We start from the raw sequence: 55105 nt of genomic DNA, 5'->3' as shown, positions 1-55105 counted from the left end.
CGCTGGCCTGCCCGGCCGCGAACGCCGCCGACCCGGTGGCCGCCGCCCAGGGCGCGGCCGGTTACCTGGCCGAGGCCCTCAAGAAGGACGGCCACCTCACGGCCGTCACCCCGGGCGCGGACCAGCCCACCCCGGACACCGGCAACACCGCCGACGCCGTACTGGCCCTGGCCGCCGCCGGGCACAAGGAGTCGGCCGCGGGCGCGCTGGAGTGGCTGAAGGCCAACTCCGCCGAGTGGGCGAAGGGCAGCCCGGCCGCCCTGGGCACGCTGGTGCTGGCCGCGCACGCCACCGGCACCGACCCGAAGTCCTTCGGTGGCACCGACCTGGTCGCCGCGCTGAACGCGACCGGCCCGGCCCCGCAGGGCGCGGACACCGAAGCGACCTCGGTGGACAGCGAGAAGGACAAGCCCTCCGGCGGCCAGAACGTCTGGTGGATCGTCGGTGCGGGCGCCGCGGCCGGTATCGGCATCGGCATCCTGCTGAGCGGCCGCCGGAAGAAGAACCAGTCCTGATGCGCCGCCGCCTGCCCGCCGTGGCCCTCGCTCTCGGGATCGCCCTGGCCCTGCTGGCCGCCACTCCGGCGCTGGCGGCCGGCTACCGCTACTGGTCGTTCTGGGACGGCGCGGCGGGCGGCCAGTGGTCGTACGCCACGCAGGGCCCGTCGATGGCCCGCCCGGCGGACGGCGCCGTCCAGGGCTTCCGCTTCTCGGTGAGCAAGGACGCGGCGGCGCAGGCGGCCCAGCCGCGCACGGCGGCCGACTTCGAGGCCGTCTGCGGGGCCACCGCCCCGGCGGAGGGCCGCAAGCGGGTGGCGCTCGTCATCGACTTCGGCGTCCCGGCCGACGCCCCGGCGGGCGACACCCCGCCCGAGGCCGCCGCGCGCACGGCCTGCGCGCAGGTGGCTCCGGACGCCACGACGGCCGAGGCGCTGGCCTCGGTCGCCAAGCCGCTGCGCTACAACAGCGCGGCGCTGCTGTGCGCGATCTCCGGCTACCCGAAGCAGGGTTGCGGCGACCAGGTCGCGGACGGCGCGGCAGCGCCCGGACCCTCCGCTCCGGCGCGGTCCTCCGCGGCGGAGTCGGGCGGCGGCCCGTCGGCGGGCCTGCTGGCCGGCATCGCCGCGGTGGCCGTCCTGGCCGCCGCCGGCATCTGGCAATCCCGCCGCCGCACGCGATGACTCCCCCGGTCGATCCCCGGCCCGGATCCGGGCCGACCCCGCCGGCGGACGGCGACGCCCGTCCGCCGGCCGGCGGAGCCTCGCCCGACGGCGCAATCCGGGACGTCGTGGTCCCGGACGTCGTGGTCCCGGCGGACGGCGACGCCCGGCGGGCTGCCCGCGAACCGGCACGCGGCGGCGCAAAGGCCGCGCCCCGCCGGAATCCGGCCGCCACGACGCAGGACGTGCCGCACCCGGCGCCCCCTCCCGGCGGTGCCCGCCCCCGGCCACGGCGGCCCGCCCCCACCGGAGCCGCACCCGGCGACGTGACACCGGCCCGCCGGAGTCCGGCCGCGGCGCAGGCCGCCCCGCGCCGGTCGACGTACGAAAGGTGGAAGCCCCCGCAGGCCGGCCGGGCCACCGCCCTGCACGCGGGGGCCTGGTGGCTGTGGGCCCTCGGCCTCGCCACCGCCGCCTCCCGCACCACCAACCCGCTCCTCCTCGGGCTGATCATCGGCGTCGCCGGGTACGTGGTCGCGGCGCGCCGCACCGACGCACCCTGGGCCCGTTCCTACGGCGCCTTCCTCAAGCTCGGCTTCTTCGTCATCGGCCTGCGCCTGCTCTTCTCCATGCTCCTCGGCTCCCCCATCCCCGGCTCCCACCTGCTGTTCACCCTCCCGGAGATCCCGCTCCCGGCCTGGGCCCAGGGCATCCGCTTCGGCGGCCGGGTCACCGCCGAGCAGCTCGTCTTCGCCTTCTACGACGGCCTGAAGCTGGCCACCCTCCTGGTGTGCGTCGGCGCCGCGAACGCCCTGGCCAATCCGGCGCGGCTGCTGAAGTCCCTCCCGGCCGCCCTGTACGAGGCCGGGGTCGCCGTCGTCGTCGCCATGACCTTCGCGCCGAACATGGTCGCCGACGTCGTCCGCCTGCGGACCGCCCGCAGGCTGCGCGGCCGCCCCACCGGCGGGGTGAAGGCGATCCTCCAGATCGGCCTGCCGGTCCTGGAGGGCGCCCTGGAACGCTCCGTCGCCATCGCCGCGTCGATGGACGCGCGTGGCTACGGCCGCACGGCCGAGGTCCCGCCCGCCGTCCGGCACACCACCAACGCCCTCACCCTCGGCGGCCTCCTCGGCATGTGCGCGGGCACGTACGGCCTGCTCGCCGCGCAGGGCGCCGCGTACGGGCTGCCCTTGCTCGGCATCGGCGCCGCCCTGGCCGTCGCGGGCCTGCGCCTGGGCGGCCGCCGGTCGGTGCGCACCCGCTACCGGCCGGACCGCTGGGGTCCGCGCGCCTGGCTGGTCGCCGGTTCGGGCGCGGCCGTCGCCGCCCTGCTGATCCACGCCGGCTCCGTCGACCCGGCCGCCCTGCACCCGGGCGTGGTCCCGCTGGCGGCCCCCACGCTCCCGCTGTGGCCGGCGGCCGCGATCCTGATCGGCCTGCTGCCCGCCTTCGTGGCACCCGTACCGCCCAAGGAGGCGTCGCAGTGATCCGCTTCGAGCAGGTGTCGGTCACCTACGAGGGCGCGGCCGGCCCGTCCCTGCGGGACGTCGACCTGGAGATCCCCGAGGGGGAGCTGACGCTGCTGGTCGGCCCGTCGGGCGTCGGCAAGTCCACCCTGCTGGGGACGGTCTCCGGCCTGGTCCCGCACTTCACGGGCGGCACTCTGCGCGGCCGGGTCACGGTTGCCGGCCGCGACACGCGCACCCACAAGCCGCGCGAACTCGCGGACGTGGTGGGCACGGTCGGCCAGGACCCGCTCGCGCACTTCGTGACGGACACGGTGGAGGACGAGCTCGCCTACGGCATGGAGTCCCTGGGCCTGCCACCTGCGGTGATGCGCCGCCGGGTGGAGGAGACCCTGGACCTGCTGGGCCTGAACGAGCTGCGCGACCGGCCGATCGCCACACTGTCCGGCGGCCAGCAGCAGCGGGTCGCCATCGGCTCGGTCCTCACCCCGCACCCGAAGGTGCTGGTGCTGGACGAGCCGACGTCCGCGCTCGACCCGGCGGCGGCGGAGGATGTCCTCGCGGTCCTCCAGCGCCTGGTCCACGACCTGGGGACGACCGTGCTGATGGCGGAGCACCGCCTGGAGCGGGTCGTCCAGTACGCCGACCGTGTCCTGCTCCTGCCGTCGCCGGGCGCGGCCCCGGTCATCGGCGGCCCGGCGGAGATCATGGCCGTCTCCCCGGTCCACCCGCCGGTGGTCTCCCTGGGCCGTCTCGCAGGCTGGTCCCCGCTCCCCCTCTCGGTCCGCGACGCCCGCCGCCGATCCGCTCCGCTGGTGGCCCGACTGTCCGCTGCGGCCGGCCCGGCAGATCCAGCCACACCGGCGCGCCCGGCAGATCCGGCCCCGCCGACGCTCGAGGCAAATCCAGCCTCGCCGGCGTTTGAGGCGCGGGGGTCCGGGGGCGGAGCCCCCGTTGCCGAAGCCCCCGGGCTCCTCGCGCGCCTGCTCCGCCGCGGCAGGCCGACCCCCGCCGCAGCCACCCGCACGGCCCCCGCCGAGGTCCGCGACCTCTCCGTCCGCCGCGGCCGCGTTCAGGCCCTGCACGAAGTCACCCTCACCGTCTCCCCCGGCGAGACCATCGCCCTCATGGGCCGCAACGGCGCCGGCAAGTCCACCCTGCTCTCCACCCTCGTCGGTACGGTCACCCCCACCACCGGCGAGGTGACCGTCGGCGGCCGCACCCCCCACCGCACGCCCCCGCCCGAGATGGTGCGCCGCGTCGGCCTCGTCCCTCAGGAACCCCGCGACCTCCTCTACGCCGACACGGTCGCCGCCGAGTGCGCCGCCGCCGACTCCGACGCCGCCGCGGCCCCCGGCACCTGCCGCGCTCTCGTCTCCGCGCTGCTTCCGGATGTCCCCGACGACATCCACCCGCGCGATCTCTCCGAGGGCCAGCGCCTGGCCCTCGCCCTGTCGCTGGTCCTCACCGGCCGCCCGGCCCTGCTGCTCCTCGACGAGCCGACCCGCGGCCTGGACTACGCCGCCAAGGTCCGCCTGATCGAGATCCTGCGCGGCCTGGCCGCCGAGGGCCACGCCATCGTCCTGGCCACCCATGACGTGGAGCTCGCCGCCGAGCTGGCCCACCGCGTGGTGATCCTGGCCGGCGGCGAGGTCGTCGCGGACGGTCCGACCGCCGAGGTCGTCGTCTCCTCCCCCGCCTTCGCGCCGCAGGTGGCGAAGGTCCTGGCGCCGGGCCACTGGCTCACCGTGGCCCAGGTCGCCGAGGCCCTCAAGGCGGCGGAAGCCCGATGACCCGCCCCGCTCGCTCCTCCCGCCCCGCCGGCACCGCGCGCCCCGTCCGCGTCGGCCCCCGCGCCGCCATCGCCCTGGTCCTCGTCACCCTCATCGGCATCGCGGCCTTCGGCTGGCCGCTGCTCGCCGACCGGCAGTCGGGCCTCGCCCACTCCCAGGACGCCCCCTGGCTCTTCGCCGCGCTCCTCCCGCTCCTGGTGGCGGTCGTCGTGGCGACCATCGCCGACAACGGCATGGACGCCAAGGCGGTGGCGATGCTCGGTGTACTGGCCGCCGTCGGGGCGGCGCTGAGACCGCTGGGCGCGGGCACGGCCGGGCTGGAGCCGATGTTCTTCCTGCTGGTGCTCAGCGGGCGGGTGCTCGGCCCCGGCTTCGGTTTCGTCCTGGGCTCGGTGACGATGTTCGCCTCCGCCCTGCTGACGGGCGGGGTCGGGCCGTGGATGCCGTTCCAGATGCTGGCCATGGGCTGGTTCGCGCTGGGGGCGGGGCTGCTGCCGGGCCCTGAGCGGATCCGGGGGCGGGCGGAGCTGCTGATGCTGGCGGCGTACGGCTTCGTGGGCTCGTTCGCGTACGGCACGGTCATGAATCTGCAGGGCTGGGTGATCCTGCAGGGCATGGGGCAGGGCATCTCCTTCCGCCCGGGGGAGCCGGTGGCCGCGAATCTGGCGCGGTTCGTCGCCTACTGCCTGGCGACGTCGGTGGGCTGGGACCTGGGCCGGGCCGTGCTGACGGTCGTCCTGACACTCACGCTCGGGGCGACCCTGCTGAAGGCGCTGCGCCGGGCGACCCGCAAAGCTGCCTTCGACGCCCCCGTCTCCTTCGATCCGGGGGTCGAGACCGCGCACGAACCGGCCCCTCAAAGGCAGACAAACGCACACACAAATACAGATACGGGCGACTGCGGAGGGTGACATCCGGGCCCTCCCCCGGTGACCCGCCCCATAGGACCCACGTCACATACGACCCCGGCTAGTAGGCCCGGACCCCACCCCCTCCGCGGGTTCGCCGGGAGCGGCCGACCCCCAGCTGCGAGGACCGCTAGTAAGCGGGAGCTTTGCCAGGCCGCCGGGGCGTCTGTAGAACTGGATGAGTCGCCGGGCGGCACGGGTACTTCACCCGCCGCCCGCGAACCCCTCTCCTTTGCGTGAGTGGCTCACGCATGTCCTCGACATGCCGTGCGACCGCCCTTGCCCCCTTCGGAAGGTCAATCCGTGCCCAACCCCGTCATCCGCCGCATCGCCGCCTCGAAGAAGACCCTCGCCGGTTCCGTCCTCGCCCTGGGCATCGCCGGCTCCATGCTGGCCGCGGTTCCCGCGCAGGCCGCCCCGACGAGCGCCAAGGCGATCGCCCAGCAGATGATCAAGGACCCGGCCCAGTTCGCCGCCTTCGACAAGATCATCTCGCACGAGAGCGGCTGGGACTACACCGCGACCAACGCCTCCTCCGGCGCGTACGGCCTGGCCCAGGCCCTGCCGGCCTCGAAGATGGCCTCCGCCGGTGCCGACTGGAAGACCAACCCCGCCACCCAGATCAAGTGGGGCCTGGACTACATGAACGACCGCTACGGCAGCCCGGTCGGCGCCTGGAACTTCTGGTCCGCCAACCACTGGTACTGAGCCACCGGCACACGGTAGGCAGCACGCAGCACGCAGTGCACGGCGCGCAGCACCAAGACATACGAAGGCCCCGGCGGCCGGCCTCCCCAGGTCCGGCCACCGGGGCCTTCTGCATCCCATCCCACGGGACTCAGGGGCGCCTCACAGGCGCTGGATGATCGTGCCGGTCGCCAGCGCGCCTCCCGCGCACATGGTGATCAGCGCGAACTCCTTGTCACGGCGCTCCAGTTCGTGGAGCGCCGTGGTGATCAGCCGGGCGCCGGTGGCGCCGACGGGGTGGCCGAGCGCGATGCCCCCGCCATTGACGTTGACCTTCTCCAGGTCCTGGTCGAAGACCTGCGCCCAGGACAGGACGACGGAGGCGAAGGCCTCGTTGATCTCGACGAGGTCGATGTCGCGCAGCGACATCCCGGCCTTGCCGAGCACGGCCCGGGTCGCGTCGATCGGCCCGTCCAGGTGGTAGTGGGGGTCGGCGCCGACGAGCGTCTGGGCGACGATCCGGGCGCGCGGCTTGAGCTTGAGGGCGCGCGCCATCTTGCGCGAGGCCCACATCACGGCGGCGGCTCCGTCGGATATCTGCGAGGAGTTCCCGGCGGTGTGCACGGCGGTGGGCATGACCGGCTTGAGCCGGGCCAGCGCCTCCATGCTCGTGTCGCGCAGGCCCTCGTCCCGGTCGACCAGGCGCCACATGCCCTGTCCGGCGGCCTGCTCCTCCTCGGTCGTCGGCACCTGCACGGCGAACGTCTCGCGCTTGAACCGCTCCTCGGCCCACGCCGCGGCGGCGCGCTCCTGGGAGAGGAGCCCGAGCCGGTCGACGTCCTCGCGGGACAGGCCGCGGTGGCGGGCGATCCGCTCGGCGGCCTCGAACTGGTTGGGGAGGTCGACGTTCCACTCGTCCGGGAAGGGCTTGCCCGGACCGTGCTTGGATCCCGAACCCAGCGGCACGCGGCTCATCGCCTCGACGCCGCAGGCGATGCCGATGTCCATCACCCCGCCGGAGATCATGTTGGCGACCATGTGGTTGGCCTGCTGCGAGCTTCCGCACTGACAGTCCACGGTCGTCGCGGCGGTCTCGTACGGGAGTCCCATGGCGAGCCAGGCGTTGCGGGCGGGGTTCATCGACTGCTCGCCGGCGTGCGTCACGGTGCCGCCGACGATCTGCTCGACGCAGTCGGGCTGGATTCCGGTACGGGCCAGCAGTTCGCGGTAGGTCTCACCGAGCAGGTAGGCGGGATGGAGGTTGGCGAGAGCGCCCCCGCGCTTACCGATGGGGGTGCGTACGGCTTCGACAATGACGGGTTCCGCGGCCATGAGCTCGTCCTCTCCTGCACTGCGTCAGCACGGCGGGCCGTCCCGGCGCCCCGCCCCGAACTAGTACGCGTTCTAGTTCTCCCCGCAGTCTTATGACCCGAGGCCCGGCACGCAAGGGTCTTGCACGCGCCCTGCACGGATTCCACACGCAACAGTTGGCGCCACGACCCTTGTCACTTCTGGAACTCGTTACTACCTTCAAGCCAACTTCTGATGGTCCGTCAGACTTTGGAGTTGCCCGATGTCCTGCCCCGCACTGCCCGAAGGCTTCGACGCCACCGATCCAGACCTGCTCCAAAGCCGCGTCCCCTTCCCGGAGTTCGCGCAGCTGCGGCAGACCGCACCCGTGTGGTGGTGCCCGCAGCGGCGGGGCATCACCGGCTTCGACGACGAGGGCTACTGGGCCGTGACCCGGCACGCGGACGTCAAGTACGTCTCCACGCACCCGGAACTGTTCTCCTCGACGACCAACACCGCGATCATCCGCTTCAACGAGCACATCGCGCGTGATGCGATAGATGCCCAGCGCCTGATCATGTTGAACATGGATCCGCCGGAACACACGCGCGTACGCCAGATCGTGCAGCGGGGCTTCACCCCGCGGGCCATCCGCGGCCTGGAGGAGGCCCTGCGGGACCGCGCCCGGAAGATCGTCGAGGAGGCCGCGGCCACGGCGGCCGACGGCAGCTTCGACTTCGTCACGCAGGTGGCGTGCGAGCTCCCGCTGCAGGCCATCGCCGAACTGATCGGCGTACCGCAGAAGGACCGCACCAAGATCTTCGACTGGTCGAACAAGATGATCGCCTACGACGACCCGGAGTACGCGATCACCGAGGAGGTCGGCTCCAACGCCGCGATGGAGCTCATCGGTTACGCGATGAACCTCTCCGCCCAGCGCAAGGAATGTCCGGCCAAGGACATCGTCACCCAGCTGGTGGCCGCCGAGGGCCAGGGCAACCTCGGCTCCGACGAGTTCGGCTTCTTCGTGCTGCTGCTGGCGGTCGCGGGCAACGAGACCACGCGCAACGCCATCAGCCACGGCATGCACGCCTTCCTCACCCACCCCGAACAGTGGGAGCTCTACAAGGCGACCCGGCCGTCGACGGCCGCGGAGGAGATCGTGCGCTGGGCCACCCCGGTGGTGTCCTTCCAGCGCACCGCGACCCAGGACACCGAACTGGGCGGCCAGAAGATCAAGGCGGGCGACCGGGTGGGGATGTTCTACTCCTCCGCCAATCACGACCCCGAGGTCTTCACGGACCCGGACGTCTTCGACATCACCCGCGACCCCAACCCCCACCTGGGCTTCGGCGGCGGCGGCCCGCACTTCTGCCTGGGCAAGTCCCTGGCGGTCATGGAGATCGACCTGATCTTCAATGCCCTGGCCGACACCCTCCCCGACCTCCGCCTGACCACGCAGCCCCCTCGCCGCCTCCGCGCGGCCTGGCTCAACGGCATCAAGGAACTCCGCGTAACCCACCCCTGACACCCCACCGACCCCGCCGACGCCCCACCCAGCCTCGCCGAGGCCCCACCCAGCCCCGCCGGCGCTTGAGGCGCTCCTTCAGCCTCGCCGGCGTTTGAGGCGCGGGGTCCGGGTCGGCGCCCCGATTCTTTCAGCCTCGCCGGCGTTTGAGGCGCGGGGTCCGGGGCGGCGCCCCGGCAACGGCGCCGCACCCGTCCGAGTGGCGGCCCACCCCGAACGGGGCGATCCTGACAAGCAGCGGCGATCCAGCCGAAGGGGCGCCGGGGCAGGCTATCCACGCCCCGGCGCCCCTTCGGCCCGCGCAGCGCAGCGCGACCGCCCCGCCGCTCACCCCATCCGCAGCACCACACACGTCGTCGTGCCATGGGCATACAGCTTCCCGTCGTGCGTGCCCACGACCCGCGCCTCCGCGGTGGCCGTGCTCCGCCCCACGTGCAGCGCCGTCCCTTCGCAGCGCAGCGTGGGCGTGTCCGCCATCACCGGCCGGATCATGTGCACCCCGAGCTGCACCGTGGTGTAGCTCGTGCCCGCCGGAAGCCGGGTCATCACCGCCGAGCCGAGGGCCGAGTCGAGCAGGGTGGCCAGGAAGCCGCCGTGCACCGTCCCCATCGGGTTGAGCAGGTGGTCGCCCGGTTCCCCCTCGAAAACGGCGACCCCCTCCGAGGCGTCGGTGAGCCGGAAGCCCAGGGTGCTCATCATCGACGCACCCGGCAGTTCGCCCTTCATGCTCGCCTGCAGGATCTCCAGCCCGCTCATGCCGAGGATCTCCGGGGTCATCTCCGGCCGCTGCTGCCAGGTGTGCGTACGACTGCGGAGCGCGGCGCCGGTCTCGGCGGCGCCGGTCTCGGCGGCGCCGGTCTCGGCGGCGCCGGTCTCGGCGGCGCCGGTCTCGGCGGCGCCGGTCTCGGCGGCGCCGGTCTCGGCGGCGCCGGTCTCATACGTGGTCATGGCAACGACCCTAGGCGCGGCCCGGGGCCGGCCGCGAGTGTCGGATCCGGCAGCTTCCGCATGGTTTCCGACACCCCGTTCGAGGCGGGTCAGCGCTACCGTGGAGCGGTGAAAGTCGCCGTTCTGGCCCTCGACGGGGTCTTCGACTCGGGCATATCCGCCGTCCTCGACGTGCTGCACACGGCGCACGCGCTGCGCCGCCAGGTGGCCGGGACCCCACCGCCCGCCTACGACATCCGTACGGTCGGCGTGCGGCGCCGGGTCCGCACCGGGCTCGGCCACCGCATCGACACCGAACCGGCGGGCGTCGCCGAGGACGCGGACCTGCTGGTGGTGCCCGCGCTGATGGAGCGCCGCCCGGACCTCCTGGTCGAGGCCGTGGCATCGGGCGGGTTGCGTCCGGCCCGCCGGATCGTGGCCGAGGCCCGCGAACGCGGCACCCCACTGGCCACCGCCTGCACCGGCACCTTCCTGCTGGCCGAGGCCGGCGTGCTGGACGGGCTGCGGGCGACGACCAGTTGGTGGCTGGCCCCGCTCTTCCGGGACCGCTACCGCCGGGTCGCCGTCGAGGAGACCCGGATGGTCGTCAGCTCCGACGGGGTCACGACGGCGGGCGCCGCCTTCGGCCACCTCGACCTGGCCCTGTCCCTCGTCGGAGCGCGCAGTCCGGCCCTCGCGGATCTGGTCCGGCGCTACCTCGTCGTCGACGACCGGGCGTCCCAGGCGGCGTACGCCATCCCCAGCGCCCTGGCCCGCCACGATCCGCTGGTCGCCGCCTTCGAGGAGTGGGCGCGGACCCGGCTCGCGGAGCCCGCGCCGATCGCGGACGCGGCGCGCGAGCTCGGCGTCAGCGAGCGCACCCTGCAGCGCGCGGTCGCCCGTACGCTCGGCCGCACACCGGTCGGGCTGGTGCAGGACCTACGGGTGGAGCAGGCCGAGCACCTGCTGCGCACCACGGACCTGCCGCTGACGGCGGTCGCCCGGCGAGTCGGGTACGAAAGCCCGGGACCGCTGCGCACCCTGCTGCGCAGACGGCGCGGCCAGGGCTGAAGCGGCGGGGCGGCCGGCCCGCCCCGCCCGCCCCGTCCGTGCCGGTATGGCCTCCGCCGCTACGAACGCGCCCCTGCGACGGGTTCGGCGGCGCCGGTCCCGGCCGGGGCGGCCGTCGTCCGGTCCCCGCCGGCCGTGCGCTGCGCAGGGAGGTCCACCTGGAGCCCCCGCGGCCCGGACAACACGTACACGAGCCCGAAGCCGGCGGTCACGACGACGGCGCCGCCCACCGCGTCCAGCACCCAGTGGTTGGCGGTGGCCACGATCGCGCACACCGTGATCAGCGGGTGCAGCGCGCCGAGCAGCTTCTGCCAGCCCTTGGGCGCCAGCACCACGATCACGATCCCGCACCACAGCGACCAGCCGAAGTGCAGCGAGGGCATCGCCGCGTACTGGTTGGAGATCGCGGTCATGGCCCCGTACGAGGGGTTGGCCAAGTCCTGCGGCCCGTGCACGGTGTCGATGAAGTCGAGTCCGGGCATCAGGCGCGGCGGCGCCAGCGGGTAGAGCCAGAAGCCGACGAGAGCGAGGACGGTGGCCAGGCCCAGGGAGGCGCGGGCCCAGCGGTAGTCGCCGGGACGGCGCCAGTACAGGACCGCCAGGATCGTCAGCGGGACCACGAAGTGGAAGGAGGTGTAGTAGAAGTTGAAGAACGCCTCCAGCCAGGGCGTGCCCACCACGGCGTGGTTCACGGCGTGCTCGATGTCGATGCCGAGCGCCTTCTCGATCCCGTGGATCTGGCTGCCGTTGCCCTCGGCGAGGCTGCGGCTGGTGGGCGCGGCGGCCCGGATGTGCGAGTAGAGCGAGTAGCCCACCCGTATCAGCAGGAGTTCCAGCAGCAGGTTCGGGCGGGACAGCACGCGCCGCCAGAACGGCAGCAGCGGCACCCGCGCCCAGCGGGCCGCCGCCGGCCGCCCGTAGTCGGTGGGTACGGGCTCGCGCCAGTACGGCGAGGAGCGCGGCAGAAACGGTACCGCGCAGGCTGCGGCCACGGCGGTGAGCAGCAGCACGTTGTCGCGTACGGGGGCCAGGGCGGCCAGGTTCGGCAGCAGCACCGTGCTCGGCAGGGTCATGGCGAGGACCACGGCCACCGGCCACACGGGGCGGTCGGCGGCCCGCTTGCCCACCTTGCCCGCGACGGCAAGCAGCACCCACAGCAACTGGTGGCGCCAGCCGGCCGGGGACACGGCGACGGCCACGCAGCCGGTGACGGCGACGGCGAGCAGCAGCTGGCCGTCGCGGGCGTAGCGGACCGCGCGGCGCAGGCCGAACCAGACGATGGCGCCCGCGAGGGCGGCGTAGAGCAGGATCTCGAGCGGTCCGGTCAGGCCGAGACGCAGCAGCGCGCCGTGCACGGACTGGTTGGCGAGGCCGTCGGGGGCGCCGCCGAGGCCGGTACCGGCCAGGTGCTGGACCCAGTACGTCCAGGAGTCGCGCGGCATGGCCGCCCAGGACAGCGCGGTGGCTCCGGCGAAGGTCACGGCGGCGGTGTGCGCGGCGGGGCGGCGTCCGGTCAGCCACAGCAGCGGGGCGAAGAGCAGCAGTGCCGGCTGGAGCGCGGCGGCGAGGCCGACGAGGAAGCCCGCGGGCCGGTCGCCGGGCACGCGGAAGACGGCCAGCAGCACGAGCAGGACGGGCAGGACGGCGGTCCGGCCGGGCGATGCGGCCTCGCGGACGGGAATCGAGACCATCATCAGGGCGGTGAGCGCGGGCGCGGCGAGCAGCGCGGTGCGCCGCGGCACCGGGTCGGGCAGGCCGCGCGCGGCGACGAGCCCGATGGCGGCGACGCACAGCAGCGTCACGCAGGTCCAGGCGACCTCCAGCGACGGGGCGTCGAGGCCGACCAGCGGCTTGAGGACCAACCCGGCGAAGGGCGTGCCGGAGAACTGGCCGGTGTCGTAGACCGATCCGGGCAGGCTGCCGGGAAGGTGGAAGCCGCTCAGCCACTCCCCCGGTGGCACGCGCAGCACGGCGGCGGCCTGTCTGACGGCGAGAGCGCCCGCCAGCGCCCACAGGAGGAGGCGTGCCGCCCCGAGCCTGCTGTTGTCGCCTATGACTCCGGCATGTCCGTTCGCACCGCTGTGCTCTGCCGCGTTAGCCACGCCTCGCCGGCCTCCCGCCCTGTTGACCGCAACCCTGACTTTGCCTGGCTGCCGCGCTCCATTACCCGCAAGACGATATCTCCCGCGGGATACCCCGGACGGCCCTCACGGACATCGGGAAGATCAACCGGTGCGTCGGCGCAGGGCAGATGGGGCTCTGACCTGCGTGCGCCCGGACGGGCACCGTGCCGCCGATCGCCCGCCGGGGAAGCGATCCGGCGGCTGCGGGGTACTCGGGGGGAGCGCAGGGGTGCTCAGGGCTGCTCAGGGCTGCTCAGGGTGCGGACACCGCGCTTCCTGGCGAAGCTGAAAAGTGACACGCATTCCGTGGAGAGGGACGGCTCATGTCCATGTTTGACAAGCTCAAAGACCTGATCAAGGGACACCCTGACCAGGCCCGCCAAGGCGTCGAGAAGGCCGGAGACGCCTTCGACGCCAAGACCGGCGACAAGTACCAGAGCCAGGTCGACACGGCGCAGCAGAAGCTGAACGAACAGATCGGCAACCAGCCGCCCACCTCCGGGGAGGGGCGTCCGCCCCAGCAGTGACCACCTGGGCAGTGACCCCGTGGCCGGGTCCCGGCGGTCCGAGTGACCGCCGGGACTCCTGCGCGCCCGCGGGGACGTAGCGGATGTAGGAGACTGCACGCACGTCGTCGAGGCCGGGCGCACAGCCCGGGTTGCGTTTCATGAGAGGTGCCACGTGCCGAGTGTTGTAAAGATCAACGTGCTGACGGTTCCCACCGAGCAGCGGGAGGTGCTGGAGCAGCGCTTCGCCTCCCGCGCCGGGGCGGTGGAGAGCTCGGACGGCTTCGAGTGGTTCGAGCTGCTGCGCCCGGTGGAGGGCACCGACCAGTACCTGGTCTACACGCGCTGGCGTTCGGAGGAGGATTTCCAGGCGTGGATGGAGGGGCCGATGAAGGCCGCTCACCAGGGCGGCGGCCAGGGCGGTCAGGGCGGTGGCGGCGAGCGGCCGAAGCCGGCGGCGTCCGCCTCGACGGTGTGGTCGTTCGAGGTCGTGCAGCAGGCGGCGCCGAAGAAGGCCTGAGCCGGCCACAGGGCGGGGCCGGCCCGTGGCCGGCTCAGCTCCAGAAGACGTCTTCCTCGTCGATGTCCGCGGTGCACTGGTCGATGTCGGTGATCTTGCCTCCGATGATCGTGAAGAAGAGTCCCTGACGGATCTCGATCCCGCGGTCACCGCGGTCGCCGCGCGCCGTGTGGAAACTCATCACGTGGCCCCGCCCGTCCGCCAGCACCGATTCCAGGTGCACCTGGAAGGTCCCGTTCGTCTCCTCGGAAAGGCGGCGGAAGAGGTCGAGGACGTTCTCCCGCCCCTTGTGGTGCCCGGACAGCGGGTTGCTGCCCGGCACGTGGTGGATGACGTCGGCCGTCAGCAGCGTGCTCATCGTCTCCATGTCGCCCTTGCCGAAGGCCTCGTAGCCGCGGCGGACCAGGGCACAGTCGGGGTGCTCTGACATGGCGTTCCCACCCTCCGGGTACACAGGGGAATGTCCTTTTTCCTATCATCGGCCCGGCCCTGTGGATATTCCACGCGGGAGCTCTCCCGCGAACTCCACAATGACGCCATGACCACTCACAGCGAACACCGCACCCTCACCCCTCCCACCGCTCGACCCACCACCCCTCCCAACGCATCCGTCCCGTCGTGGACCGTGACCCCCGAGGCGTTCACCACCCGGGACGCCACCGCCCTGCGCCGTGCGTACTACGCCGAGGTCGCCGGCCGGTACTGGAAACGCCAGGTCACCGAGGCCGAGATCGACCAGGGCCTGCTGGACTTCCCGGACGACGGGCTGGTCCCGCCGACAGGGCAGTTCGTCGTCGGCAGGCTGGGCAGCGAGCCCCTGGCGTGCGGCGGCGTCCGGCTGCTCGACCCCGTCACCGCCGAGCTCACGAGGGTGTACGTCGACCGGCGCGCCCGCGGCACGGGCGGCGGGGCGGCTCTGCTGGAGGTCCTGGAGGCGGAGGCCCGCGCGCTGGGCGCCGGGCGGGTCCGGCTGGACACCCGGTCGGATCTCGTGGAAGCCCGCGCGTTGTACGCGCGGCACGGGTACGCGGAAATACCGGCCTACAACGACGGCCAGTACGCCGAGCACTGGTTCGAGAAGCCCCTGCCCTGAGCGCCCTGAGCCCACGCGGCGGAGAGCCGGCCGCTACGGAGCGCTAGGGCGCGGCGTGGTCCCGGCGCGGCGCGGCATCGTAGGGCTCCTCTGCGTCGGACCCGCACAGTTCCGTGTTGATCTCCTGCACCAGCTTCACCAGGTCGGTCGGACGGTCCGGGCCCCACCAGTCGCCGAGCAGCTCGGCGAGGGAGGCCTGCCGGGCCTCGGCGAGCCGGGCGGCGGCCACCTGCCCCTGTTCGGTCAGGACCAGCGCCAGCCCTTCCCGGGCGGCGAGCCCGCGCTCCTCGACCTGACGAGCGGCATCCGTGATGACCTTCAACGGCACGTTGGCGCGCTCGGCGAGCATCGAGGGCTCCGTGGAGCCGTACTTCTTGATCCGCAGCAGCATCCAGCTGGCGGCGGGCAGCAGGTCGTAGCCGGCCTTCTCGGTGATCTTCTCGTAGACGTGCCGGCGGCCCTCCCGGGTGCCGAGGACCGACAGCGCACGGGCCACCTCGTCGCGTGAGGAGCGTTGGACCGGGTTGGAGGCCAGGGTCTCCGTCACATCGGGTGCGGTGACCGAGGCGCGGAGCTTGTCCTCCTTCAGGAACCAGGCGATCACGAAAGCGACCAGCACGATCGGCACGGCGTAGAGGAACACGTCGGTGATGGCGGTGGCGTAGGCGTCGAGCACTTGCGGCTGGAGCCCGTCGGGAAGCGCGCTGATGGCCCGCGGATCGGCTTCCAGCTGGGCGATGCTCGCACCGGCCGGCAAGGTGACACCGGCCAGCGCGGTGGCGAGCTTGTCGTCCAGCTGGTTGGTGAAGACCGTGCCGAAGATCGCGACGCCGAAGGAGGCCCCGATGGAACGGAAGAAGGTGGCACCGGAGGTGGCGACTCCGAGGTCGGCATAGCTGACCGCGTTCTGCACCACCAGGACGAGTACCTGCATGACCAGGCCGAGTCCGGCGCCGAAGACGAAGAAGTAGACGCTCATCTCCCAGGTGGAGCTGGTGCGGTGCAACTGGTGCAGGAGGAGCAGACCGATCGCGGTCACGCCCGTGCCCGCGATCGGGAAGACCTTCCAGCGCCCGGTGCGGCTGACGATCTGGCCGGAGGCGGTGGAGGAGATCAGCATGCCGATCACCATCGGCAGCATGTGGACGCCCGACATGGTCGGTGAGACGCCCTGGACGATCTGCAGGAAGGTCGGCAGGTAGACCATCGCACCGAACATCGCGAAGCCGACGATGAAGCTGATCACTGAGCAGAGGGTGAAGGTGCGGATGCGGAACAGACCCAGCGGCAGGACGGGTTCGGTGGCCTTGCGTTCCACCAGGAGGAAGACGGCGAGCAGTACGGCGCCGAGGACGGCGACGCCGACGATCCGGGCCGAGCCCCAGCCCCAGGTTCCACCGAGGGAGGCGACGAGCACGAGGCAGGTGGCGACGCAGGCGATGAGGAAGGTGCCGAGGTAGTCGATGGTGTGCTTCGAGGAGCGCTTCGGGATGTGCAGGACGGCGGCGATGACGACGAGCGCGACGAGACCGATGGGGAGGTTGATGTAGAAGACCCAGCGCCAGGACAGGTTGTCCACGAAGAGTCCGCCGAGCAGCGGGCCCAGCACGCTGGTCGCGCCGAAGACGCCACCGAAGAGGCCCTGGTACTTGCCTCGTTCGCGGGGCGGGACGATGTCGCCGACGATCGCCATCGACAGCACGATCAGACCGCCGCCGCCCAGGCCCTGGAGCGCACGGAAGCCGATGAGCTGGGGCATGTCCTGGGCGAGCCCGCACAGTGCCGACCCGAGGAGGAAGAGGACGATCGCGTACTGGAAGAGCCTCTTGCGCCCGTACTGATCGCCGAGCTTGCCCCACAGCGGGGTGGCTGCGGTGGCGGCGAGCATGTAGGCGGTGACGACCCACGACAGGTGTGCCATGCCACCGAGGTCGCTGACGATGGTCGGCAGGGCGGTGGAGACGATGGTCTGGTCGAGTGCGGCGATCAGCAGGCCCAGCAGCAGCGCCCCGATGGAGACGAGCACCTCGCGGGAAGTGTGCTCGGTGGCGGGGCCGGTCTTCTTCTCCGGGTCGGGAGCGGGATCCGTGCCGTGCGCGGTCACATCCTGAGCCATCGATACCTCCTCAGGCCGGATCAACATCTCCATCCTGAGCGGTGTGTCCGGTTATGGCCTCTCGGACGGTTGGGAGGGCCCCTGCGGGTCTGCATAATCGCAGGCAATAGCCAGGGAGGGAGTCCAGTGAGCCGTCAGCACTGTCCAGAATGCGGCGCCCCCGGCGCCGGCTGCGGGTGTGTGCCCGGGGTGGGTTTCAACCCCCTGCGCATCCGCCCGTACGTGACGTTGCCCGATCCCGGCGAGCCGGACACCCCGGTGTCCCCGCAGCCGGTGTCCGGCGCGGTGGCTCCGGAGCCGCGCCCGGCGCCGATACCGGCGCCGGAGCACGAGCAGGACGACACCCCGGCGTACGGGATACCCGTACCGCCGGTGGACGGACCATGGCCGGCCGTGCCCGCCGTGCCCGCGCACGCGCCGCACCCGGCGGAGACGGTCCGGCTCCGCACGATCCCGCAAGCGGGCCGCACGACCGGAGGGAGCGGAGGGGGTGGGGGCGGGGGCCCGGAGAAGCGAACCGGCCCGGCCGCCCGCAAGCCCCTCGCGCTGCTCCTCGGCGCCGCGGCGGTGGTCGCCCTCAGCGGGACGGCGGCGGCGATGTGGGCGCTGCCGAGCTCCGACGGGAGCGACGCCGCGATGGTGGAGGCGAAGGCGTCGACGCCGTCGGCGAGCGCCGCCCCGGCCGCGCCCTCCGCGAGCCCGTCCCCGAGCAGTACGAGCGCGTCCCCTTCGGCCTCCCCGTCGCCGAGCGCCTCGAAGTCGGCGTCGCCGTCCCCGTCACCCAGCGCATCCCGCTCGTCGGCGCCGCCGTCCCCCAGCCCGACCCCGAGTGCGAGCCGCGCTTCCAGTTCGCCGCCCACGCAGGCAGCGATCCTGCGGTTCGGGGACACGGGTCCGGAGGTGGAGAAGCTCCAGCGGCTGCTGGCCGCGCGGGGCCTGTACCGCGGCAAGATCAACGGGCGGTTCGACTGGCGGGTGGAGGACGCCCTGTCGGAGTTCCAGTACGACAAGGGCATCGACGATCAGGAGTGGGGCTTCTACGGCCCGGTGACGCGCAAGGCTCTGGAGGGATGAGGGTCACATGCCCACGGTTGGCGCAGACCGCCCTTTGTTTTGTATCGTGAGGGAACAAAGTGGTTCCGTCCTCTCTCCCTGACCGGTGGACGGAACCACTTGTTCTCTTTCCCGCCCCGTCTGGAGCCCCGCCCATGCCGGCCAGCACCACCACCGCACCCGTTGCCCTCACCGCCAAGGCCCTGCTCCTGGACATGGACGGCACGATCGTCAACTCCGACGCGGTGGTCGAACGCTGCTGGCGCGACTGGGCGCTGTCCCACGGGCTGGACCCCCAGGAAGCCATGAAGGTGGTCCACGGCCGCCAGGGCTACGCCACCATGGCCGTCCTTCTGCCGGACCGCCCCATGGAGGTCAACCACGCCGAGAACGCGGTGATGCTGGCCCGCGAGACGGCCGACACCGACGGCGTGATCCCGGTCGCGGGCGCCCCCGAGTTCATGGCCTCGATAGACGGCCTGCCGCACGCCCTGGTCACCTCGGCCGACGCCGCCCTGGCCACGGCCCGGATGGCGGCCGCCTCCCTGCCGATGCCCGACGTCAGGGTCACGGCCGAATCCGTCCGGGCCAGCAAGCCCGACCCCGAGGGCTTCCTCATGGGCGCCGCCGCACTGGGGGTGGACCCGGCCGACTGCATCGTCTTCGAGGACTCGGCCGCGGGCATCACAGCGGGCCGGGCGGCGGGCATGCGCGTGATCGGCGTGGGCCCCCGCGCGGCCGCCCACGCCCCGACGGCCCACGTCCCGGACCTGACATCACTCCAGGTCACGACCACCCCGGACGGCTCGATCACCATCACGGTGCAGCCGGCGCAGTAGCGGCTACGGGGTCAAGTCGGGCGGGACCAGCACCCGGGGCGGGAGCTTCGGGTGGGCGGGGTTCACGGGGGCGGTGGTCAGAGTGGCGTATGGGGGTTTCCCGTCAGTCTCATCGTCTCTCCGGTTCGTGCCGGTCCCTCAAGGGCGCTCCTCCTTCGTCGTCGCGTCGCTGCGCGATGGCCTTCGGCCACCCTTGACCGACCGTCCCGCCCCGGAAAGTCGAAGACTGACGGGAAACCCCCATACACATCCCTGACTACCGCCCGAGTGGACCCCGCCCACCGAAGCCCCGCCCAGCATCCCGACCCCGCCCAGCCCGCCCCACCCCCTACTGCCCCACCCGCCCGTCGATGCGTTCCCGCAGGAAGTCCGCGTGGCCGTTGTGGCGGGCGTACTCCTCGATCATGTGGACCAGGACCTCGCGGAGTTCCATCCGCTCGTCGTCGTGTTCGGTCTCACCCGTGACGTCCAGGCTGGGGGCCTCCGCAACGAGCTGTTCCGCGAAGGCGACTTCGGCCCGCCAGGTGGCCCACGCGTCCGCGACCACCGCCGGGTCGGCCACCGCGCCGGTGAACTCCCCCGCGCGGTCCTCCGCCGAGCGGTAGTGCCGACGTACCGCCTGGCCCGCCATGACCTGCCGGAACCAGTACTGCTCGACGCCCGCGAGGTGGCGTACGAGACCCAGTAGGGACAGGTTGGACGGTTCCACCGAGCGTCGCGCCAGGGCCTCCGCGTCGAGGCCCGCACACTTGAGCTCCAGCGTCAGGCGCTGGTCGCGCAGGTAGCCGGCGAGCACGGCGCGCTCGCCCTGGAATCCGCCGTCGGTCCGGGAGTCCTCGTCGGGGTGGACGAACATGTTGGACCAGCCGAACTGCCGGTCCTCGGCGGACACGGGCACAGCCGCAGACACAGGCACAGATACAGATACAGATACAGACGCAGACTGGGTGGAGAGGCCGGCGGAGGGCCCGGTGGAGGCGGTGGTATCGGTCACGCGCACGAGCGTGACCCGCGCGCTCCCCGCCCGCAAGGAAATATCCGCCACCACCGCAGCCCGCCCTCCGCAGCCCACCGCCCCGGCCCACCATCCCGGCCCATACCCACCGGACCCGCCGGCTCAGCCCGCGATGGCCTCGTACAGCGAGAACGCGGCCAGTGCCGCCATCACGGCAGCCGCGATCTTGGTGATGAGCCGCAGCGGCACGTACTTCATCAGCGTGCGCCCGCCCAGGATGCCGATGCCGGCGACCGCCCACAGGGCGAGTACGGCGCCGATTCCGACCGAGACGGGGTCGTCGTAGCGAGCGGCGAGGTTGGCGGTCATGATCTGGGTCAGGTCACCGAACTCCGCCACCAGGATCAGCATGAAGCCTGCACCGGACACCTTCCAGAAGGACTGGTCGGCGGGCTGCTTGATCTCCTCGTCCCCGTCGTCCTTCTTCAGGAGCAGCATGGCCGCGCCCAGGAGGAACAGGACTCCGACGACGGCCTGGACGAGCCGGTGCGGGAGCAGCGTGAGGACGCTGCCTGCGGCGATGGCGAGCGCGACGTGTACGGCAAAGGCGGCGGCGACGCCTGCGAAGACGTAGGAGGCGCGGTAGCGCGTGCCGAGCATCAGGCCGGCGAGGGCCGTCTTGTCGGGGAGTTCGGCAAGGAAGACGACGCCGAAGGCGATCGCCGTGATGCTGAAGCTGAACACGGGGGTGAAACCTCAATCGGTCGGGCAGGACGCCATCGGGACCGAGAGACCTGGGGTGCTTGTTGCGGGGGTCGCTTCGGCTCGGCGGCGCCCTGGCTTGCGCATGCGCGTACGAAACGCGCCTGCACCTGAACAGGACACTGCGGCCGAAGGTCTCGCTGGCCGGCCGCTGTACGCGTCCTGCCTCCGGGCGCCGGCTGGTGTGACCCAGCAGTATGTCGACGGTCCGGCGAAGAGCTACTCCCCTTCTGCTCAGAACAGAGTACGCGACGCCCACGACGGCCGGAATAGGACTTTGGTCCCGCTCCGGCCCGCTCCCGCCCGATCCCGCCCACCCACGCCCCCCGCGCCGCAACCGCCCGGGCTTCGCCCCGCTCCCGCCCCACCGCGCCTGCGACCTGGGCCCGGCCGGTCGACCTCGCCGCACCCACCCTCACCGGAATCCCAACCTCCTTTTAAATCAGGAGCGTTGGGTGACTTGATGTGACGTGCTCATGTCGCCAGGCTGTCATCTGGCGCCCACCCCAGCGACACCCGGCGCCACCACCATGGCCACGCCCCACCGGGGTCGCACGGCCACACCCCCCGCACCCAGGGAGCCCCTCATGGCACTCATACCCAGCATCTACGCGCGTCGAATTGGCGTGCTCGCGTCAGCCGCCGCACTCGCCGCGCTCACCTCGCTCCTGAACGCCCCCGCCGCCCAGGCCGCCCCGCCCACCCCCATCAGTGCCTCGGCCGCCCGTTCCTACCTGGCGACGGTCACCCCCAGGACCGAGGGATCCACCAGCGGCTACAGCCGCGACCTCTTCCCGCACTGGAGCACCGTCTCCGGCACCTGCAACACCCGCGAGACCGTCCTCAAGCGCGACGGCGTCAACGTCGTCCAGGACTCCGCATGCGCCGCCGTCAGCGGAAGCTGGTACTCCGAGTACGACGGAGCCACCTGGACCGCGGCCTCCGACCTCGACATCGACCACGTCGTCCCGCTCGCCGAGGCCTGGCGCTCCGGCGCCAATTCCTGGACCACGAGCAAGCGCCAGCAGTTCGCCAACGACCTCACCCGACCGCAGCTCATCGCGGTCACCGACAACGTCAACCAGGCCAAGGGCGACCTCGACCCCGGCAAGTGGCTGCCCTCTCGGACGGCCTACCGTTGTACGTACGCACGGATGTGGGTCAACGTGAAGCAGTACTACGGTCTGAGCATGGACTCCGGCGAGAAGACGGCCCTGGTCAACATCCTGAACGGCTGCTGACCAAGCCGGCCGATCTTTCCCCCGTCAGGGGGAGGCGTGGCTCCCCCCACCCGTCGTACCGTGATCGAAGGGGCTTACGGAGGAGGGGGAGTTGCATGGCCGGACTGCGTCTGGGGCCACTGCTGCGTCACGTCGACTGGGACACGGGCGGGGCGGCCACGATATGGGTCGAGGCCGACCGCCCGTGCACGGCCGAGGTGCGGTGCGCCGACGGGGCGGGCGGCCGTGCGCGCACCTTTCAGATAGCCGGTCACCACTATGCGCTGGTGCCGGTGACCGGCCTGACCCCCGGCGCGACCACGGCGTACGAGGTGCTGCTCGACGACCGGCCGGTGTGGCCCCTGCCCGACAGCGGCTTCCCGCCGAGCACGATCACCACCCCGGCGGTGACCGGCCCCGGCCGTCCGGGCCCGGGGCTGCGCGTCACCTTCGGCTCGTGCCGGCAGGCGGCGCCGCCCGCCGGCCGGCACGGGCCGCACGGCGCGGACGCGCTCGACACCCTCGCGGCGCGGCTGGCCGCAGACCCGGAGGCGGTGCGCCCGGACGTCCTGCTGCTGCTCGGCGACCAGGTGTACGCCGACGCGCTGTCGCGGGAGACCCGGGCGTGGCTCGCGGCCCGGCGGGACCTTCGGGAGCCGCCGGGCGCCCAGGTCGCGGACTACGAGGAGTACACCCGGCTCTACTACGAGTCCTGGCTCGACCCGGAGATCCGCTGGCTGCTGTCGACCGTGCCCAGCCTGCACATATTCGACGACCACGACGTCATCGACGACTGGAACACGAGCGCGGCGTGGCTGGCGGAGATGCGTGCGACGCCGTGGTGGCGGGAGCGGGTCCTCAGCGGGCTGATGTCGTACTGGGTGTACCAGCACCTGGGTAATCTCTCCCCCGCCGAGCTGGCCGCCGACGGGCTGTACGAGGCGATACGCGAGACCCCCGACGGTACGGAGGTGCTACGGGCCTTCGCGTCCGCGGCGGACGCCGATCCGGGCACGGTGCGCTGGAGCTACCGGCGCGACTTCGGCCGGACCCGGCTGCTGATGGTCGACACCCGGGCCGCGCGGGTGCTGGCGGAGGACGGGCGGGCGATGCTCGATCCGGCGGAGCAGCAGTGGCTGCGGGAGAACGCCCTGGCCGGGCACGGCGGTTACGACCATCTGCTGATCGGGTCCTCGCTGCCGTGGCTGATGCCGCCGCTGATCCACGATGCCGAGACGTGGAATGCGGCGCTGTGCCGCGGGGAGCGGGGGCCGCGGTGGGCGCGGATCGGGGAGGATCTGCGCCGGCGCAGCGATCTGGAGCACTGGGCGGCGTTCCCTGCCTCGTTCACGGCGCTGACCGATCTGATCGAGGAGGTGGGCACGGGGCCGCGGGCGCCGGCGACGGTGTGCGTGCTGTCCGGGGACGTGCATCACGCGTATGTGGCCGAGCCTCGAATACCGACCACGGCGCGAGTGTTCCAGCTGACGTGCTCGCCGGTTCACAATTCCATCCATACCGCGGTGAAGTGGGGTTTTCGGCTGGGCTGGTCCCGGACCGGGCGGTGGCTGGGGCGTGGTTTCTCCCTGCACGGGCGGACGGGGCGGCCGCCGGTGAACTGGCGGCGTACGGGCGGGCCCTGGTTCGGCAATCAGCTGATGACGCTGGCTCTGTCGGGGCGGACGGCTCGGCTGCGGCTGGACCAGGCGCGCAAGAAGCGTGAGGGGGCCGTCCTGGTGACGGTGCTGGACCGGGACCTCACCGCGGCGGAGTAGGGGTTGCTGTGGGCTCCGGCGGTGCGGGACGGTGCGGTGGACTTGGCGCAGCGGTGACTTGGCGCGGCGGCGGGGCGGGTGGCGCCCCGGGCATCCGGGATGCGAACGCCGGGCGTACGCTGTATGGCTGTCAGCCGCTCCTGCCGCTCCCCGCGACGTCGCGGCGCTTCATGCCGCAGTACGTCAACCGGACTGGGGAGTCCCGCTTTGTTTGAGACGCTGGGGTCGCTGACCGCGAGCCCATGGATCTACGCCCTCGTGGCGGTGTCCATCGTGCTCGACGTCTTCCTCCCGGTGCTCCCGAGCGGGGTTCTGGTGATCACCGCTGCGGCGGCGGCTGCGGCCGCCGGGGCGGCGGGACCCGTACCGGTGCCGGTGCCCGAGCAGGTCCCGGACATCCTGCTGCTGCTCGTGATCGCGACGAGCGCCTCGGTGCTGGGTGACATGGCGGCGTTCCGGCTGGGCCGGCGCGGCGGAGCCCGGCTGGACCGGGCCATCGCCCGCTCCCGCCGGCTGACCCGGGCCCACGAGCGGCTCGGTACGGCTCTGGCCCGCGGTGGCGGCGCCCTCGTGGTGATCGCCCGCTTCGCCCCGGCCGGACGCTCGGTGGTGTCCCTGGGCGCGGGCAAGACCCAGCGCAAGGTCGCGGAATTCCTGCCCTGGTCGGTCCTGGCGGGCATGGCCTGGGCCGGCTACAGCGTGGCCCTCGGTTACTTCGGCACCCAATGGCTCGGTACCCAGTGGCTGGGCACCGCCCTCTCGGTGGTCGCCCTGTTCGCCGCGGGCGCCCTCGCGGCCTTCCTCGTGCGCCGCCCGCCGCCGGCCGCGGCGACGGCGGGTTAGGCCGTCCCCCACGGCTCGGCTCCCCCGGGCGGAGCAGTGGCTCACCCGTTCACCCGGCCCCGATCGCCGCCCCCGGGCCGGGCTCCTAGCGTCGACAGAACGGTGCGCAACCGAATCCCGGTCACATCCGTGCCCGGCCGCGCCGTTTCGACGAGCCGAGGAGTCCTCTCCATGCCCGCCAAACCGCCCGCAGAAGCGCCCGCCGGACCGCCGCCGGCAGCCCGCCGCCTGATGACCGTCGCGGCCGCGACCCTCATCGCCGCTGCCGCCGCGCCCGCCACACTCGCGTACGCCTTCCCCTCCGCCACCGTCTCCCCCACCGCTGTCGCCCCGGGCGGCCGGGTCGCGCTCAGTGTCGCGGGCTGCGGAACCCAGGTCGCCAGGGTCACGTCGACCGCCTTCGGCGAGGTCCGGCTGACCCCGGGCAACCAGACGGCCGCCAGCCTCATCGGCAGCGCCACCGTCTTCAACAACGCCAATTCGGGCGCGCACCGCGTCATCTTCGAGTGCGGTGGCCCCGGCGGCGAGCGCGTCACCCTGTCGCTGCAGGTCACCACGGGTGCGGCGCGTGGTGGTACGGGCGGCAGCATCGGTTCGATGAGCCCCGGGCAGATCGCCGTCGGCAGTGCCCTCACCGCGGGCGCGCTGGGCGCCGGAGTGTGGGTGATGCGCCGCCGCGCGGCGGCCTCGTAGGCCCTGACCGGGTCGGGCCGGGTCACACCGGGGCGGCCTGCCCCCGTACGTGCACCCCGTCGAGCAGCGCCGCGGTGGCCTCGGCGACGGCGTCCACCGCCGCCTCGAACACCTCGCGGTTGTGCGCGGCGGGCGCCCGGAACCCGGACACCTTCCGTACGTACTGCAGGGCGGCGGCGCGGATCTCCTCCTCGGTCGCCCTCTCGGGGATGGCGGGCGGGCGCAGAGTCTTAATGGAACGGCACATACCCCTACTATCCCGCTACCGGGGCAGCTCGGCCCCGGAAAGTTTCATGATCAAACCGGCTTGGAGGCGGGCCCGGAGCACCGGGTCCTCGACCGTGTCCAGCAGCTCGATGGCCTGCTGGGTCGTCTCGGCGGCGCGCCGGTCGTCGCGCAGCGAGGCGGTCTGGTCGGCCATGTGCTTGAGCGCGATGTCGGCCCGCCGGTGGAAGAGCTGCCCGATCAGGGCGGTGACCAGTCCCGCCGAGCTCGTGACGATCCCCAGGTAGAGCTCCCCGCCGGCCTCGGCCTTCCAGACGGCCAGCCCGATCCCCAGGAGCAGGATCGCCGCCCCGGCCCCGGCGAACCGCTGGCTGGTGGCGAAGCTGCTGCGCGCCTGGGTCAGTCCGTAGGCGTAGTACTCCACGAGGATCGGCGTGAATTCGTCCCGCCGCTCCACGGTTTCCCGGATCCCGCCGACGTCCTGGAACTTCCGCCCCGCGGGCCCGGCAGCGGGCTCCTCGTCCTCGGCGAGACTCGCGAGCAGCCGCGCCCGTTCCTCGTCCCGCTTCCGCTCGAACCCCACCCCGAGAGACCGCTCCATCAGCGCCAGCGCCACGGCGACAACGGCCACGACCGACCCACCCCACGCGAGCTCGCCCATCCCCCGACGATCCCACGCCCGGAACCGCCGGCCAAGGGAGCATCCGTCGCCCCAAATGCGGATGAATCACACCGAACCTAGACTGACCGAGGCATGAACTGTCGCCGACGAGGGAGACCAGCATGGCCAAGCGAGGCAACAAGCGTCGGGCCCGCAAGAAGAAGAAGGCCAACCACGGCAAGCGCCCCAACGCCTGAACCCGAAAGACCCCCGACCGCACCGGCCGGGGGTCTTCGCGGTCACTTCCTCTTCCGAAGCTTCCGCATCTCCGCTTCGGCTTCCTTCTTCTTCCGCTGCGCCACTCCGTAGGCGGACCAGCCGCCCTGGTGCAACTGGCACCGAGAGCTGTTCACCATCGCGGGCTTGGTACACGGCCGCCCCGCGGCCGTCTGCGCCCCACATCTGGGCCGAGTCACATCGCCCTCCCTCCCCACCCCGGCATGGTCCCGCTCGCCGCAGCCCCGTGGGAGGCGCACCACACGCGGACGAAAGCACGACGGGCACACACACGGGTCAAGGCCGACGGGTCAGATCGACGGTGGTACCGCCGCTGAAGAGCGAGTCGTGCAGCTCCATACGGACGGGGTCCGCACCCTTCGGAACGTCGAAGACGACAATGCCGTCGACGACGACGCCCGGGTTGATCTGCTGGAGGAAGGACTCGCTGCCGTCGAGATGGAGCGCCGCGGCGGTGTCCGCGCTGTACTTGCTGCCGTTGCGGTCGATGAGCTTCTGGTCGGCGCCGTCGAAGGTCTGGGCCCGGTCCCCGATGTTCTTCACGGTCACGTGGACGAGCAAGAACTGCCCTTGCGCATCCTGACCGTACGCACCCCCCACATTTCCCACCCCGGGCTGCAGCCTGGTGACGGTGAACTCGAACTTCCCGTCCCGAACCGGCTCCCCCACCCCGGGCAGACGCCCGGAATCCGTGACGGCCTTGGCCTTGGTTGCAGTCGGCGGTGCGGCCGACTCCTTACCTGCGAACGATCCGGCGACCCCCAGGACCACAAGCCCGGCGGTGACGGCCAACAACACCGTCAACAGCCGGTGCCGGGCGAACCACCCGCGCCGATCCGGCGGACGCTCCGGGGCAGGCCCCCACTGCGGCGACGGCTGAGGGCTCATGGCATCCTCCGGGCTAGGCCTCGCGGATCCCGATTGTCCCGCCGCAGGCACTTCCCGGCACTCCGGGAGCAGCTCGCCCGTCACGAGTCCGAGCGCAACCGGTCCAGCTCGCTGCCGATTGCTTCTCGCATCCGGTCGTGCTGTGGGCCGAGCGCGTACTGCTCGTCGCTCCATCTGGCGCGGGGATAGAGCCACACCGGCCTACGCACCAGGTCGGACGGCTCCCACTCGAATCGCGGCCACACGTGCGCATGCAGGAAGCCGTCGGTGTTGCCCAGGATCTCCAGATTGACGCGGCGGAAGGCTCCGTCCATCCGGCGGCAGGCCCGCTCGACCGCCTCCCCCAGCCGGTCCATGTCGGACAGGAACGCCAGCCGCCTGTCCCTGGTCAGGTCCGACAGCCTCTCCACCGCCGGATCGTCGGTGAGGAGCACCGAGTAGCCCGGCAGGAACTGCACGTCGCCGATCACAGCGAAACCGGCGTCCAAGCGCCGCAGCACCGAAGGGTTTTCACCCCGCAGCGCCGTTCCGATCCGGTCCTTGCGCCAGTCATTAATCATGGCCAGAACCTACCCAACTGCGATCAGGCAGCACTCCGGGGCGCGTCGATGACCGTCATCTCCTCAGTCCGGAAGGCGACTTCACGCCTCTCAAAGACACCCACGGCCACACAGGCGGAGACCTCGGCGTCCCCGCCACTGCCCGCACGGGCTCGCTGCACCCGGGCTTCCGCTTCAGCCTTCGACGGCAAGCTCTGTGCCGGAATCGGACGCGAAAAGGCCCCCGCCCTGATCGGCCGGGGGCCTTTTCGCTGGTGGGCGCGGACGATTCCGAACCCATCTGCTTTGCAATCTCGCCCGGCAGCCGATCCTCACCGGTGTCCGGCTCAAGCGGGCGAACGAGGTCCAGCGGACGGCTTCGGCCATTCCGGACAACGCTTGTCACCCGGAAAGTGCCTTCCGTCGACCGGAAGGCACTTTCGCGTTCACGTCACTGGTTCGTGAAGCGAACCCGGTAGTTGGCGAGATCGACCGAGTCGGAGGCCGGGCCCGTGAACTGCTCGAAGAACGCGGTGAGCCCGCGCATGTTGTGGGTGACCTGGTCGGGCTCGGTCCTCAGGTTGCGCTCGGTTTCCGTGCCCGTCGTGATCGCGCCGCCGCAACTGACTCCGGCGATGCCGTCCTGCGCGGTGAGTCCGCCGTACTTGAGATCGATCTGGTTGGAGGACCTGCGCAGCGTCATCGAGAACGTGTTGGAGCCCGAATTGAAGAACTCGGGCACGTTCTCGAAGGCCACGGTGAACTCGTTCTGGGTGGAGGTATAGGAGACGGTACCCCCGGCTCCGGGGTTGAGGTCGTCCCAGAGTCCTGCGATCCGGGGCGGCCCGTTCAGGAATTGGGGGGTCGATTCGACGAAGTTTGTATCACCCGATCCGAAGGTGAGGTTGCCGTTCGAGTTCACCCACACGGAGGTGTAGGCCTGTCCGCAGATCCGGAAGGTGAACGGCAGAGACACCTGGATCGTGCTGTCGTCGCCCAGCGGCAAGGGGACGGCGGCCCGGGCCGGTACGGGGAGTTCGGGCGCTGCCACGGCAGCTGTCGTCCCCATGGTAAAGACGACGGCAGCGGCGACGCCGATGGCGGCACATCGAGGCCTACGAATCATTAGTCTCTCCGTTTTCTTCGCCTGCGATGAAGCCAAAGATATTGAGGACGGGGAGAGGAATGCCGTACGCGAGGCGTCGGCGAATGGGTGGTTCGATCCTGTTGGCCCTGATTCGCCAGGGGGCGTGAGAGTGCTGTCACGCTGCCGGGAGGAGTTCAAGCGCGACGCGGTCGCGCTTGTCCGGTCCTCCGGCAAGACCGTCACCGAGGTGGCCCGGGAGATCGGGGTCAGTGCCGAGGTCTGCGCAACCGGGTCAAGCAGGACATGATCGACCGCGGGCAGGGGACGCCGGGCGAGCTGACGAGCGCGGAGCGGGAGGAACTGCGTCGGCTGCGGCGGCAGAACCGTGAGCAGGTCGAGACGATCGAGGTGCTGCGAAAAGCCGCGGTCTTCTTCGCGAAGGAGAGCGATCGATGAGCGACGAGTACGCGTTCATCGAAGCGGAGAAGACCACCCACGGTGTTGCTCTCTTGTGCCGGCTCCTGAAGGTGGCCCGCTCCTCCTTCTACGCCTGGCAGGCCGGCGAGCAGGCCCGCGCCGCCGACGACGCCCTGGCCCACGAGATCACCGTGCTGCACATCGCCTCCAGACACACCTACGGAGTGCCGCGCATCCACGGCGAGCTGCGCAGGCTGGACCGGCCGCAACTTCACGGCCGACGCCCCGGTCCCGAAACTGGTCGGTGACATCACCTACATCCCCACCGACGAAGGCTTGCTGTATCTGGCGACCTGGCTGGACCTGGCTGGACCTGGCGACTCGCGAGATCGTCGGCTACTCGATGGCCGACCACCACCGCGCCTCCCTGGTGGTCGACGCACGGGCAATGGCTGGCGGCCGTGGCCGGCTCCAGCCCGGCTGCATCGTGCACTCGGATCGCGGGTCGGAGCACACCTCCGACGAACTCCGCTGCGCGATAAGTTGGTTGGGACTACGGCAGAGCATGGTCCGAACCGGTTCGTGCTATGACAATGCCGCCGCCGAGAGCTTCTTCGCGCTGCTGAAAGCGGAGATCGGCACCCGCCGCTGGCCCGACCGGACCACCGCCCGCGCGGAGTTCTTCACCTCACGCAGCGCGAGGCCATCGGGCACATGGACCGGCTTCTGAGGCAGCGTCCCGGCCGTTTCCGACCGCTCCCGTTGATGTCAGATGTAGATGCAAAAGGCCCCCCGCCGTGATCGGCGGGGGGCCCTTTCGCTGGTGGGCGCGGACGGTTTCGAACCGCCGACATCTGCTTTGTAAGAGCAGCGCTCTACCCCTGAGCTACGCACCCGTGGATGAGTGGACAGCCTACATGGCGGGCACACCCCCCACGCAAACCCGTTCCCGTGGGGGAGAATGGATCGGGGCATGGCGGACACGGTACGGGAGAGGGATTGTGACGACGGCATCCCGGCGGTGGTTCGGTGGGCGGGACGAGAGTCGACGGGCGGATGCGCAGGCGGCGAAGGATGCTGCCGCCGCCGCGTTCTACGAGCTGGATACGGCGCAGCGGGATCTGCGGATCTCGATCGAGACGATCGCCGCGGCGGACGGGTCGCCCGCCGCGCGGCAGGCGACCGAGGGGTTCGCCGCGCTGGGGCAGCGGATCGACCAGGTCAGTCACGTCTACATCCAGGCGGTCGACGCGCACGACCTGGACCGGGCCGAGTTGGAGGCTTCGGTCGCCACGCGCGCCCGGGACGAGCTGACCCGGGCGCGGGACGAGCTGGTGCGGGTGCAGGGGGAGCTGGAGCGGTTCGCGCAGGGGCTGCAGCCGCTGCTGGACAAGGCCGAGACGCAGCTCGCGCGGGTGGCGCCGGCCCGGGAGCGGGCCAAGGCCGCGCTGATCGGGGCCAGTGACGCGCTCGACGCCGTAAGGGCGAAGGGGATGCGGGCCGATGATCTGGCGGCGCGGCTGGCGGCGCTCGGCCCGGAGCTGACCAAGCTGAACCAGGGCGCGGCCCAGCACGGGGTGCAGGAGACGGTGCAGCGCGCCGACCGGATCCTGCGGGACGCGGAGGCCATACGGGCCGAGGTGGCGCGGCTGCCCGAGCGGGCGGCGGAGATCGACCGGCGACTGGTGAGCCTGCGGACGCGCGCGCAGGCGTTGCGCAATCGGGCGGACCGGGTGGATCCGGTGCTCAGCGAGCTGCGCCGGCGGTTCAGTGCGGCCTGCTGGCAGGACCTGCAGCACGTGCCGGACCAGGCGGTACGGGACGTGGCGCGGGCCGAGGAGCAGCTGCAGGAGGCGGGCCGGGCCCGGGACGAGCAGCGTTGGGCCGATGTGGGGGCGCTGATCGAGGCGGTCCGCGGCTCGCTGGAGGCGACGGACGAGGCGGTGTCGGCGGCGCAGGACCGGCTGACGCGGCTGGAGGCGGTGGCGCGGGATCCGCAGGCGGAGGTGGACCGGACCCGCTTCGCGATCCGGGACGCGCAGCGGCTGGCGATGGCGGGGCGCAGTGTGCCGGATCCGCGGCACGCGCGGCCGCTGGACGATGCGGTGGCCCGGGTGGGCCGGGCGCTGGAGGCTCTGGAGGGGCGTCATCCCGATTACTGGGCGTTCCTGCTGGAGATGGAGGAAGTACGGGGTTCCGTGAACCGGGTGGTGAGCGGGATCCGGGCGGAACGCGGGCAGGGCTAGGTCGTCTCTTTCGGATCTTGTCGGCCGGTGAGGTCCGCGGCGTCCGAGGTCAGGGGTCGAAGGCGGCCCCCGTTTGTTTCGTGGCGCGAGGCGACGGATGCTGGGAGGTGCCGGGAACGGAGCAGAGGAGGGCACCATGGCTGCCCACACCACCCACGAGCCTCACGCGGCGCATGAGCCTTACGTGGCTCACGCGGCGTACGGGTGCACCGAGCCGCATGAGCACTACGCGCCCTATGTGGCCCACGAGCCCGATCCCGATGCCCCCGTTCCACCGCGCTTCGCCGACACGGTGTCCCGGCGCGTGGGGCGCGCGCTGCATCCGGTCAACGCGCGGCTCGACGATCATCTGCCCACGGACCACAAGCTCAGCCAGGTGTACCGGGTCGGGGCGGGCCTGACCGGCCTGCTGCTGGTCGTCTTCGGAATCCTGGGGCTGATCGATCAGATCGGGTTCTTCGACACCGGCGGGGACACGGTGCTCGCGCTCAACACCAACGGGGCGCTGAGTGTCCTGTCGATCTGTATCGGTGCCCTGCTGTTCTTCGGAATGGTGGTGGGCGGCACCTTCGCCTCGACCCTGAACATCGTGCTGGGCGTGCTGTTCATCGCGAGCGGGTTCGTGAATCTGGCGCTGCTGGACACGGAGCTGAACTTCCTGGCCTTCCGGATCCAGAACGTGCTGTTCAGCTTCGTCGTGGGCGTGATGCTGATGTGGTTCGGGATGTACGGGCGGGTGGGCAGCGCCCTCCCGCACGACAATCCGTACTGGCGTGCCCGCCACCCCGAACAGGCGGCCCGGGAGGACCGGGCGCGGCGCCCCCAGGGGCGGACACCCGTGGTGCACGGCCGCTGTCCGTAGCCGCGCGCGGTAGGTGGTCGCGCCGTACGTAGCGCGCGGCGGCCGGGCGCGCTTAGCCTGTGCGCATGCCTCGATACGAATTCCGCTGCCGGACCTGCGACGACACCTTTGAGGTCAGCCGGCCCATGGCCGAGTCCTCCGCGCCCGCCGACTGCCCGGCGGGACACGCCGACACCGTGAAGCTGCTGTCCGCCGTGGCCGTGGGCGGCGCGAGCAGCGGCGCCCCCGCGCCCGCGATGGGTGGCGGCGGGGGCGGCTGCTGCGGTGGTGGCGGCTGCGGCTGAGCCCACAGCTCGGGCGGGCAGGAACCTCAGCGGCAGGGAAGGTCAGCGCTTGCGCGACAGGGTCAGGCCGTCCGAGATGGCCAGGAGGACGGAATCCATGCGCGCGTCGGCCGATACGTGGTCGTTGAAGGCGCGGACGCCGGCCGCCGAGCCGGTGGCCGACTCGTCGAGGACCGTGCCGTGGAACAGGGTGTTGTCGGTGACGATCAGGCCGCCCGGCCGCAGCCTCGGCACCAGCTCCTCCCAGTAGGCGATCTGGCTCTCCTTGTCCGCGTCGACGTACGCCATGTCGATGTGCGGTTCGGTCGGCATGGCGCGCAGGGTCTCCAGGGCCGGCGCGATGCGCAGCTCGATGCGGTCCGCGACGCCCGCCTCCTCCCAGGCCTGCCGGCCGTACTGCGTCCACTCCTCGGAGACGTCGCAGGCGATGAGGCGGCCGTCGGCGGGCAGCGCCTGGGCCATCGACAGGGCCGAGAAGCCGGTGAAGGTGCCGACCTCGACGATGTGGCGGGCGCCGGTCAGCCGGACCAGGAAGGCCAGCAACGGGCCCTGCTCCTCGGCCGACTGCATCCCGGCCACGTCGGGGAACTTGGCGTAGGTCGTCGCCACCAGCCCCCGCTGGACCGGGTCCAGCGGGGGGTTGTGGTCGAGCATGTACCGGTAGAGCTCGTCGGTGATCTTGGTGCTGTTGCCCTTGGTCATGCGTCCAGTCTGCCGAGTCGGGCGGCTTCCCGGGCGAATGCGCGCACGATTTCCTCGCCCGCCAGGACGCCCGCCGTCGCGAGGGCGGTCACCGTCGGCGCCGTCCAGGCCGCGTCGGCCAGTTCGCCGTGGCCCGGGCGCCAGGCGGCGTCCGCCGCCAGCAGCAGGTCCGCGTCGAGCAGGGAGTCGCCGGCGGCGAGGGTGGTGCTGGCTCCGGTCCGGCGGGCGACCTCGTACATCGCCGCGCTCTTGGTGAGCGGGCGCGGGACGGCGTAGATCTTCCGGCCCTGGAGGGAGACCGCCCAGCCGCGGGCGTCGGCCCACTCCGAGAGGGCCTTCACCCACTCGTCCGGGACCAGGGCGCGCTCGACGACGAGGTACGCGAAGAGGTCCTCCGCCAGGCGCGCCTTGCGCAGCCACGCCGGGTCGGCCGTGGACAGCAGGTGCTGGTGCACCTCGTCCAGGGGGGCGCACTCCTCGGCCAGGCGCGCGGCGACCTGCCGCCGCCAGTCCCGGTCCGGTACGCCGTCGACGAGGAGCTGCCCGCCGTTGGCGCAGATGGCGTACGTGGCCGGGCGGCCGGGGAACTGGATGCGCTGGTACTGCTTGCGGGTCCGGGTGGTGGTGGGGACGAAGACCACCGAGGGGTCGGCCGTCAGCTCCGCCAGCAGTCCCGCCGCCGTCTCCGTCATGTAGGACAGCGGCTTGCTCTCGTGGACCTCGACGCACAGCAGCCGCGGGGCCACCGGGTCGGGCATGGTCAGACCGAGGGCGGCCGTCGAGTAGATGAGCGTACGGTCGAGATCACTGGCTACGAGGACAGTCACTTCGAGGCCACAGCCTTTCCGTCGGCGCCCGTGGCGCCGCGCGTGAATCGGGGGTGGATGAGGCCTACGCACGTGTAGGGCAGGCCGTCGACCTCTTCCACCGGTACGCCGCGCTGCTCGGCGAGCAGCCGTACGTGGTCCAGGTCGGCCCCGGCGCCGCGCTGCGCCAGGATCTTCCACGGCACCCGGCGCAGCAGGACGCGGGTGGTCTCGCCGACGCCGGGCTTGACGAGGTTCACGTCGTGGATGCCGTACTCCTCGCTGATCCGTTCGACGGCCGCCCAGCCCTCCCAGGTGGGTGTGCGGTCGGCGGCGAGGAGTTCCTTGACCTCGTCGTCGACGGCGTCGGCGACCTCGTCGAAGTGTGCGGCGACGGTGTCGACGAACTCGACGGAGACATCGGCCCCGGCGAGCTCGCGGTAGAACTTCGCGCCGTGGAAGTCGGCGGGACCGACGAGGTCGGACCTCAGCACCGTACGCGAGATGAGACCGGAGACGGTGGAGTTGAGGCAGGCGGAGGGGATCAGGAAGTCCTCACGGGTGCCGTACGTGGGCACGCAGGAGCCGGGGTCGGCCAGGACGACGATCTCCGGGTCGAAGCCGGGGAACTCCTCGAGGGCGACCTTGAGCTCGCGGGTGATGGCGCCCTTGCCGGTCCAGCCGTCGACGAAGACGACGTCGGCCGGGTCGTGGTGGGCGGCCAGCCAGCGCAGGGCGTTGGCGTCGATGCCGCGGCCGCGCACGATGGAGACGGCGTAGTGCGGCAGGTCCAGGCCGTGGCGGGCGCGGGCCCAGCGGCGCATCAGTACGCCGACGGGGGTGCCGGCACGGGCCAGGGAGACCAGGACCGGGGACGGGGAGCGCTCGGCGAGGACGGTCTCGGTGACCGTGCCGACGGCCCGGGCGACGCGGACGGCGGAGGCGGCCAGCGCGCTCCGGTACAGCTCCTGGTACTGGGGGGACGGCTGGTACTCGACGGGCAGGGACTCGGCGTAGTGCGCCCCGCCGGCCTGGATCGCCTCCTCGCGCTCCTCCGTTGGGGCCTCGAGCTCGATGTCGGAGAGGTCCTGGAGCAGCCAGGCGACGTCCTCGGCGGCGTAGGAGGAGAAGGCGGGGCCGCGCAGCGGCTCGCGCAGGGCCGGCTCGGTGGACTCCGGCGCGGTGGGCTCGAGCGCGGTGGGCTGCTCTATGAGCTCGGTGGGCTCGGTGGGCTCGGTGGGCTCGGTCATGATCGGCTTCGGCTCCCGCCGGTCGGGTATGTAGGACGGGACGACGGCCAGGACGACGCGGCCGGTGTGCGGGGCGAGGGCCGCCAGCAGTCCCGTGTGCAGCTCGGGGGTGTCCCCGGCCGAGTCCACGACGGCGACGACTGCGTCGAAGCCGGCGCCGTCCGTGCGCCGGACGTTGTAGGCGTAGCGGTCGCCGGGGCCGTCGGCCGGGGCGTCGTGGGCCGGGAAGACCAGCCGGGTGCGGATGGCGTAGCCGGGGTCGTCCACGGCGAGGACGGGCGAGCGGGTGGTGGTCGAGAAGCGGACCTCGCAGGCCGCCCCCGCCTCCTCCAGGGCCTTGGCCAGGCGCAGCGGCGCGTACATCAGCTCCTCGTTGCCGAGTACGAGGATCCGGCCGGGTTCGGTCCCGAGCGCGGCGGTGAGCTGCCCGGCCAGAGCGGGGAGAGCGGCCTCCAGCGCCGTGCGGTGGGCCGGGGTGAAGCCGTGGCGTCCGCCGTCGGGGACCTCCGAGGGCCAGTCCAGGTCGACGCGCGTGATCGGCTGCGGGCCGCCTGCCGGGGCTCTGCCCGGGCCGTCTGCCGGGGCTTCGTCCGGGGCCCCGCTCCCCGAGCGCCGGAGGGGCTGGTCCTGTCCGGCTTCCTCGTGCTCCTCGACCAGGGCCCGGCCCTTGGCGAGGACGCCGTCCGGGAGGGACACGGTGCCCGAGGCGAGGGCGATCAGGTCCACGCGGGCGCCCAGCTCGGCGGCGAAGGCGGTGAGCCGGTCCCGGTCGGCTGCGGAGCGCATGTCGACGAGGGCGACGACCACGTAGTGCGAGCGGGGGTGGCGGGCGTGCAGGTCGCGGATGGTGTTCAGGACCGTGTTGCCGGTGGAGAACTCGTCGTCGACCAGGACCAGGGGCCCGTTGCCCGCGAGCAGCCGCGGGTCCTCGGGCAGCAGCAGGTGCGAGGTGGCGTGCGAGTGCGCCTCCTCGAAGCCGCCGGCCGGTTCCACGCCCGGCACGGGGCGGCGGGTGGAGTGCAGGTAGGGGGCCGGGCCCAGGCCGTCGGCCACGCAGTGGCCGAGCCCGGTGGCGGTCTCGGCGTAGCCGAGGACCACCGCGGCCGCGGCCCCGTCCTCGCCGAGCAGGGCCCGGACGCGTTCGCCGAGCCCGAAGCCGGCCGCGTACACGACCTCCGGGGACTGCGGGACGTGCTTGCCGAGCACCTGCGAGACCAGCAGGTGGGCGCGCTTTGGGTTGCGCCGCAGGGCCAGTCCGAGCAGCTCTGTCAGCCGCGGACCCCCACCGGAGTCCTCCAGGCTCACGCCCAGCCGGTCCGCGACCCAGGTACCCGACCACACCGCTTCGATCGTCTTGCCTTTCCTCGTCATCGTCATTGTCCGTGCCGCCGCCGGCTTCCGCGCGGGCGTGCTCACACCTGGAGCCCGGCCGTGAGCAGGTCGACGAAGCCGACCTCTTCCCTGGCCACACCGAAGACCTCCGCGCGCAGCATGGTGCGCTCGGCCCAGGCCCGGTGGGGCTTCACCTCGTTCATCTTGTTCGTGTAGGCGCTGCGCATCACTCCGCCGCCGCCGCGCTCGGGCCGCAGGATGTCCTGGGCGTCGCAGAACTCCTCGTGCGAGACCACCGACAGCGCATGCACGGGCGTCACGTGGGCGGGGTGGATGCAGGTCTTGCCGAGCAGTCCGTTGGCCCGGTCCAGCTCGATCTCGCGCAGCAGGCCGTCCAGGTCGTGCTCGATCAGGGCGGTGCGCAGTTCCTCCACGCCCTCCTCCAGGAAGGGGCTGCGGCGCAGCTGGGGCTTGAAGAGGCGCTGCTGGCTGCGGAAGTACTCCCAGACGGGCCCGGTCACGGTGAAGCCGGTGCCGTCGGCGCGGCTGAGGACGTTGACGACGTCCGCGATGACGCCCGCCACGATCTGGACGTCGTAGGCGGTCATGTCGGGCGTGCGCCGCAGGCCGTAGGCCGAGCAGAAGTCGGTCACGCCGAGTCGCAGCGCCAGGACCCGCTCGCGGTGGCTGTTGACCGTGCGGGAGATCCCGGCGAGCGCCTCGACGCGGGTTTCGAGGTGGAGGAGCTCCGGGGTCTCCAGGACCGGCATGGCATACAGGCGGGGCAATCCGCTGACGGCCTCGGCCTCGGCGACGGCTTCGAGGAAGGCGACCCCGCGGTTCTCGTCGAACTTCGGGAGTACGAATCCGGCCAACCGCCGCACGGAGCCGCCGAGCCTGCGGACCAGGTCGGGTATCTGCTCGGCCGTGCGGACGCGGATGAACAGCAGCGGGAGCTCCGCGCGGTCGGCGTCGAGCTCGGTGAAGTGCCGGACGAGGTTTTCCTCGGCTCCGGCGACATCGCCGTCGCTGATGGAATCCTCCAGGCAGAGGACCATGGAGACGACGCCGCGGCCGGCCTGCTTGCGGATGTCCGCGGCGAGCGTGGGGCGGGTGGCGGGGCTGTAGAGCGTGGCTCCCAGCGCCGCGGCAAGGACATGGGAGGGCGAGGCTCCGGTGAATTCCGCCGGTTCCTGGTGGAAGAGGTCCTTACGGACGGTGGGCGTTATGTGCCCAAAGTGACGCATGTGCTTCCCCCGTACTGCCTCGGCGGCCCAACTGGCATGGCCGGTAATAGTACGTACGAACGTGAGTCAAGAGTTCCTCAAGCACATGAAGTTCAGGTAACCCTCTTGCACCATGCCCAGCTCTCGCGTTCGGTACAAGGCCCTACGGGGGGCCGCATTGTCCCTGTCCACCCCGGGAGGGCAGGATGACGTGCATGACGCACGCGATGCAGAAGGGCTCGAACATCCCGGTGGCCGCCGTGGCGGTCCGGGCGGTGCTGCGCTGGACCGGCGGCCCCGAGGTGCCGGACGTGGACGCCTCGGCGCTGCTCGTCGGCCCGGACGGCCGGGTGCGTTCGGACGAGGACTTCGTCTTCTACAACCAGCCCCGGCACCCCTCCGGGGCCGTCTGGCGGCTGGGCAAGAAGCAGATCGGCGACGCGATCACCGACGCCGTCCAGGCGGACCTGCGCACGGTGACCCCGACGGTGGACCGGATCCTGGTGGTGGCCTCCGCCGAGGACGTCCCCTTCCAGCGGGTCCACGACCTGCGGATCCTCCTCTACGACGCCTCCCCGAGCGGCAGCTCCGAACCGCTGGCCTACTTCGACGTACGGCCCGAGACCGGCGCCGAGACGGCGCTGATCTGCGGGGAGCTGTACCGGCGCGGCGAGGGGTGGAAGTTCCGGGCGCTCGGCGAGGGCTACTCCGACGGGCTGGTGGGTCTGGCGACCGACCACGGGATCTCGGTCGACGAGAACGCCGCCGGGCCGGAAGCGGACGCCGCGGCCGGTTCCGCCTCCGGTCCGGCCCCCGACGCCGGCTCCGAGCAGACCGCGATGATGGCCCCGCCCACGCAGGCCCCGCCGCCCATCCAGCCCGCCTACGGGTACCCGCAGCCGGTGTCCCCGGCTCCGGTGCCGGGTCCGGGCGGCGATCCGTCCTTCCGGCTGCCGGTGCAGGGCCCGCAGTTCATCCGTCGCTGACGCCACCGCCGATGCCGGCGCCGACCCGGCGGGCCCCGGGTCGGCCCGCCCGGCCCGGCGTCGGCACGGCGTCGGCCCGGCAGGCCCCAGCCCCGGCCCCGGCCCCGGTCAGCTCTTGGCGCTCTTGTAGCCCCGCCCCCACTGGAGCCCCCAGCCGTACAGCCGGTCGAGCTCGGCCTGGAACCCGTACACGAACTTCACCTCGCGCCGCACGACCAGCTCCCCCTTGACCTTCTCCAGGGAGACGACCGCGCAGGAGCGGGCCTGCGGGTGCCGCTCGTCCAGCGGGATCTCGATCCTCGGCCCCGTGACGGGGTAGAGGGTGACCATGGCGTGCGTCCGGTCGAAGGCCGGGGTCTGGTCGTAGATGTAGACGAAGACCAGCAGCCGCTTGATCTCGTCGGCGTGGTCGAGATTGACGTACAGGGTCTCCCCCGACGCCGAACCGAACCGGTCGTCGCCACTGAGCTTGACGTACGGCGGGTCGTTGAGGTCGCCCAGCAGGTTCCCCAGCGGCTGCACGGCGCCGCGGGTGCCGTCCGTCAGCTCGTACAGGCAGCCCATGTCGAGGTCGACATTGACCATGCCCTGGGTGTGCGCCTGCACGATGTCCGGCTTGAACAGCTTGAACGGGTGCCGGAACAGCTGACCGCTCTGGCCGGAGCGGCCGCCGATGTCCGAGGTGCGCATGCGCCAGGAAAGATTGACGCGCAGATTGCCGTGGACGGCCCCCTGTTTGGTCAGCGACACCGTCGATTGCCGCTTGGTCAGCTCGATCGCGTTCGACGAGGCACTGCCCGACTGGAACTGCACGGCCCGGCTGCCCATGATGCCGTCGAAGAAGCCCATCCCCTACCCCCTGATCCCCTGATCCCCTGATCGCCCTGAGCCTACGGAAGCGGGGCGGCCCGCCGGGTCCGTGAACCCGGTGGACCGCCCCGCCATGGAGCGTTCCGCATTACCGCCGCGGTCATGCCTCGGCGGTGGAACCCTCCAGTTCCAGGCGCTTGTTGCGGCGCACGGAGGACCAGAAGGACCAACCGATGAGCAGCACGCCGACGAGACCGGTGATGATCTCGTTGATCTCGTACTGGATGGTGACGAGCAGGATCACGGCGAGGGCGCCGATCGCGTAGTGCGCGCCGTGCTCCAGGTACACGTAGTCGTCGAGGGTGCCCTGGCGGACCAGGTAGACCGTCAGCGAACGGACGTACATGGCACCGATGCCGAGGCCGAGGGCCATCAGCACGATGTCGTTGGTGATGGCGAAGGCGCCGATGACCCCGTCGAAGGAGAAGGAGGCGTCGAGGACTTCGAGGTAGAGGAACATGAAGAAGGCGGCCTTGCCGGCCATGGCGACGGCCGAAACGGGCTTGCCGGTCCTCTTGGCCTCTTCCTCGGCCTCGTGCTCGGCCTCTTCCTCTTCCTCGAGCTTGTTCTCGAAGTAGCCGGAGAGACCACCGACGACCATGTAGGTGATCAGACCGAGGATGCCGGAGATCAGGACGGTCTGCGCCTTGTCCACGTGGATGCCACCGTGCTGGTGGGCGTTGGCCCCCACGGTCATCGAGGCGACGACCAGGACGATCAGCGCGATGCAGGCGGACAGCATGTCGACCTTGCCGAGCTTGGCGAGCGGACGCTCCAGCCACGCGAGCCACTTGATGTCACGGTCCTCGAAGATGAAGTCGAGGAAGATCATCAGCAGGAACATGCCACCGAACGCGGCGATGGACGGGTGGGCGTCCGTGACCAGCTGCTCGTACATCTCCTTGTCGTTGAGGGCAAGCTCCACGGCCTCGATGGGCCCGATCTTGGCGCTGATCGCGACGATCACGACGGGGAAGACCAGTCGCATACCGAAGACCGCGATGAGGACGCCGATGGTGAGGAAGATCTTCTGCCAGAAGGCATTCATCTTCTTCAGGATTCCGGCGTTGACCACCGCATTGTCGAAAGACAGCGAGATCTCGAGGACCGACAGGATCGCGACGATACCGAAGGCCTGCCACCCCCCGTAGAACACCGCTGCGACCAGACCGAGCGCAGTGATTGCGAACGACCAGCCGAAGGTTTTGAGAACCACTGGCACCCCATCGTCTTGTACGGCTTTACGAAACGTTGACCCCGAAGTCTAGAGCGATGCCTCGGAGCCCCGACGCGTACCCCTGCCCCACCGCACGGAACTTCCATTCGCCGCCGTACCGGTAGACCTCACCGAAGATCATCGCGGTCTCGCTGGAGGCGTCCTCGGAGAGGTCGTAGCGGGCCAGCTCCTGACCGTCGGCCTGGTTCACCACACGGATGAAGGCATTGCTGACCTGGCCGAAGCTCTGCCGGCGGGAGTCGGCGTCGTGGATCGAGACCGGGAAGACGATCTTGTCGACGGCCTGCGGCACCTTGGTGAGGTCGATGATGATCGACTCGTCGTCGCCTTCACCCTCGCCGGTGAGGTTGTCCCCCGTGTGTTCGACGGAGCCGTCGGGGCTCTTCAGGTTGTTGTAGAAGACGAAGTACTCGTCCCCCAGCACCCGGCCGCTGTTGCACAGCAGCGCGCTGGCGTCGAGGTCGAAGTCGGCTCCCGTGGTCGAGCGCGCGTCCCATCCGAGACCGATCAGAACCCTGGTCAGGTTCGGTGCGGCCTTGGAGAGGGAGACATTGCCCCCCTTGGCGAGTGTGACGCCCATGTTGTGGTCCTCCCCGGACGACGGTGTGGCGGTTCGGCGATGTGCCGGTGGTGCGGTGTGACGGTGCAGTGGTGCGACGGGTGGCGCGGTTGTGACGGGTGGTGCGGTGCAACGGTGTTGCGGTGTGCCTCCTGCGGAGGTGTCCGCGGGTAAAGCCGGTCCGGCGCCGTACACACAGTGCACGGCGCCGGACGGACGGACTGCTCTCGGACTCAGACGTTGACGCCGAAGTCCTGCGCGATGCCGCGCAGGCCCGATGCGTAACCCTGACCGATGGCGCGGAACTTCCACTCCGCACCGTTGCGGTACAGCTCGCCGAAGACCATGGCGGTCTCGGTCGAGGCGTCCTCGGAGAGGTCGTAACGGGCGAGCTCGGTGTTGTCGGCCTGGTTCACGACGCGGATGTACGCGTTGCGGACCTGGCCGAAGCTCTGCTGACGGCTCTCGGCCTCGTAGATCGAGACCGGGAAGACGATCTTCGCAACGTCGGCAGGGACGCCGGCCAGGTTGACCTTGATCGCCTCGTCGTCACCCTCGCCCTCACCGGTGGTGTTGTCACCGGTGTGCTCCACCGAGCCGTCGGGGCTCTTCAGGTTGTTGAAGAAGACGAAGTTCGCGTCGCTGGTGACCTTGCCCTGGTCGCTGGTCAGGATCGCGCTGGCGTCGAGGTCGAAGTCGACACCGGTGGTGGTGCGAGCATCCCAGCCCAGACCGACGATGACCGCCGTCAGGTTAGGCGCGGCCTTGGTCAGCGAGACGTTGCCGCCCTTGCTGAGGCTGACTCCCACGGGTCCTCCATTGGGTTCTGTGTGTGGGGCGGTGCCCCGTCGTGCAGGGGGCCCTCCCGGTCGTGACCGGGGGAGCTACCGGATCAACGTTTCGATCCTAGTGACGGGTTCCCGCCTGTAAGCGGTTTTCGCAGGGAAAATGCGTGTACGGCCCGCGCGGGCGCGCTCAGAGACTGTCGAGTGCCTTGATGTACTCGTTCAGGTCACGCGCGTCGGGCAGTCCGTTGACGACAGTCCAGCGCACGATGCCGTCCTTGTCGATGATGAAGGTGCCGCGGACCGCGCATCCCTTGTCCTCGTCGAAGACTCCGTAGGCGCGGGAGGTCTCGCCGTGCGGCCAGAAGTCGGACAGCAGCGGGTACTCCAGACCCTCCTGCTCCCCGAAGACGCGCAGGGTGGGCACGGAGTCGTTGGAGACCGCGAGGAGCTGTACGTCGTCGTTCTGGAAGCGCGGGAGCTGGTCGCGCAGCTCGCACAGCTCGCCGGTGCAGACGCCGGTGAAGGCGAAGGGGTAGAAGAGCAGCACCACTGCCTTCTCGCCCCGGAAGTCGGAGAGCCGCACGGCCCGGCCGTGGTTGTCCTTGAGCTCGAAGTCCGGGGCCTTGTCGCCGACCACGATCGCCATCTCTCGCATCCCTTCGTTCCCGCATCCCCGCGTTGGGCTGTTCGGGTGAGTCACAGACTAGGTCCTGATCGCGGCGCGGGCACGGAACGCACACACCCCGCCGACCGGGGTCACCTGGTCGGCGGGGTGCGCGTCCGCTTGGCTGCGGGTAATGGTCAGCGCTTGGCCTTGGCGGCCTTCGGCGTCACCAGCTTGGTGGAGGTCCACTCCTTGCCGACGGGCAGGCCCTTGGCAAGCGAGAGGCCGGCCGTCTCGGCTGCCTCGCTGATGTCGCTGGCCTCGACGTAGCCGTCACGGCCCGTCTTGGGGGTCAGCAGCAGGATCAGTGCGCCGTCCTCGACCAGCTCGGTCGCATCGACCAGGGCGTCCGTCAGATCGCCGTCCTCGTCGCGGAACCACAACAGCACCGCGTCGGCGACGTCGTCGTAGTCCTCGTCGGCCAGCTCGCTGACGAGCTTCTCGACGGCGTCACGGAATTCCTGATCGACGTCGTCGTCGTAGCCGATCTCCTGGACCACCTGTTCGGACTGGAAACCCAGCCGGGCGGCCAGGCTCTCCGCGTGGTCCGCGGTCGCGCTCACGGGGTGCCTCCTGCTCATGTTCGGTGAATGTCATCTGGCGGCGCGCGTACGCGCAGCATTGGGCGTAGTCCACACGGGCGCGGCGGATCGCGCAAGTACCCGGCCATCGAGACCGTCGAAACGGTGACGATTGCGGCCGTCTCGCCGCAACTTTCAGCCTTCCCGTGTGCACCTCTCGTGATTCATCCCACACCATTCCAGCTCATTCGGCATCATCGTCGTCGCTTGACGCCTTTCCTACCTCTTTGAGGGACGAACGGCCTTGCGAAGCCGGTGCCCGCTTTGGGCGTAAGGTAACGATTCGGACGGACTCGCGAAGGATCCCCGCCGATCCTCCCCTCCCGGGTTCCACCGGGTTCCCTGCGGTTTCCAGGGATTACCCGGTGGTAAAGATGAAGATTTCGGCCCAGCGTAAGAGCATGGGAGGCGGCGAACCCAAGGCACGACTCCCCCGACAGCGAAGGAACAGCGTGGCTTCCGCATCCGATCGCAATCCGATCATCATTGGCGGCCTGCCGAGTCAGGTCCCGGACTTCGATCCGGAGGAGACGCAGGAGTGGCTCGACTCCCTCGACGCCGCGGTCGACGAGCGGGGCCGTGAACGCGCCCGCTACCTGATGCTGCGGCTGATCGAGCGGGCCCGCGAGAAGCGCGTGGCCGTACCCGAGATGCGCAGCACGGACTACGTCAACACGATCGCCACCCGGGACGAGCCGTTCTTCCCCGGCAACGAGGAGATCGAGCGCAAGGTCCTCAACGCCACCCGGTGGAACGCGGCCGTCATGGTCTCGCGCGCCCAGCGTCCCGGCATCGGCGTCGGCGGCCACATCGCCACGTTCGCCTCCTCCGCCTCCCTCTACGACGTGGGCTTCAACCACTTCTTCCGGGGCAAGGACGAGGGCGACGGCGGCGACCAGATCTTCTTCCAGGGTCACGCCTCCCCCGGCATCTACGCCCGCGCCTATCTGCTGGACCGGCTCTCCGAGCAGCAGCTCGACTCGTTCCGCCAGGAGAAGTCGAAGGCCCCGTACGGCCTCTCGAGCTACCCGCACCCGCGGCTGATGCCGGACTTCTGGGAGTTCCCGACCGTCTCGATGGGCCTCGGTCCGCTCGGTGCGATCTACCAGGCACGGATGAACCGGTACATGGAGGCGCGCGGTATCGCGGACACCTCCAAGTCCCACGTTTGGGCGTATCTCGGCGACGGCGAGATGGACGAGCCGGAGTCGCTCGGCCAGCTGTCGATCGCCGCGCGCGAGGGCCTGGACAACCTGACCTTCGTCGTCAACTGCAACCTGCAGCGCCTCGACGGCCCGGTGCGCGGCAACGGCAAGATCATCCAGGAGCTGGAGTCGATCTTCCGCGGCGCCGGCTGGAACGTCATCAAGCTGATCTGGGACCGTTCCTGGGACCCGCTGCTGGCCCAGGACCGTGACGGCATCCTCGTCAACAAGATGAACTCCACCCCCGACGGGCAGTTCCAGACGTACGCCACCGAGTCGGGTGCGTACATCCGCGAGCACTTCTTCGGCGGTGACCAGCGGCTGCGCGCCATGGTCGAGAACATGTCCGACCAGCAGATCCAGCACCTGGGCCGCGGCGGTCACGACCACAAGAAGGTCTACGCGGCCTACGCGGCGGCCAAGGCCCACAAGGGCCAGCCGACGGTGATCCTGGCCCAGACGGTCAAGGGCTGGACGCTCGGCCCGAACTTCGAGGGCCGCAACGCGACGCACCAGATGAAGAAGCTGACGGTCGACGACCTCAAGCGCTTCCGCGACCGCCTGCACATCCCGATCACGGACGCGCAGCTGGAGGGCGGGGCCCCGCCGTACTACCACCCGGGCCCGGACTCCCCCGAGATCCAGTACATGCACGACCAGCGCAGCGCCCTGGGCGGGTACGTGCCGACCCGCGTGGTGCGGGCGAAGCCGCTGCAGCTGCCGGACGACAAGACGTACGCGGCCGCCAGGAAGGGCTCCGGGCAGCAGTCGATCGCCACGACCATGGCCTTCGTCCGCATCCTGAAGGACCTGATGCGGGACAAGGAGATCGGCAAGCGCTTCGTGCTGATCGCGCCCGACGAGTACCGCACCTTCGGTATGGACGCCTTCTTCCCGAGCGCCAAGATCTACAACCCGCTGGGACAGCAGTACGAGGCGGTCGACCGCGACCTGCTGCTCGCGTACAAGGAGTCCCCGACCGGCCAGATGCTGCACGACGGCATCTCGGAGGCGGGCTGCACGGCCTCGCTGATCGCCGCGGGTTCGGCGTACGCGACGCACGGCGAGCCGCTGATCCCGGTCTACGTCTTCTACTCGATGTTCGGGTTCCAGCGCACGGGTGACCAGTTCTGGCAGATGGCCGACCAGCTCGCGCGCGGTTTCGTGCTCGGTGCGACCGCCGGGCGGACCACCCTCACGGGTGAGGGGCTCCAGCACGCCGACGGCCACTCCCAGCTGCTGGCCTCGACGAACCCGGGCTGCGTGGCCTACGACCCGGCCTACGGCTACGAGATCGCGCACATCGTCAAGGACGGCCTGCGGCGGATGTACGGCCCGGAGGCGGAGGACGTCTTCTACTACCTGACCGTCTACAACGAGCCGATCCAGCACCCGGCCGAGCCGGCGGACGTCGACGTGGACGGCATCCTCAAGGGGCTCCACCGGGTGTCGCAGGGCACCGAGGGCACGATCGGGGCGCAGCTCATGGCCTCGGGCGTGGCGGTGCCGTGGGCGCTGGAGGCGCAGCGGATCCTGGCCGCCGACTGGGGCGTCCGGGCGGACGTCTGGTCGGCGACCTCCTGGAACGAGCTGCGCCGCGAGGCGGTCGAGGTCGAGGAGCACAATCTGCTCCACCCGGAGGAGGAACAGCGCGTCCCGTACGTGACGCGGAAGCTGTCGGGTGCGGAGGGGCCGTTCGTGGCGGTCTCGGACTGGATGCGCTCGGTTCCGGACCAGATCTCGCGGTGGGTGCCCGGCGCGTACACCTCGCTGGGCGCGGACGGCTTCGGCTTCGCGGACACCCGTGGCGCCGCACGGCGCTTCTTCCACATCGACGCGCAGTCGGTGGTCCTGGCGGCGCTCACCGAGCTGGCCCGGGCGGGGAAGATCGACCGCTCGGTGCTGAAGCAGGCGATCGACCGGTACCAGCTGCTGGACGTGGCGGCGGCGGACCCGGGAGCGGCGGGCGGCGACGCGTAGTCGCCGCCCGGCGGGACGGATCACAGCGGCGGGCGGGTCCCGGCCTCGGCCGGGGCCCGCTCCCGTTCACGGGTTCCCTACGATGCTCGGCATGAAGGAACCCTCACGTCAGCGGCAGTGGGAGCGGCGGAGCCAGCTCCCGCTGCTCGTGCTCGCCGCGGTGTTCGCGGTCGCGTACGCCGTCCCCATCGTCGTTCCGGACGCCGACGCGGGCGTGCACCGCGCCTGCACCTACGCGGAGTGGACGGTGTGGGGTGCCTTCGCCGTCGACTACCTCGTACGGCTGGGCCTCACGTGCGACCGCAAGCACTTCGTGCGCACGCACTGGCTGGACCTGGCCGCGGTGGTGCTGCCGCTCGTCCAGCCGCTGCGGCTGCTGCGGCTGGTGGCCACCTTGATGCTGGTGGGCCGCCGGGCCCGGATGGCCCCGCAGGTCCAGCTGACGACCTACGTGGCCGGGGCCGTGGTGGGCCTGCTGATGTTCGGCTCGCTGGCGGTCCTGAGCGTGGAGCGGGACGCTCCCGACGGCAACATCAAGAACCTGGGCGACGCCGTGTGGTGGTCCTTCACCACGATGACGACGGTCGGGTACGGGGACCACTCCCCCACGACCGGCCTCGGCCGGCTGCTGGCGGTCGGCCTGATGCTGTCCGGCATCGCCCTGCTGGGTGTGGTCACCGCGAACATCGCGGCCTGGTTCATCGCCCGCTTCGAACGCGACGACCAGGCCGAACGGCTCCAGCTGGCCGCCCTCCTGGAGCTCCGGGCGGAGGTACGGGCGCTGCGCGGCGAGGTCGCCCGGCTGGGCGGCACGGCGGCCGACGTCGCCGGGGCCGCGTCCGCCCCGGCGAGCGCCTCGCCGAGCGCCCCGGCGCAGCGGGAAGCTACCTCTCCCACACCTTGAACGCCCTCACCTGGTAGGGCGACTGGGGCAGCCAGACCCCGTCGCCGGGGTAGGTCTGGAACTCGCCCGTCTCCGCGCACTCGGCCGACTGGTACGTGGTCACCGGGCGCCCGGTGCGGTTGGTGAGGGACTGGGCGCTGGTACCGGCCGGCAGCGCGGTGCAGCTGTCGATGTCCAGGTTGCTCAGTTCGTGCGTCTGCCGGGCTCCCTTGAACTCCGGTTTCGCCCACAGGCACAGCTGCCCGGTGGCGCAGGCCCCGAGCGTCGGCGGTCCCGCGGCGTGCGCCGTGCCGGCCGTACTCGGGATGAGGGCGGTCAGGGCCAGGACGGTCGCGGCCAGGGTGGTCGTGGCGGTGGCACGGGCGTTTCGACACGTACGCATGACGGGTCAACTCCTTGTGGACGGCGGGCACCCGGACCGTTTCCGAAAGCTCCGCCGACACCACGCTGACCTGCGGTGACAGGCGGGCGGAAGAGGCCGCGCGCGCATCCACCCTGATAGGCGACAGCCCCGCCGGAACCGTCCGGCGGGGCTGTCGTACGTACGGAGTTGACGCCTCCGGGAACGGCCCGGCCGCCCCCGCCCGGGCCCGCCGGCGCCCCGGCCCCGCCGCGGGACCGGCTGCCGGCCCGGCCGGTGACCGACCCGAACGAGTCATGCGCGAACGGCCGCGGCGGCGCGCCGCGGACGTGGGACGGCACGTCGACACCCCCTGGCGGAGCCCTCTCCGGCCCCGCCCGCACCGGTACTCTGACCGCCCACTGGGCGTCAGGAAGGAGCCCCCGCGGTGGTGATCGACGAGCGGCCGACGACGGCCGCGCCGGTGGCCGGACTGCGCGAGCGCAAGAAGCGGCGCACCCGGGGCGCCCTGCTGCGCGCCGCTCTGCTGCTGTTCCTCTCCCAGGGCTACGAGCGCACCACCGTCGACGAGATCACCGACGCCGTACACGTGTCCCAGCGCACCTTCTTCCGCTACTTCGCCAACAAGGAGGAGGTCGTCTTCGCCCTCCAGGAGCTGGTCGAGTCGCAGTTCGTCACCGAACTGCGGGCCCGGCCGGCCGCCGAGGGCCCCTTCGCGGCCCTGCGGGGCGCGATGCTCGCCGCCTGGGACACCGTCGAGGTGACCCTGTCCGAGGTGGTCCCGGTCGATCTCTACATGCGCAGCTACCGGCTGATCGAGTCCACCCCGGCCCTGCTCGCCGTGCACCTGCGGCGCTCGACCGAGCTGGAGGACCGGATCGCCCGGCTGATCGGCGCCCGGGAGGGCCTGGACGTGGACGCCGATCCGCGCCCGCGGGTCGCCGTCGCCGCGTTCTGTGGCGTGATGCGCGTCACAGGGCGGCTGTGGGGTCAGGGCGAGGACACCAGCGTGGAGTCGATCCGCAAGCTGACGGAGACGTACCTCGACGGGATCGGACCGGCGCTGACCTCGACGTGGCGCGAACGCGCCTAGCCCGACCGGTCGCTGTGTCCGGTCCGCGGGGGCGGCCGGGTTCCCCCGGCCGGGCCTCACGGGGTCCCACGGTCGGCCGTGAGTCCGGTCACCCGGCACCCGCGGGCCGCATTTCGTCTCATAGGCTGGTCGCAGTGAACGTGCCCGGCCTTGCCCACCCCACCGCCCTCGGCGCCGACCCGCGCCCTGCCGCCCTGCGTGTCCTGCTCGCGCTGGCGGTGGTCTTCATCCTGCTGGCGACGACCGGCTGGACGGCCGTGCACCGGCCGGAGGGGGGCACTCCGCTGCGGACGACCGCCCTCGGCGCGTGGGCCAAGGCCCGGGTCGACGGCCACCCCGTGCCGCCCGCGAACGCTCCCGCGCGGACCGTGGCCCGTTTCTTCGCCGGCCTCGACGGCGCCCAGCAGGCCCGCCTGGTCGACGGATACCCCCTCATCGTCGGCAACCTCGACGGAGTCCCTCCCGCCGTTCGCTACCGGGCCAACCTGAAGGGCCTGGAGCAGGCCCGCCGGGTCGAGGAGGCCCGCGGCCGCGATGTCGCGCTGACCCCGGCCGACCGGGCCACGGCCACCCGGCGCTCGCACCGGTTCGCCTCCCTTGCCGACCCGAACCGGCAGATCCTCGCCTTCGACCCGACCGGCGGCGGCCGGGTGGCCGAGGTCTTCGGCGACCTCGCCCGGGCCGAGCGGGTCTCGGTGATCGTCCCGGGTGTCGACACCGACGTACTGACCTTCGAGCGCACCCAGCGCCGTCTGACCTCCCCCGTCGGTATGGCCGAGTCTCTGTACGGGGCCCAGCGCACGGCCGAGCCGGACCGCCGGACGGCGGTCATCGCCTGGGCCGGCTACACCGCCCCCACCGGGGTCGGCATGGACGCGGCCACGGGCCGGATGGCCGTCGACGGCGCCGTCCTGCTGAAGGCCCTCACCACGACCCTGCCCGGGGACGCGAGCGTGGCGCTGTTCTGCCACAGCTACGGATCGGTGGTCTGCGGGGTGGCGGCGCACGAGCTGCCGCGCCGGGTGACCGACGTGGTGGTGGCGGGCAGCCCCGGGATGCGCGCGGAGAACGTGGCCGAGCTGCACACCTCGGCCCGTGTCTGGGCGACGCGCGACGAGGGCGACTGGATCGCGGACGTTCCGCACCTGGAGGTCGGCGGGCTCGGCCACGGCGCCGATCCGGTGTCCCCGGAGTTCGGCGCACGGCTGCTGTCCTCGGCCAGGGCCAAGAGCCACACCGGCTATTTCGCGCCAGGGACGGACTCGATGGACAACTTCGCCAGGATCGGAACCGGTGCGTTCGGTTCCGTTGTCTGCGCGACCGGGGACGATGCCTGTCGGCGCGGAATTTCCGGGACAGAGCAGGACTGACGCGCGTAGAGGCGCGGAAAACGGGCCCCGCAACCGGGGGGACGCGCGGGGGCGCCGCCGTTTACGATGTGCCGCATGGGTGACGTACTGGCCGGAAATCATGCCGTCTGGGAGTTCGACTCGGACTCGGTGCTCATCCGCTTCACACGGGGGATCAGAACGCCGAGGCTGCTCCATGCCCTTGGCTCGCGTCGAATCCCCCTCGAAGCGGTGTCCGCCGTGTCCGTGACCGAGACCGGCGGCAAGCGCGACGCGGTGGTCCTGCGTGTCCAGCCGCGGCCGGGCGCCGATCCGCTGACGGAAGCCGCCGCCGGGCAGCTGAAGGACGCCTGCGACCCGTACCGGCTGGTGCTGCCGGGTGACCGGGCGCCGCTGGCCGCCGCGTTCGCCGACGCGCTGCGGTCCCGGCTCGGGCCGGATGCCGACGAGCCGTCCGAGCGCTTCCTCGTCGACGTGCCGCAGCCGCCGCCGGTGCACCTGAAGGCGTACGACGCCCGGGTGTCCTTCGACGGCTCGGCGATCACCTTCCACTGGTCCCGTACGGGCGCCACCGGCACCAAGTGGAAGGCGGGCGACCAGCGCTACCCGCTGACCGCCCTCACCGGCGTCGAGTGGTGCTCCCCCGAGGGCCCCGGCGGCCACCTGCGGCTGATGCTGCGGGACACCGCCAGTGACCCCCGCCCGGACCACGACCTGTCGTCGGCGGTCTTCGGCACGGGCTACGGGGCGGTCCACGAGTCGCTGCCGTTCGCCGCGGCCGTCCTGGCCGCCCTGCGCAGCCGCACCCCGGTCGCCGCCGTGCCACGGGTCCGCTCCGGCGACGACCGGCTGCGGCACCTGAGCGAGCTGCACACGGCGGGACTGCTCACGGACGCGGAATACGCCGCGCTGCGGGACCGGTTCGCCGCCGAGTCGCTGTAGCGGACGGGCGCGCGGGCGAATGCTCGCGCGCCCCGGCAGCTCAGGCCTCCCGCGCCGTCGAGGTGGCGCTCATGTCCGGGTAGCGGTCCCCGGCGACCTGCGCGGCGATCGGCTCCAGCAGGTCCAGCTCGGCCTGCGTGAGGGCGATCCGGGTCGCCGCGGTGTTCTCGCGCAGCCGTTCCGGCTTGCGGGTGCCCGGGATCGGGACCACGGTCAGCCCGTGCACCTTCGCCCGCTGCTGCACCCAGGCCAGGGCGATCTGCGCCGGGGTCGCACCGCGCTGCGCGGCGATCTCCCGGACCGGGACCAGCAGCTCCGCGTTGGCCTTGGCGTTGTCGCCGTTGAAGCGCGGCTGGTAGCGGCGGAAGTCGTTCTGCGACAGCTCCGCGGACGCGTCCGCGAAGGACCCGGTCAGGAAGCCCCGGCCGAGCGGGGAGTACGCCGCGACGGCCACGCCCAGCTCCGCCGCCGCGCCCACCGCGCTGCGCTCCACGTCCCGGCTGAACAGCGACCACTCCGACTGGAGCGCCGCGATCGGGTGCACGGCGTGCGCCTCGCGCAGTTCGGCGCCCGTGACCTCGCTGAGGCCGAGGTGGCGGACCTTGCCCTCCTGCACCAACTCCGCCATGGCGCCGACCGATTCGCTCAGCGGCACCGCCGGATCGCGCCGGTGCATGTAGTACAGGTCGATGACGTCCACGCCGAGCCGGCGCAGACTCGCCTCGACGGACGCGCGGACGTAGGCGCGGTCGTTGCGGATACCCCGGTACTGCGGGTCGTCGGTGCGCTCTATCGCGAACTTCGTCGCCAGGGTGATCTCGTCCCGGTGGGCGGCCACGAAGGGCGCCAGGAACTCCTCGTTGCGTCCCCGTCCGTAGACGTCCGCGGTGTCGAAGAGGGTGACGCCGGCGGCCAGCGCCGCCTCCAGGGTCTCCCGGGCCGCCGCCTCGTCGGTGTCGCCGTAGAACTCGCTCATGCCCATGCAGCCGAGCCCCTGGACCCCGACCGGCGGGCCGCCCTTGCCGAGCTCGACCTGTTCGAGGGTGGTTCCGTGCTCCGTCATTGCTGTGCCTTCCCCGGTACCGTTTTCATGGCGTACATGTCGATCTTGTAGTCCAGTACGGCGAGTGCGTCCGTGAGCTCCGTGATCCGCGACCGCACCTCGCGGCGCGTGCGTTCCAGCAGCTCCCGGCGCTCCCCGACCGTGTGGGCGCCCTCACGGACCAGTTCGGCGTACCGGACCATGTCCGCCACCGACATCCCCGTGGCCCTCAGCTTGCCGACGAAGGCCAGCCAGTCGAGGTCCTTGTCGGTGAAGCGCCGCTGTCCCGAGTGGGAGCGGTCCACGTGCGGCATCAGGCCGATCCGCTCGTACCAGCGCAGGGTGTGCTGGGTCAGACCGGTCCGGGCCTCGACCTCGCTGATCGTGTACCGCGTCTGCGTCAGGCTCTGGCTCATGGCTCCACGCTAAAACCCTTGAGTGCACTCCAAGCAAGTAGGCTCGGCGGCATGGAGAGCGTGGAGGCCGTGAACGGCATGGAAAGCCTGCGGATCATAGAGACCTGGCCGGTACCGACCGCCGCGGCGGGCGTCGTGCGGGCCGACGGGAGCCTCGCCGGCTCCCACGGGCCCGTCGACCACCGGTTCGCCCTGGCGTCGGTCACCAAGCCGCTCGCCGCGTACGCCGCCCTCGTCGCGTACGAGGAGGGGGCGATCGAGCTGGACGAGCCGGCCGGCCCCGAGGGGTCGACGGTCCGTCACCTGCTGGCGCACACCAGCGGCCTGGCCTTCGACGAGCACCGGGTGTCGGCCCCGCCCGGACAGCGCCGGCTGTACTCGAACGCCGGTTTCGAGGAGCTCGGCGACCACATCGCCAAGGCCACCGGGATCCCCTTCGCGGAGTACCTGCACCAGGCGGTCTTCGAACCGCTGGGCATGGAGCGGACCACCCTGGAGGGCTCGCCCGCCAAGGACGGCGTCTCCACCGTCTCCGACCTGCTGCGGTTCGCCGCCGAGCTGCAGGCACCCCGGCTGCTGGACGTCCGTACGGTCGCCGACGCCACCTCCGTCGTCCACCCCGGGCTCAAGGGCGTCCTGCCGGGCTACGGACACCAGTCCCCCAACGACTGGGGCCTCGGCCTGGAGATCCGCGACCACAAGTCCCCGCACTGGACGGGCGCTTCCTCCTCGCCCCGCACCTTCGGCCACTTCGGCCAGGCCGGCACCTTCCTGTGGGTGGACCCGGACGCACGCGCGGCGTGCGTGGCCCTGACCGACCGCGCCTTCGGGCCGTGGGCGGCCGAGGCCTGGACCCCGTTCACCGACGCGGTGCTGGCCGAGCTCCGCTCGGCCTAGGCGGTCTCTTTCGGATCTTGTCGGCCGGGCCCGCGGCGTCCGGTGCCGTGCCCGGCAAGGCGGAGGGGCGCCCGTGTACTGGACGTACTCGGGCGCCCCGACAGCGCGGCCGGGTGCGGTGCCGGGCGTTGCGGGCCCGGCAAGATCCGAAAGAGACGGCCTAGGCGGGGGCGGGGGCGGGGAATTCCCAGATCAGCAGCTCGCCCGGGGACCCGGCGGTGATCTCCAGGTCCCGCTCGGCGGAGATCCGTACCGAGTCGCCGGGGCCCAGCTCCTCCCCGTCCAGGCGCAGGTCCCCGCGCACCACGTGCAGGTACACCCGGTCCGCCGCCGGTACGGCGACGCGCTCGCCCGCGCCGGGCCGCCGGACGTGCAGGACGGCGCCGGCCGCCGGGACCTCGTAGGGCGCGTCGTCGGTGAGCTCCCGGACCACCTCGTACGAGGGCTCGCCGCCCGCGACGAGCGGTGCGAGCCACATCTGCACGAAGCGCAGCCGACCGGTGCCGTCGTTGCGCTCCGCGTGCCGCGCCCCGGACCCGGCGCCGAGCCGCTGCACGTCCCCGGGCCGCACCTGGCTCTTCTCCCCGGTGCTGTCCTGGTGGGTGAGCTCGCCCTCGATCACCCAGGTCACGATTTCGGTGTGGCTGTGCGGGTGCTCGTCGAAGCCGGCGCCCGGCGCGAGGGTCTCCTCGTTGCAGGCGAGGACCGGGCCGAAGCGCAGGTTGTCCGGGTCGTAGAAGGCGCCGAAGGAGAAGGCGTGCCGGGTGGTGATCCCGGCGGCCGGGTCCCCGCCCTGGTACCGGTCGGCGCCGCGGCGAACATCAATCATGAAGGCCACGGTAGACCCGGCCACGGGTCGGGGCGCGGTCCGGACACGGGACCGGACTCCGCGCACCCGTCCCGATAAGGCAGTCTTGTCACGTGCCCCAACCCGAACGTGAGCATTCGCCCGCCACCCCTGCCGCGCATCCCGCTCCCGCCCATCCGCACACCGCGACGCTCCGCCGACTGGAGAAGTCCTCCGGCCGGCTGGCCGCCAACGCGATCGCGCGGATGGACGAGACCCTGCCGTGGTACCGGGCCATGCCGCCCGAGAACCGGTCCTGGATCGGCCTGGTCGCCCAAGCGGGTATCGCCGCGTT

60 protein-coding genes and 1 tRNA gene (2 of these 61 running past the window's edge) are annotated in these 55105 nt (G+C 71.7%); 32 read left to right on the top strand and 29 right to left on the bottom strand.

The window, feature by feature from the left end; translation table 11 throughout:
- From OG373_RS26890 to OG373_RS26865, 6 genes are all read left to right on the top strand, one after another.
- Positions 1 to 515, top strand: the 3' portion of a protein-coding gene (locus OG373_RS26890; protein WP_405440833.1) for a prenyltransferase/squalene oxidase repeat-containing protein. The gene continues 739 nt to the left of window position 1, outside the view; the window shows 515 of its 1254 coding nt (coding positions 740-1254); its start codon lies off the left edge, out of view; it ends in the stop codon at positions 513 to 515.
- A complete protein-coding gene (locus OG373_RS26885; RefSeq protein WP_405440832.1) occupies positions 515 to 1180 on the top strand; it encodes an SCO2322 family protein in 666 nt (221 codons plus the stop codon). The genes OG373_RS26890 and OG373_RS26885 overlap by 1 nt, the downstream gene beginning before the upstream one ends.
- Before the next feature lie 305 nt (positions 1181 to 1485).
- A complete protein-coding gene (locus OG373_RS26880) occupies positions 1486 to 2646 on the top strand; it encodes an energy-coupling factor transporter transmembrane component T (RefSeq protein WP_405440831.1) in 1161 nt (386 codons plus the stop codon).
- Positions 2643 to 4418 (top strand): ABC transporter ATP-binding protein, encoded by a 1776-nt coding sequence (locus OG373_RS26875; RefSeq protein WP_405440829.1) that lies wholly within the window; start codon positions 2643 to 2645, stop codon positions 4416 to 4418. Before OG373_RS26880 ends, OG373_RS26875 begins: the two co-directional genes overlap by 4 nt.
- A complete protein-coding gene (locus OG373_RS26870) occupies positions 4415 to 5329 on the top strand; it encodes an ECF transporter S component (protein ID WP_405440828.1) in 915 nt (304 codons plus the stop codon). The genes OG373_RS26875 and OG373_RS26870 overlap by 4 nt, the downstream gene beginning before the upstream one ends.
- 300 nt (positions 5330 to 5629) lie before the next feature.
- Positions 5630 to 6034: a transglycosylase SLT domain-containing protein gene (locus OG373_RS26865; RefSeq protein WP_405440826.1), complete on the top strand. Its 405-nt coding sequence runs from the start codon at positions 5630 to 5632 to the stop codon at positions 6032 to 6034.
- Between the two features lie 141 nt (positions 6035 to 6175).
- Here OG373_RS26865 and OG373_RS26860 read toward each other — a convergent pair whose 3' ends face one another.
- On the bottom strand, positions 6176 to 7345 hold the full coding sequence (locus OG373_RS26860) for a steroid 3-ketoacyl-CoA thiolase (protein WP_030390693.1): 1170 nt from the start codon (positions 7343 to 7345) through the stop codon (positions 6176 to 6178).
- A gap of 241 nt (positions 7346 to 7586) precedes the next feature.
- Here OG373_RS26860 and OG373_RS26855 point away from each other — a divergent pair, with 241 nt between their 5' ends.
- On the top strand, positions 7587 to 8831 hold the full coding sequence (locus OG373_RS26855) for a cytochrome P450 (protein ID WP_405440825.1): 1245 nt from the start codon (positions 7587 to 7589) through the stop codon (positions 8829 to 8831).
- Positions 8832 to 9158: 327 nt separating this feature from the next.
- Here the strand turns inward: OG373_RS26855 and OG373_RS26850 are convergent, their stop codons facing one another.
- Positions 9159 to 9779: a PaaI family thioesterase gene (locus OG373_RS26850; protein ID WP_405440824.1), complete on the bottom strand. Its 621-nt coding sequence runs from the start codon at positions 9777 to 9779 to the stop codon at positions 9159 to 9161.
- 108 nt (positions 9780 to 9887) lie between these two features.
- Between OG373_RS26850 and OG373_RS26845 the strand changes: the two genes are divergently transcribed.
- Positions 9888 to 10829, top strand: a complete 942-nt coding sequence (locus OG373_RS26845; RefSeq protein WP_405440823.1) for a GlxA family transcriptional regulator — start codon at positions 9888 to 9890, stop codon at positions 10827 to 10829.
- 59 nt (positions 10830 to 10888) lie between these two features.
- Here OG373_RS26845 and OG373_RS26840 read toward each other — a convergent pair whose 3' ends face one another.
- Positions 10889 to 12931, bottom strand: coding sequence for a bifunctional glycosyltransferase 87/phosphatase PAP2 family protein (locus OG373_RS26840; RefSeq protein WP_405440822.1), 2043 nt, complete (start codon positions 12929 to 12931; stop codon positions 10889 to 10891).
- Positions 12932 to 13275: 344 nt separating this feature from the next.
- Here OG373_RS26840 and OG373_RS26835 point away from each other — a divergent pair, with 344 nt between their 5' ends.
- Positions 13276 to 13479, top strand: a complete 204-nt coding sequence (locus OG373_RS26835) for an antitoxin (protein ID WP_405440821.1) — start codon at positions 13276 to 13278, stop codon at positions 13477 to 13479.
- A 154-nt stretch (positions 13480 to 13633) separates the two neighbouring features.
- Positions 13634 to 13978 (top strand): antibiotic biosynthesis monooxygenase family protein, encoded by a 345-nt coding sequence (locus tag OG373_RS26830; RefSeq protein ID WP_405440820.1) that lies wholly within the window; start codon positions 13634 to 13636, stop codon positions 13976 to 13978.
- A 34-nt stretch (positions 13979 to 14012) separates the two neighbouring features.
- Here the strand turns inward: OG373_RS26830 and OG373_RS26825 are convergent, their stop codons facing one another.
- Positions 14013 to 14408, bottom strand: a complete 396-nt coding sequence (locus OG373_RS26825) for a nuclear transport factor 2 family protein (RefSeq protein WP_397728578.1) — start codon at positions 14406 to 14408, stop codon at positions 14013 to 14015.
- A gap of 108 nt (positions 14409 to 14516) precedes the next feature.
- On the opposite strand from OG373_RS26825, the gene OG373_RS26820 reads away from it, so the two are divergent.
- Positions 14517 to 15071, top strand: a complete 555-nt coding sequence (locus OG373_RS26820) for a GNAT family N-acetyltransferase (RefSeq protein WP_405440819.1) — start codon at positions 14517 to 14519, stop codon at positions 15069 to 15071.
- A 43-nt stretch (positions 15072 to 15114) separates the two neighbouring features.
- On the opposite strand, the gene OG373_RS26815 is transcribed toward OG373_RS26820, so the two are convergent.
- Complete coding sequence (locus OG373_RS26815) at positions 15115 to 17187, bottom strand: DHA2 family efflux MFS transporter permease subunit (RefSeq protein ID WP_405440818.1); 2073 nt, start codon at positions 17185 to 17187, stop codon at positions 15115 to 15117.
- Positions 17188 to 17321: 134 nt separating this feature from the next.
- Complete coding sequence (locus OG373_RS26810; RefSeq protein WP_405440817.1) at positions 17322 to 18047, bottom strand: hypothetical protein; 726 nt, start codon at positions 18045 to 18047, stop codon at positions 17322 to 17324.
- Between the two features lie 40 nt (positions 18048 to 18087).
- On the opposite strand from OG373_RS26810, the gene OG373_RS26805 reads away from it, so the two are divergent.
- A complete protein-coding gene (locus tag OG373_RS26805; protein ID WP_384823959.1) occupies positions 18088 to 18261 on the top strand; it encodes a peptidoglycan-binding protein in 174 nt (57 codons plus the stop codon).
- Positions 18262 to 18395: 134 nt separating this feature from the next.
- On the top strand, positions 18396 to 19079 hold the full coding sequence (locus tag OG373_RS26800) for an HAD-IA family hydrolase (protein ID WP_405440815.1): 684 nt from the start codon (positions 18396 to 18398) through the stop codon (positions 19077 to 19079).
- Positions 19080 to 19407: 328 nt separating this feature from the next.
- Here OG373_RS26800 and OG373_RS26795 read toward each other — a convergent pair whose 3' ends face one another.
- Entirely contained in the window at positions 19408 to 19935 is a 528-nt protein-coding gene (locus tag OG373_RS26795) for a DinB family protein (RefSeq protein ID WP_405444213.1), read from the bottom strand.
- A 261-nt stretch (positions 19936 to 20196) separates the two neighbouring features.
- On the bottom strand, positions 20197 to 20778 hold the full coding sequence (locus OG373_RS26790) for a TMEM165/GDT1 family protein (RefSeq protein WP_052875505.1): 582 nt from the start codon (positions 20776 to 20778) through the stop codon (positions 20197 to 20199).
- A 614-nt stretch (positions 20779 to 21392) separates the two neighbouring features.
- Here OG373_RS26790 and OG373_RS26785 point away from each other — a divergent pair.
- The 4 genes from OG373_RS26785 (at position 21393) to OG373_RS26770 (ending at position 25327) form a co-directional block, all read left to right on the top strand.
- On the top strand, positions 21393 to 22037 hold the full coding sequence (locus OG373_RS26785) for an HNH endonuclease family protein (protein ID WP_405444211.1): 645 nt from the start codon (positions 21393 to 21395) through the stop codon (positions 22035 to 22037).
- A gap of 95 nt (positions 22038 to 22132) precedes the next feature.
- Entirely contained in the window at positions 22133 to 23791 is a 1659-nt protein-coding gene (locus OG373_RS26780; protein ID WP_405440813.1) for an alkaline phosphatase D family protein, read from the top strand.
- Positions 23792 to 23998: 207 nt separating this feature from the next.
- Complete coding sequence (locus OG373_RS26775; protein WP_405440812.1) at positions 23999 to 24634, top strand: DedA family protein; 636 nt, start codon at positions 23999 to 24001, stop codon at positions 24632 to 24634.
- Between the two features lie 171 nt (positions 24635 to 24805).
- The gene (locus OG373_RS26770; RefSeq protein WP_397728595.1) at positions 24806 to 25327 is read left to right on the top strand and encodes a hypothetical protein; all 522 of its coding nucleotides are present in this window, start codon (positions 24806 to 24808) and stop codon (positions 25325 to 25327) included.
- A 22-nt stretch (positions 25328 to 25349) separates the two neighbouring features.
- Here OG373_RS26770 and OG373_RS26765 read toward each other — a convergent pair whose 3' ends face one another.
- The gene (locus OG373_RS26765) at positions 25350 to 25574 is read right to left on the bottom strand and encodes a DUF2277 domain-containing protein (protein ID WP_405440810.1); all 225 of its coding nucleotides are present in this window, start codon (positions 25572 to 25574) and stop codon (positions 25350 to 25352) included.
- Positions 25575 to 25589: 15 nt separating this feature from the next.
- The gene (locus OG373_RS26760; RefSeq protein WP_405440808.1) at positions 25590 to 26213 is read right to left on the bottom strand and encodes a hypothetical protein; all 624 of its coding nucleotides are present in this window, start codon (positions 26211 to 26213) and stop codon (positions 25590 to 25592) included.
- A 122-nt stretch (positions 26214 to 26335) separates the two neighbouring features.
- Here OG373_RS26760 and OG373_RS26755 point away from each other — a divergent pair, with 122 nt between their 5' ends.
- Positions 26336 to 26410, top strand: coding sequence for a 50S ribosomal protein bL37 (locus OG373_RS26755; RefSeq protein ID WP_100661309.1), 75 nt, complete (start codon positions 26336 to 26338; stop codon positions 26408 to 26410).
- 42 nt (positions 26411 to 26452) lie between these two features.
- Here OG373_RS26755 and OG373_RS26750 read toward each other — a convergent pair whose 3' ends face one another.
- The 4 genes from OG373_RS26750 to OG373_RS26735 form a co-directional block, all read right to left on the bottom strand.
- Positions 26453 to 26629: an HGGxSTG domain-containing protein gene (locus tag OG373_RS26750; protein ID WP_405440807.1), complete on the bottom strand. Its 177-nt coding sequence runs from the start codon at positions 26627 to 26629 to the stop codon at positions 26453 to 26455.
- A 97-nt stretch (positions 26630 to 26726) separates the two neighbouring features.
- On the bottom strand, positions 26727 to 27338 hold the full coding sequence (locus OG373_RS26745; protein WP_405440806.1) for a DUF4352 domain-containing protein: 612 nt from the start codon (positions 27336 to 27338) through the stop codon (positions 26727 to 26729).
- Positions 27339 to 27418: 80 nt separating this feature from the next.
- Positions 27419 to 27898 carry an HIT family protein gene (locus tag OG373_RS26740; protein WP_405440805.1) on the bottom strand — a complete coding sequence of 160 codons (480 nt, stop codon included), beginning with the start codon at positions 27896 to 27898 and terminating at the stop codon, positions 27419 to 27421.
- A 430-nt stretch (positions 27899 to 28328) separates the two neighbouring features.
- Complete coding sequence (locus OG373_RS26735) at positions 28329 to 28946, bottom strand: hypothetical protein (protein WP_405440803.1); 618 nt, start codon at positions 28944 to 28946, stop codon at positions 28329 to 28331.
- Between the two features lie 321 nt (positions 28947 to 29267).
- On the opposite strand from OG373_RS26735, the gene OG373_RS26730 reads away from it, so the two are divergent.
- The 3 genes from OG373_RS26730 to OG373_RS26720 are packed head-to-tail and all read left to right on the top strand — an operon-like array spanning position 29268 to position 30111.
- Positions 29268 to 29420 (top strand): hypothetical protein, encoded by a 153-nt coding sequence (locus tag OG373_RS26730; protein WP_405440802.1) that lies wholly within the window; start codon positions 29268 to 29270, stop codon positions 29418 to 29420.
- Positions 29417 to 29689 (top strand): hypothetical protein, encoded by a 273-nt coding sequence (locus tag OG373_RS26725; protein WP_405440801.1) that lies wholly within the window; start codon positions 29417 to 29419, stop codon positions 29687 to 29689. Before OG373_RS26730 ends, OG373_RS26725 begins: the two co-directional genes overlap by 4 nt.
- Entirely contained in the window at positions 29686 to 30111 is a 426-nt protein-coding gene (locus OG373_RS26720) for a DDE-type integrase/transposase/recombinase (RefSeq protein ID WP_405440799.1), read from the top strand. The genes OG373_RS26725 and OG373_RS26720 overlap by 4 nt, the downstream gene beginning before the upstream one ends.
- Before the next feature lie 91 nt (positions 30112 to 30202).
- On the opposite strand, the gene OG373_RS26715 is transcribed toward OG373_RS26720, so the two are convergent.
- Positions 30203 to 30277: transfer RNA gene (locus OG373_RS26715), tRNA-Val, on the bottom strand.
- 105 nt (positions 30278 to 30382) lie between these two features.
- Here OG373_RS26715 and OG373_RS26710 point away from each other — a divergent pair.
- From OG373_RS26710 to OG373_RS26700, 3 genes are all read left to right on the top strand, one after another.
- Positions 30383 to 31627: a hypothetical protein gene (locus OG373_RS26710; RefSeq protein WP_405440798.1), complete on the top strand. Its 1245-nt coding sequence runs from the start codon at positions 30383 to 30385 to the stop codon at positions 31625 to 31627.
- 136 nt (positions 31628 to 31763) lie between these two features.
- A complete protein-coding gene (locus OG373_RS26705) occupies positions 31764 to 32489 on the top strand; it encodes a DUF4383 domain-containing protein (protein WP_405440797.1) in 726 nt (241 codons plus the stop codon).
- A 65-nt stretch (positions 32490 to 32554) separates the two neighbouring features.
- The gene (locus tag OG373_RS26700) at positions 32555 to 32773 is read left to right on the top strand and encodes a zinc ribbon domain-containing protein (RefSeq protein WP_189963998.1); all 219 of its coding nucleotides are present in this window, start codon (positions 32555 to 32557) and stop codon (positions 32771 to 32773) included.
- A 42-nt stretch (positions 32774 to 32815) separates the two neighbouring features.
- Here the strand turns inward: OG373_RS26700 and OG373_RS26695 are convergent, their stop codons facing one another.
- From OG373_RS26695 to OG373_RS26680, 4 genes are read right to left on the bottom strand one after another with little or no spacing between them, the layout of a single operon-like run.
- A complete protein-coding gene (locus OG373_RS26695) occupies positions 32816 to 33475 on the bottom strand; it encodes an O-methyltransferase (RefSeq protein WP_405440796.1) in 660 nt (219 codons plus the stop codon).
- On the bottom strand, positions 33472 to 34302 hold the full coding sequence (locus OG373_RS26690) for an HAD family hydrolase (protein ID WP_405440795.1): 831 nt from the start codon (positions 34300 to 34302) through the stop codon (positions 33472 to 33474). The genes OG373_RS26695 and OG373_RS26690 overlap by 4 nt, the downstream gene beginning before the upstream one ends.
- Positions 34299 to 36902 carry a phosphoribosyltransferase gene (locus tag OG373_RS26685; RefSeq protein WP_405440794.1) on the bottom strand — a complete coding sequence of 868 codons (2604 nt, stop codon included), beginning with the start codon at positions 36900 to 36902 and terminating at the stop codon, positions 34299 to 34301. The genes OG373_RS26690 and OG373_RS26685 overlap by 4 nt, the downstream gene beginning before the upstream one ends.
- A gap of 41 nt (positions 36903 to 36943) precedes the next feature.
- Positions 36944 to 38110, bottom strand: coding sequence for an HpcH/HpaI aldolase/citrate lyase family protein (locus tag OG373_RS26680; protein WP_405440793.1), 1167 nt, complete (start codon positions 38108 to 38110; stop codon positions 36944 to 36946).
- Between the two features lie 194 nt (positions 38111 to 38304).
- Here OG373_RS26680 and OG373_RS26675 point away from each other — a divergent pair, with 194 nt between their 5' ends.
- Positions 38305 to 39075 (top strand): TerD family protein, encoded by a 771-nt coding sequence (locus tag OG373_RS26675; protein WP_405440791.1) that lies wholly within the window; start codon positions 38305 to 38307, stop codon positions 39073 to 39075.
- A 108-nt stretch (positions 39076 to 39183) separates the two neighbouring features.
- Here OG373_RS26675 and OG373_RS26670 read toward each other — a convergent pair whose 3' ends face one another.
- The 6 genes from OG373_RS26670 to OG373_RS26645 all read right to left on the bottom strand — a co-directional run bounded on the left by OG373_RS26670 (position 39184) and on the right by OG373_RS26645 (position 43756).
- Positions 39184 to 39924 (bottom strand): Tellurium resistance, encoded by a 741-nt coding sequence (locus OG373_RS26670; protein ID WP_405440789.1) that lies wholly within the window; start codon positions 39922 to 39924, stop codon positions 39184 to 39186.
- Between the two features lie 121 nt (positions 39925 to 40045).
- Positions 40046 to 41161, bottom strand: a complete 1116-nt coding sequence (locus OG373_RS26665; protein ID WP_362806093.1) for a DUF475 domain-containing protein — start codon at positions 41159 to 41161, stop codon at positions 40046 to 40048.
- Positions 41162 to 41186: 25 nt separating this feature from the next.
- The gene (locus OG373_RS26660; RefSeq protein WP_030389474.1) at positions 41187 to 41762 is read right to left on the bottom strand and encodes a TerD family protein; all 576 of its coding nucleotides are present in this window, start codon (positions 41760 to 41762) and stop codon (positions 41187 to 41189) included.
- A 212-nt stretch (positions 41763 to 41974) separates the two neighbouring features.
- On the bottom strand, positions 41975 to 42550 hold the full coding sequence (locus OG373_RS26655) for a TerD family protein (RefSeq protein WP_030009302.1): 576 nt from the start codon (positions 42548 to 42550) through the stop codon (positions 41975 to 41977).
- A gap of 166 nt (positions 42551 to 42716) precedes the next feature.
- A complete protein-coding gene (locus tag OG373_RS26650) occupies positions 42717 to 43175 on the bottom strand; it encodes a peroxiredoxin (RefSeq protein ID WP_405440787.1) in 459 nt (152 codons plus the stop codon).
- A 155-nt stretch (positions 43176 to 43330) separates the two neighbouring features.
- Positions 43331 to 43756: a DUF3052 domain-containing protein gene (locus OG373_RS26645; RefSeq protein ID WP_030009300.1), complete on the bottom strand. Its 426-nt coding sequence runs from the start codon at positions 43754 to 43756 to the stop codon at positions 43331 to 43333.
- A gap of 470 nt (positions 43757 to 44226) precedes the next feature.
- Here OG373_RS26645 and aceE point away from each other — a divergent pair, with 470 nt between their 5' ends.
- Together aceE and OG373_RS26635 are read left to right on the top strand one after the other, a co-directional pair.
- Positions 44227 to 46959 (top strand): pyruvate dehydrogenase (acetyl-transferring), homodimeric type, encoded by a 2733-nt coding sequence (gene aceE / locus OG373_RS26640; RefSeq protein ID WP_405440785.1) that lies wholly within the window; start codon positions 44227 to 44229, stop codon positions 46957 to 46959.
- 91 nt (positions 46960 to 47050) lie between these two features.
- Positions 47051 to 47863 (top strand): potassium channel family protein, encoded by an 813-nt coding sequence (locus OG373_RS26635; protein ID WP_405440784.1) that lies wholly within the window; start codon positions 47051 to 47053, stop codon positions 47861 to 47863.
- Here OG373_RS26635 and OG373_RS26630 read toward each other — a convergent pair.
- Positions 47844 to 48245: a peptidase inhibitor family I36 protein gene (locus OG373_RS26630; RefSeq protein WP_405440783.1), complete on the bottom strand. Its 402-nt coding sequence runs from the start codon at positions 48243 to 48245 to the stop codon at positions 47844 to 47846. The two genes, OG373_RS26635 and OG373_RS26630, sit on opposite strands and share 20 nt — an antisense overlap.
- A 409-nt stretch (positions 48246 to 48654) precedes the next feature.
- Between OG373_RS26630 and OG373_RS26625 the strand changes: the two genes are divergently transcribed.
- The 3 genes from OG373_RS26625 to OG373_RS26615 all read left to right on the top strand — a co-directional run bounded on the left by OG373_RS26625 (position 48655) and on the right by OG373_RS26615 (position 51608).
- On the top strand, positions 48655 to 49317 hold the full coding sequence (locus OG373_RS26625; RefSeq protein ID WP_405444209.1) for a TetR/AcrR family transcriptional regulator: 663 nt from the start codon (positions 48655 to 48657) through the stop codon (positions 49315 to 49317).
- Positions 49318 to 49451: 134 nt separating this feature from the next.
- Positions 49452 to 50687 (top strand): alpha/beta hydrolase, encoded by a 1236-nt coding sequence (locus OG373_RS26620; RefSeq protein ID WP_405440782.1) that lies wholly within the window; start codon positions 49452 to 49454, stop codon positions 50685 to 50687.
- A gap of 66 nt (positions 50688 to 50753) precedes the next feature.
- Positions 50754 to 51608 (top strand): DUF4429 domain-containing protein, encoded by an 855-nt coding sequence (locus OG373_RS26615; protein WP_405440781.1) that lies wholly within the window; start codon positions 50754 to 50756, stop codon positions 51606 to 51608.
- A 40-nt stretch (positions 51609 to 51648) separates the two neighbouring features.
- Here OG373_RS26615 and OG373_RS26610 read toward each other — a convergent pair whose 3' ends face one another.
- Both OG373_RS26610 and OG373_RS26605 read right to left on the bottom strand, forming a co-directional pair.
- Entirely contained in the window at positions 51649 to 52671 is a 1023-nt protein-coding gene (locus OG373_RS26610) for an aldo/keto reductase (RefSeq protein ID WP_405440780.1), read from the bottom strand.
- Positions 52668 to 53066: a MerR family transcriptional regulator gene (locus OG373_RS26605; protein ID WP_397728653.1), complete on the bottom strand. Its 399-nt coding sequence runs from the start codon at positions 53064 to 53066 to the stop codon at positions 52668 to 52670. Before OG373_RS26605 ends, OG373_RS26610 begins: the two co-directional genes overlap by 4 nt.
- A gap of 78 nt (positions 53067 to 53144) precedes the next feature.
- Between OG373_RS26605 and OG373_RS26600 the strand changes: the two genes are divergently transcribed.
- Positions 53145 to 53963, top strand: a complete 819-nt coding sequence (locus OG373_RS26600; RefSeq protein WP_405444207.1) for a serine hydrolase domain-containing protein — start codon at positions 53145 to 53147, stop codon at positions 53961 to 53963.
- A 160-nt stretch (positions 53964 to 54123) separates the two neighbouring features.
- Here OG373_RS26600 and OG373_RS26595 read toward each other — a convergent pair whose 3' ends face one another.
- The gene (locus OG373_RS26595; RefSeq protein ID WP_405440779.1) at positions 54124 to 54792 is read right to left on the bottom strand and encodes a pirin family protein; all 669 of its coding nucleotides are present in this window, start codon (positions 54790 to 54792) and stop codon (positions 54124 to 54126) included.
- 92 nt (positions 54793 to 54884) lie between these two features.
- Between OG373_RS26595 and OG373_RS26590 the strand changes: the two genes are divergently transcribed.
- A protein-coding gene (locus OG373_RS26590) for a CdaR family transcriptional regulator (protein ID WP_189964030.1) crosses the window boundary here: on the top strand, positions 54885 to 55105 show its 5' portion. It continues 997 nt past the right edge of the window; only the first 221 of its 1218 coding nucleotides appear in the window; the start codon lies at positions 54885 to 54887; its stop codon lies beyond the right edge, outside the window.

Source organism: Streptomyces avidinii, from assembly GCF_045161815.1.
GTDB classification, from domain to species: domain Bacteria; phylum Actinomycetota; class Actinomycetes; order Streptomycetales; family Streptomycetaceae; genus Streptomyces; species Streptomyces avidinii.
The sequence above is the reverse complement of the archived record's forward strand: the minus strand, read 5'-3'. Positions and strand labels throughout refer to the sequence as shown.

Coding starts and splice junctions, on each gene's coding strand:
- OG373_RS26885 (WP_405440832.1), top strand. CDS start 515: ATGCGCCGCCGCCTGCCCGCCGTGGCCCTCGCTCTCGGGATCGCCCTG.
- OG373_RS26870 (WP_405440828.1), top strand. CDS start 4,415: ATGACCCGCCCCGCTCGCTCCTCCCGCCCCGCCGGCACCGCGCGCCCC.
- OG373_RS26860 (WP_030390693.1), bottom strand. CDS start 7,345: ATGGCCGCGGAACCCGTCATTGTCGAAGCCGTACGCACCCCCATCGGT.
- OG373_RS26855 (WP_405440825.1), top strand. CDS start 7,587: ATGTCCTGCCCCGCACTGCCCGAAGGCTTCGACGCCACCGATCCAGAC.
- OG373_RS26850 (WP_405440824.1), bottom strand. CDS start 9,779: ATGACCACGTATGAGACCGGCGCCGCCGAGACCGGCGCCGCCGAGACC.
- OG373_RS26835 (WP_405440821.1), top strand. CDS start 13,276: ATGTCCATGTTTGACAAGCTCAAAGACCTGATCAAGGGACACCCTGAC.
- OG373_RS26825 (WP_397728578.1), bottom strand. CDS start 14,408: ATGTCAGAGCACCCCGACTGTGCCCTGGTCCGCCGCGGCTACGAGGCC.
- OG373_RS26820 (WP_405440819.1), top strand. CDS start 14,517: ATGACCACTCACAGCGAACACCGCACCCTCACCCCTCCCACCGCTCGA.
- OG373_RS26815 (WP_405440818.1), bottom strand. CDS start 17,187: ATGGCTCAGGATGTGACCGCGCACGGCACGGATCCCGCTCCCGACCCG.
- OG373_RS26800 (WP_405440815.1), top strand. CDS start 18,396: ATGCCGGCCAGCACCACCACCGCACCCGTTGCCCTCACCGCCAAGGCC.
- OG373_RS26795 (WP_405444213.1), bottom strand. CDS start 19,935: ATGTTCGTCCACCCCGACGAGGACTCCCGGACCGACGGCGGATTCCAG.
- OG373_RS26780 (WP_405440813.1), top strand. CDS start 22,133: ATGGCCGGACTGCGTCTGGGGCCACTGCTGCGTCACGTCGACTGGGAC.
- OG373_RS26770 (WP_397728595.1), top strand. CDS start 24,806: ATGCCCGCCAAACCGCCCGCAGAAGCGCCCGCCGGACCGCCGCCGGCA.
- OG373_RS26765 (WP_405440810.1), bottom strand. CDS start 25,574: ATGTGCCGTTCCATTAAGACTCTGCGCCCGCCCGCCATCCCCGAGAGG.
- OG373_RS26760 (WP_405440808.1), bottom strand. CDS start 26,213: ATGGGCGAGCTCGCGTGGGGTGGGTCGGTCGTGGCCGTTGTCGCCGTG.
- OG373_RS26745 (WP_405440806.1), bottom strand. CDS start 27,338: ATGAGCCCTCAGCCGTCGCCGCAGTGGGGGCCTGCCCCGGAGCGTCCG.
- OG373_RS26740 (WP_405440805.1), bottom strand. CDS start 27,898: ATGATTAATGACTGGCGCAAGGACCGGATCGGAACGGCGCTGCGGGGT.
- OG373_RS26735 (WP_405440803.1), bottom strand. CDS start 28,946: ATGGGGACGACAGCTGCCGTGGCAGCGCCCGAACTCCCCGTACCGGCC.
- OG373_RS26730 (WP_405440802.1), top strand. CDS start 29,268: ATGATCGACCGCGGGCAGGGGACGCCGGGCGAGCTGACGAGCGCGGAG.
- OG373_RS26725 (WP_405440801.1), top strand. CDS start 29,417: ATGAGCGACGAGTACGCGTTCATCGAAGCGGAGAAGACCACCCACGGT.
- OG373_RS26705 (WP_405440797.1), top strand. CDS start 31,764: ATGGCTGCCCACACCACCCACGAGCCTCACGCGGCGCATGAGCCTTAC.
- OG373_RS26700 (WP_189963998.1), top strand. CDS start 32,555: ATGCCTCGATACGAATTCCGCTGCCGGACCTGCGACGACACCTTTGAG.
- OG373_RS26695 (WP_405440796.1), bottom strand. CDS start 33,475: ATGACCAAGGGCAACAGCACCAAGATCACCGACGAGCTCTACCGGTAC.
- OG373_RS26685 (WP_405440794.1), bottom strand. CDS start 36,902: ATGACGAGGAAAGGCAAGACGATCGAAGCGGTGTGGTCGGGTACCTGG.
- OG373_RS26680 (WP_405440793.1), bottom strand. CDS start 38,110: ATGCGTCACTTTGGGCACATAACGCCCACCGTCCGTAAGGACCTCTTC.
- OG373_RS26675 (WP_405440791.1), top strand. CDS start 38,305: ATGACGCACGCGATGCAGAAGGGCTCGAACATCCCGGTGGCCGCCGTG.
- OG373_RS26670 (WP_405440789.1), bottom strand. CDS start 39,924: ATGGGCTTCTTCGACGGCATCATGGGCAGCCGGGCCGTGCAGTTCCAG.
- OG373_RS26660 (WP_030389474.1), bottom strand. CDS start 41,762: ATGGGCGTCACACTCGCCAAGGGGGGCAATGTCTCCCTCTCCAAGGCC.
- OG373_RS26650 (WP_405440787.1), bottom strand. CDS start 43,175: ATGGCGATCGTGGTCGGCGACAAGGCCCCGGACTTCGAGCTCAAGGAC.
- OG373_RS26635 (WP_405440784.1), top strand. CDS start 47,051: ATGAAGGAACCCTCACGTCAGCGGCAGTGGGAGCGGCGGAGCCAGCTC.
- OG373_RS26630 (WP_405440783.1), bottom strand. CDS start 48,245: ATGCGTACGTGTCGAAACGCCCGTGCCACCGCCACGACCACCCTGGCC.
- OG373_RS26615 (WP_405440781.1), top strand. CDS start 50,754: ATGTGCCGCATGGGTGACGTACTGGCCGGAAATCATGCCGTCTGGGAG.
- OG373_RS26610 (WP_405440780.1), bottom strand. CDS start 52,671: ATGACGGAGCACGGAACCACCCTCGAACAGGTCGAGCTCGGCAAGGGC.
- OG373_RS26605 (WP_397728653.1), bottom strand. CDS start 53,066: ATGAGCCAGAGCCTGACGCAGACGCGGTACACGATCAGCGAGGTCGAG.
- OG373_RS26600 (WP_405444207.1), top strand. CDS start 53,145: ATGGAAAGCCTGCGGATCATAGAGACCTGGCCGGTACCGACCGCCGCG.
- OG373_RS26595 (WP_405440779.1), bottom strand. CDS start 54,792: ATGATTGATGTTCGCCGCGGCGCCGACCGGTACCAGGGCGGGGACCCG.